This is a genomic window from Streptomyces sp. NPDC031210, from assembly GCF_055570395.1.
In genome coordinates this window covers 287,018-343,145 of record NZ_JBVIHH010000007.1, presented here as the reverse complement: position 1 = coordinate 343,145, position 56,128 = coordinate 287,018, and the positions used below count along the sequence as shown (strand labels likewise).

General features: G+C 72.5%; 52 protein-coding genes and 7 tRNA genes (1 of these 59 only partly in view). 44 read left to right on the top strand and 15 right to left on the bottom strand.

Annotation, left to right across the window (positions count from 1 at the left end):
* Positions 1-206 carry the 3' end of a bifunctional metallophosphatase/5'-nucleotidase gene (locus ACZ45Z_RS16260; RefSeq protein WP_468362349.1) on the top strand. 1,762 nt of this gene lie to the left of the window's left edge, so 206 of the gene's 1,968 nt are visible here — the last part of the coding sequence; its start codon lies off the left edge, out of view; its stop codon occupies positions 204-206.
* Between the two features lie 110 nt (positions 207-316).
* Here ACZ45Z_RS16260 and ACZ45Z_RS16255 read toward each other — a convergent pair whose 3' ends face one another.
* Complete coding sequence (locus ACZ45Z_RS16255) at positions 317-988, bottom strand: lysophospholipid acyltransferase family protein (RefSeq protein WP_468362391.1); 672 nt, start codon at positions 986-988, stop codon at positions 317-319.
* Positions 989-1,330: 342 nt separating this feature from the next.
* Here ACZ45Z_RS16255 and ACZ45Z_RS16250 point away from each other — a divergent pair, with 342 nt between their 5' ends.
* Positions 1,331-2,482 carry a glycerophosphodiester phosphodiesterase gene (locus ACZ45Z_RS16250; RefSeq protein ID WP_468362348.1) on the top strand — a complete coding sequence of 384 codons (1,152 nt, stop codon included), beginning with the start codon at positions 1,331-1,333 and terminating at the stop codon, positions 2,480-2,482.
* A 311-nt stretch (positions 2,483-2,793) separates the two neighbouring features.
* A complete protein-coding gene (locus tag ACZ45Z_RS16245; RefSeq protein WP_468362346.1) occupies positions 2,794-3,345 on the top strand; it encodes a GNAT family N-acetyltransferase in 552 nt (183 codons plus the stop codon).
* 67 nt (positions 3,346-3,412) lie between these two features.
* Here the strand turns inward: ACZ45Z_RS16245 and ACZ45Z_RS16240 are convergent, their stop codons facing one another.
* Together ACZ45Z_RS16240 and ACZ45Z_RS16235 are read right to left on the bottom strand one after the other, a co-directional pair.
* Complete coding sequence (locus ACZ45Z_RS16240) at positions 3,413-3,859, bottom strand: hypothetical protein (protein WP_468362344.1); 447 nt, start codon at positions 3,857-3,859, stop codon at positions 3,413-3,415.
* Positions 3,852-4,220: a hypothetical protein gene (locus ACZ45Z_RS16235; RefSeq protein WP_468362342.1), complete on the bottom strand. Its 369-nt coding sequence runs from the start codon at positions 4,218-4,220 to the stop codon at positions 3,852-3,854. The genes ACZ45Z_RS16240 and ACZ45Z_RS16235 overlap by 8 nt, the downstream gene beginning before the upstream one ends.
* A gap of 510 nt (positions 4,221-4,730) precedes the next feature.
* On the opposite strand from ACZ45Z_RS16235, the gene ACZ45Z_RS16230 reads away from it, so the two are divergent.
* The 8 genes from ACZ45Z_RS16230 (at position 4,731) to ACZ45Z_RS16195 (ending at position 16,810) form a co-directional block, all read left to right on the top strand.
* Positions 4,731-5,807, top strand: a complete 1,077-nt coding sequence (locus ACZ45Z_RS16230) for a methionine ABC transporter ATP-binding protein (protein ID WP_468362340.1) — start codon at positions 4,731-4,733, stop codon at positions 5,805-5,807.
* A complete protein-coding gene (locus ACZ45Z_RS16225) occupies positions 5,804-6,547 on the top strand; it encodes a methionine ABC transporter permease (RefSeq protein ID WP_468362338.1) in 744 nt (247 codons plus the stop codon). Before ACZ45Z_RS16230 ends, ACZ45Z_RS16225 begins: the two co-directional genes overlap by 4 nt.
* 116 nt (positions 6,548-6,663) lie before the next feature.
* Positions 6,664-7,518 carry a MetQ/NlpA family ABC transporter substrate-binding protein gene (locus ACZ45Z_RS16220; RefSeq protein WP_468362336.1) on the top strand — a complete coding sequence of 285 codons (855 nt, stop codon included), beginning with the start codon at positions 6,664-6,666 and terminating at the stop codon, positions 7,516-7,518.
* A gap of 183 nt (positions 7,519-7,701) precedes the next feature.
* A complete protein-coding gene (locus tag ACZ45Z_RS16215) occupies positions 7,702-8,337 on the top strand; it encodes a GNAT family N-acetyltransferase (RefSeq protein ID WP_468362334.1) in 636 nt (211 codons plus the stop codon).
* Positions 8,338-8,488: 151 nt separating this feature from the next.
* Positions 8,489-9,709, top strand: coding sequence for a precorrin-6y C5,15-methyltransferase (decarboxylating) subunit CbiE (gene cbiE / locus ACZ45Z_RS16210; RefSeq protein ID WP_468362332.1), 1,221 nt, complete (start codon positions 8,489-8,491; stop codon positions 9,707-9,709).
* Between the two features lie 236 nt (positions 9,710-9,945).
* The gene (gene cobT / locus ACZ45Z_RS16205; protein WP_468362330.1) at positions 9,946-14,523 is read left to right on the top strand and encodes a nicotinate-nucleotide--dimethylbenzimidazole phosphoribosyltransferase; all 4,578 of its coding nucleotides are present in this window, start codon (positions 9,946-9,948) and stop codon (positions 14,521-14,523) included.
* A gap of 175 nt (positions 14,524-14,698) precedes the next feature.
* The gene (gene cobA, locus ACZ45Z_RS16200) at positions 14,699-15,937 is read left to right on the top strand and encodes a uroporphyrinogen-III C-methyltransferase (RefSeq protein WP_468362328.1); all 1,239 of its coding nucleotides are present in this window, start codon (positions 14,699-14,701) and stop codon (positions 15,935-15,937) included.
* 54 nt (positions 15,938-15,991) lie between these two features.
* Positions 15,992-16,810: a TrmH family RNA methyltransferase gene (locus ACZ45Z_RS16195; RefSeq protein WP_468362326.1), complete on the top strand. Its 819-nt coding sequence runs from the start codon at positions 15,992-15,994 to the stop codon at positions 16,808-16,810.
* Positions 16,811-16,862: 52 nt separating this feature from the next.
* On the opposite strand, the gene ACZ45Z_RS16190 is transcribed toward ACZ45Z_RS16195, so the two are convergent.
* A complete protein-coding gene (locus ACZ45Z_RS16190; RefSeq protein ID WP_468362324.1) occupies positions 16,863-18,218 on the bottom strand; it encodes a serine/threonine-protein kinase in 1,356 nt (451 codons plus the stop codon).
* Between the two features lie 668 nt (positions 18,219-18,886).
* Between ACZ45Z_RS16190 and ACZ45Z_RS16185 the strand changes: the two genes are divergently transcribed.
* The 3 genes from ACZ45Z_RS16185 to ACZ45Z_RS16175 all read left to right on the top strand — a co-directional run bounded on the left by ACZ45Z_RS16185 (position 18,887) and on the right by ACZ45Z_RS16175 (position 20,708).
* Complete coding sequence (locus ACZ45Z_RS16185) at positions 18,887-19,096, top strand: hypothetical protein (protein WP_468362322.1); 210 nt, start codon at positions 18,887-18,889, stop codon at positions 19,094-19,096.
* A 236-nt stretch (positions 19,097-19,332) separates the two neighbouring features.
* Complete coding sequence (locus tag ACZ45Z_RS16180) at positions 19,333-20,355, top strand: phosphotransferase family protein (protein WP_468362320.1); 1,023 nt, start codon at positions 19,333-19,335, stop codon at positions 20,353-20,355.
* Between the two features lie 74 nt (positions 20,356-20,429).
* On the top strand, positions 20,430-20,708 hold the full coding sequence (locus ACZ45Z_RS16175; protein ID WP_468362318.1) for a TFIIB-type zinc ribbon-containing protein: 279 nt from the start codon (positions 20,430-20,432) through the stop codon (positions 20,706-20,708).
* 46 nt (positions 20,709-20,754) lie between these two features.
* Here the strand turns inward: ACZ45Z_RS16175 and ACZ45Z_RS16170 are convergent.
* The 5 genes from ACZ45Z_RS16170 to ACZ45Z_RS16150 all read right to left on the bottom strand — a co-directional run bounded on the left by ACZ45Z_RS16170 (position 20,755) and on the right by ACZ45Z_RS16150 (position 21,217).
* Positions 20,755-20,826, bottom strand: a tRNA-Val gene (locus ACZ45Z_RS16170).
* A gap of 39 nt (positions 20,827-20,865) precedes the next feature.
* Positions 20,866-20,937: transfer RNA gene (locus tag ACZ45Z_RS16165), tRNA-Val, on the bottom strand.
* Positions 20,938-20,962: 25 nt separating this feature from the next.
* Positions 20,963-21,034 (bottom strand) — tRNA-Val (locus ACZ45Z_RS16160).
* Between the two features lies 1 nt (position 21,035).
* Positions 21,036-21,109, bottom strand: a tRNA-Cys gene (locus tag ACZ45Z_RS16155).
* A 35-nt stretch (positions 21,110-21,144) separates the two neighbouring features.
* A tRNA-Gly gene (locus tag ACZ45Z_RS16150) sits at positions 21,145-21,217 on the bottom strand.
* A gap of 177 nt (positions 21,218-21,394) precedes the next feature.
* On the opposite strand from ACZ45Z_RS16150, the gene ACZ45Z_RS16145 reads away from it, so the two are divergent.
* From ACZ45Z_RS16145 to ACZ45Z_RS16135, 3 genes are read left to right on the top strand one after another with little or no spacing between them, the layout of a single operon-like run.
* Positions 21,395-22,465 (top strand): chorismate-binding protein, encoded by a 1,071-nt coding sequence (locus ACZ45Z_RS16145; protein ID WP_468362316.1) that lies wholly within the window; start codon positions 21,395-21,397, stop codon positions 22,463-22,465.
* Entirely contained in the window at positions 22,462-23,286 is an 825-nt protein-coding gene (locus tag ACZ45Z_RS16140; RefSeq protein ID WP_468362314.1) for an aminotransferase class IV, read from the top strand. Before ACZ45Z_RS16145 ends, ACZ45Z_RS16140 begins: the two co-directional genes overlap by 4 nt.
* Before the next feature lie 35 nt (positions 23,287-23,321).
* Positions 23,322-24,152 carry a GNAT family N-acetyltransferase gene (locus tag ACZ45Z_RS16135; RefSeq protein ID WP_468362312.1) on the top strand — a complete coding sequence of 277 codons (831 nt, stop codon included), beginning with the start codon at positions 23,322-23,324 and terminating at the stop codon, positions 24,150-24,152.
* A 90-nt stretch (positions 24,153-24,242) separates the two neighbouring features.
* Here ACZ45Z_RS16135 and ACZ45Z_RS16130 read toward each other — a convergent pair whose 3' ends face one another.
* On the bottom strand, positions 24,243-24,773 hold the full coding sequence (locus ACZ45Z_RS16130; RefSeq protein ID WP_468362310.1) for a DsbA family protein: 531 nt from the start codon (positions 24,771-24,773) through the stop codon (positions 24,243-24,245).
* A 167-nt stretch (positions 24,774-24,940) separates the two neighbouring features.
* Between ACZ45Z_RS16130 and ACZ45Z_RS16125 the strand changes: the two genes are divergently transcribed.
* Both ACZ45Z_RS16125 and ACZ45Z_RS16120 read left to right on the top strand, forming a co-directional pair.
* Positions 24,941-25,378: a hypothetical protein gene (locus tag ACZ45Z_RS16125; RefSeq protein ID WP_468362308.1), complete on the top strand. Its 438-nt coding sequence runs from the start codon at positions 24,941-24,943 to the stop codon at positions 25,376-25,378.
* A 68-nt stretch (positions 25,379-25,446) separates the two neighbouring features.
* Positions 25,447-25,602: a hypothetical protein gene (locus ACZ45Z_RS16120; protein WP_468362306.1), complete on the top strand. Its 156-nt coding sequence runs from the start codon at positions 25,447-25,449 to the stop codon at positions 25,600-25,602.
* Between the two features lie 51 nt (positions 25,603-25,653).
* Here the strand turns inward: ACZ45Z_RS16120 and ACZ45Z_RS16115 are convergent, their stop codons facing one another.
* Together ACZ45Z_RS16115 and ACZ45Z_RS16110 are read right to left on the bottom strand one after the other, a co-directional pair.
* The gene (locus ACZ45Z_RS16115) at positions 25,654-26,220 is read right to left on the bottom strand and encodes a CGNR zinc finger domain-containing protein (RefSeq protein ID WP_468362304.1); all 567 of its coding nucleotides are present in this window, start codon (positions 26,218-26,220) and stop codon (positions 25,654-25,656) included.
* 225 nt (positions 26,221-26,445) lie between these two features.
* Positions 26,446-26,859, bottom strand: coding sequence for an SsgA family sporulation/cell division regulator (locus ACZ45Z_RS16110; protein ID WP_003959770.1), 414 nt, complete (start codon positions 26,857-26,859; stop codon positions 26,446-26,448).
* 190 nt (positions 26,860-27,049) lie between these two features.
* On the opposite strand from ACZ45Z_RS16110, the gene ACZ45Z_RS16105 reads away from it, so the two are divergent.
* The 4 genes from ACZ45Z_RS16105 (at position 27,050) to ACZ45Z_RS16090 (ending at position 28,330) form a co-directional block, all read left to right on the top strand.
* Positions 27,050-27,478 carry a TIGR02611 family protein gene (locus tag ACZ45Z_RS16105; RefSeq protein ID WP_468362302.1) on the top strand — a complete coding sequence of 143 codons (429 nt, stop codon included), beginning with the start codon at positions 27,050-27,052 and terminating at the stop codon, positions 27,476-27,478.
* A gap of 53 nt (positions 27,479-27,531) precedes the next feature.
* Positions 27,532-27,603, top strand: a tRNA-Val gene (locus ACZ45Z_RS16100).
* Positions 27,604-27,689: 86 nt separating this feature from the next.
* Positions 27,690-28,151, top strand: coding sequence for an SRPBCC family protein (locus ACZ45Z_RS16095; protein ID WP_468362300.1), 462 nt, complete (start codon positions 27,690-27,692; stop codon positions 28,149-28,151).
* 107 nt (positions 28,152-28,258) lie between these two features.
* Positions 28,259-28,330 (top strand) — tRNA-Val (locus ACZ45Z_RS16090).
* 90 nt (positions 28,331-28,420) lie between these two features.
* Here ACZ45Z_RS16090 and ACZ45Z_RS16085 read toward each other — a convergent pair.
* Positions 28,421-29,146: an exonuclease domain-containing protein gene (locus ACZ45Z_RS16085; RefSeq protein WP_468362298.1), complete on the bottom strand. Its 726-nt coding sequence runs from the start codon at positions 29,144-29,146 to the stop codon at positions 28,421-28,423.
* 186 nt (positions 29,147-29,332) lie between these two features.
* On the opposite strand from ACZ45Z_RS16085, the gene ACZ45Z_RS16080 reads away from it, so the two are divergent.
* The 6 genes from ACZ45Z_RS16080 (at position 29,333) to ACZ45Z_RS16055 (ending at position 35,960) form a co-directional block, all read left to right on the top strand.
* Positions 29,333-29,923, top strand: coding sequence for a DUF4365 domain-containing protein (locus ACZ45Z_RS16080; RefSeq protein WP_468362296.1), 591 nt, complete (start codon positions 29,333-29,335; stop codon positions 29,921-29,923).
* Positions 29,923-31,110, top strand: a complete 1,188-nt coding sequence (locus ACZ45Z_RS16075) for a hypothetical protein (protein ID WP_468362294.1) — start codon at positions 29,923-29,925, stop codon at positions 31,108-31,110. The genes ACZ45Z_RS16080 and ACZ45Z_RS16075 overlap by 1 nt, the downstream gene beginning before the upstream one ends.
* Before the next feature lie 102 nt (positions 31,111-31,212).
* Positions 31,213-33,192, top strand: a complete 1,980-nt coding sequence (gene thrS, locus ACZ45Z_RS16070; protein WP_468362292.1) for a threonine--tRNA ligase — start codon at positions 31,213-31,215, stop codon at positions 33,190-33,192.
* 96 nt (positions 33,193-33,288) lie between these two features.
* Positions 33,289-33,846: an HIT family protein gene (locus tag ACZ45Z_RS16065; RefSeq protein WP_468362290.1), complete on the top strand. Its 558-nt coding sequence runs from the start codon at positions 33,289-33,291 to the stop codon at positions 33,844-33,846.
* Positions 33,847-33,945: 99 nt separating this feature from the next.
* The gene (locus tag ACZ45Z_RS16060; RefSeq protein WP_468362288.1) at positions 33,946-34,743 is read left to right on the top strand and encodes a polysaccharide deacetylase family protein; all 798 of its coding nucleotides are present in this window, start codon (positions 33,946-33,948) and stop codon (positions 34,741-34,743) included.
* Positions 34,743-35,960, top strand: coding sequence for a YncE family protein (locus ACZ45Z_RS16055; RefSeq protein ID WP_468362286.1), 1,218 nt, complete (start codon positions 34,743-34,745; stop codon positions 35,958-35,960). Before ACZ45Z_RS16060 ends, ACZ45Z_RS16055 begins: the two co-directional genes overlap by 1 nt.
* Before the next feature lie 92 nt (positions 35,961-36,052).
* On the opposite strand, the gene ACZ45Z_RS16050 is transcribed toward ACZ45Z_RS16055, so the two are convergent.
* Entirely contained in the window at positions 36,053-37,735 is a 1,683-nt protein-coding gene (locus tag ACZ45Z_RS16050; RefSeq protein ID WP_468362284.1) for a hypothetical protein, read from the bottom strand.
* Between the two features lie 134 nt (positions 37,736-37,869).
* Positions 37,870-40,068 carry an elongation factor G-like protein EF-G2 gene (locus ACZ45Z_RS16045; RefSeq protein ID WP_468362282.1) on the bottom strand — a complete coding sequence of 733 codons (2,199 nt, stop codon included), beginning with the start codon at positions 40,066-40,068 and terminating at the stop codon, positions 37,870-37,872.
* A gap of 220 nt (positions 40,069-40,288) precedes the next feature.
* Here ACZ45Z_RS16045 and pgsA point away from each other — a divergent pair, with 220 nt between their 5' ends.
* The 15 genes from pgsA (at position 40,289) to ACZ45Z_RS15970 (ending at position 56,006) form a co-directional block, all read left to right on the top strand.
* Entirely contained in the window at positions 40,289-40,945 is a 657-nt protein-coding gene (pgsA, locus tag ACZ45Z_RS16040) for a phosphatidylinositol phosphate synthase (RefSeq protein WP_468362280.1), read from the top strand.
* Positions 40,942-42,021: a phosphatidylinositol mannoside acyltransferase gene (locus ACZ45Z_RS16035; RefSeq protein ID WP_468362278.1), complete on the top strand. Its 1,080-nt coding sequence runs from the start codon at positions 40,942-40,944 to the stop codon at positions 42,019-42,021. Before pgsA ends, ACZ45Z_RS16035 begins: the two co-directional genes overlap by 4 nt.
* Positions 42,018-43,178 carry a glycosyltransferase family 4 protein gene (locus ACZ45Z_RS16030; protein ID WP_468362276.1) on the top strand — a complete coding sequence of 387 codons (1,161 nt, stop codon included), beginning with the start codon at positions 42,018-42,020 and terminating at the stop codon, positions 43,176-43,178. The genes ACZ45Z_RS16035 and ACZ45Z_RS16030 overlap by 4 nt, the downstream gene beginning before the upstream one ends.
* A gap of 83 nt (positions 43,179-43,261) precedes the next feature.
* A complete protein-coding gene (locus ACZ45Z_RS16025) occupies positions 43,262-43,807 on the top strand; it encodes a LemA family protein (RefSeq protein ID WP_468362274.1) in 546 nt (181 codons plus the stop codon).
* A 187-nt stretch (positions 43,808-43,994) separates the two neighbouring features.
* Complete coding sequence (pdxS, locus tag ACZ45Z_RS16020; protein ID WP_468362272.1) at positions 43,995-44,906, top strand: pyridoxal 5'-phosphate synthase lyase subunit PdxS; 912 nt, start codon at positions 43,995-43,997, stop codon at positions 44,904-44,906.
* Positions 44,907-44,914: 8 nt separating this feature from the next.
* The gene (gene pdxT, locus ACZ45Z_RS16015; RefSeq protein ID WP_468362270.1) at positions 44,915-45,502 is read left to right on the top strand and encodes a pyridoxal 5'-phosphate synthase glutaminase subunit PdxT; all 588 of its coding nucleotides are present in this window, start codon (positions 44,915-44,917) and stop codon (positions 45,500-45,502) included.
* Between the two features lie 116 nt (positions 45,503-45,618).
* Positions 45,619-46,371 (top strand): YebC/PmpR family DNA-binding transcriptional regulator, encoded by a 753-nt coding sequence (locus ACZ45Z_RS16010; RefSeq protein ID WP_468362268.1) that lies wholly within the window; start codon positions 45,619-45,621, stop codon positions 46,369-46,371.
* Between the two features lie 135 nt (positions 46,372-46,506).
* The gene (gene ruvC / locus ACZ45Z_RS16005) at positions 46,507-47,058 is read left to right on the top strand and encodes a crossover junction endodeoxyribonuclease RuvC (RefSeq protein ID WP_468362266.1); all 552 of its coding nucleotides are present in this window, start codon (positions 46,507-46,509) and stop codon (positions 47,056-47,058) included.
* Positions 47,055-47,675 (top strand): Holliday junction branch migration protein RuvA, encoded by a 621-nt coding sequence (gene ruvA / locus ACZ45Z_RS16000; protein WP_468362264.1) that lies wholly within the window; start codon positions 47,055-47,057, stop codon positions 47,673-47,675. Before ruvC ends, ruvA begins: the two co-directional genes overlap by 4 nt.
* A 142-nt stretch (positions 47,676-47,817) precedes the next feature.
* Positions 47,818-48,906: a Holliday junction branch migration DNA helicase RuvB gene (gene ruvB / locus ACZ45Z_RS15995; RefSeq protein WP_468362262.1), complete on the top strand. Its 1,089-nt coding sequence runs from the start codon at positions 47,818-47,820 to the stop codon at positions 48,904-48,906.
* Positions 48,907-49,115: 209 nt separating this feature from the next.
* Positions 49,116-49,601: a preprotein translocase subunit YajC gene (gene yajC / locus ACZ45Z_RS15990; protein WP_468362389.1), complete on the top strand. Its 486-nt coding sequence runs from the start codon at positions 49,116-49,118 to the stop codon at positions 49,599-49,601.
* A gap of 153 nt (positions 49,602-49,754) precedes the next feature.
* Positions 49,755-51,527 (top strand): protein translocase subunit SecD, encoded by a 1,773-nt coding sequence (gene secD / locus ACZ45Z_RS15985; protein WP_468362260.1) that lies wholly within the window; start codon positions 49,755-49,757, stop codon positions 51,525-51,527.
* A 1-nt stretch (position 51,528) separates the two neighbouring features.
* Positions 51,529-52,659, top strand: a complete 1,131-nt coding sequence (secF, locus tag ACZ45Z_RS15980; protein WP_468362258.1) for a protein translocase subunit SecF — start codon at positions 51,529-51,531, stop codon at positions 52,657-52,659.
* On the top strand, positions 52,656-53,204 hold the full coding sequence (locus ACZ45Z_RS15975) for an adenine phosphoribosyltransferase (RefSeq protein ID WP_468362256.1): 549 nt from the start codon (positions 52,656-52,658) through the stop codon (positions 53,202-53,204). Before secF ends, ACZ45Z_RS15975 begins: the two co-directional genes overlap by 4 nt.
* Before the next feature lie 174 nt (positions 53,205-53,378).
* Positions 53,379-56,006, top strand: coding sequence for a RelA/SpoT family protein (locus ACZ45Z_RS15970; protein ID WP_468362254.1), 2,628 nt, complete (start codon positions 53,379-53,381; stop codon positions 56,004-56,006).
* The last annotated feature ends 122 nt before the right edge of the window (positions 56,007-56,128 follow it).

The window sequence follows — 56,128 nt, the reverse complement described above, 5'->3', positions numbered from 1 at the left end:
GCCGGCTGGTGCCCGCCCCCTTGGACCGGGTCGCGGTCAAGAACGCGGACGCCCCCGGCGCCAGGATCGGCACCGTCATGGCACGCCCGCAGTTGCGCCAGCCCGACGGGACGGCGGTGCCGCGCCCGGAGGCGGCACTGCGCCTGGCGTCCGCCGCGGGTCCCCAGGGACAGCGCGCCTACGGGGCCTTCCGGGTGCCCTGCTGACCGGCGCGCCCGCCCGGACGCGCGGCGGGACAGGCGGTGGAACAGGCGCCGGGACAACGAAAGGGGCCCCCTCCGGCGAACGGAGAGGGCCCCTGGGGGCGCGGGAGCGGTCAGGCGGCTGCCCTGGCCTTCGTGGCGTACATGTCGACGTACTCCTGGCCGGAGAGCTGCATCACGTCGCTCATCACCTCGTCGGTGACGGCCCGCAGGACATAGCGGTCACGGTCCATGCCCTCGTAGCGCGAGAAGTCCAGCGGCTCACCGAAGCGCACCGTCACCGGGGCGACACGCGGCCGGCCCTTGCCGCCCGGCTGCACCTTGTCCGTGCCGATCATCGCGAACGGGACGACGGGCGCGCCGGTCATCAGCGCGAGCCGGGCGATGCCCGTACGGCCGCGATAGAGGCGGCCGTCGGGGGAGCGGGTGCCCTCGGGGTAGATGCCGAAGACGCCGCCCTCCTCCAGGACACGCCGGCCGGTCATCAGGGCCGCGACGCCGCCGCGGCCGCCGTCCCGGTCCACCGGGATCATGCCGGAGCTGGTGAAGAACCAGGCCATCAGCCGGCCCTTGAGGCCCTTGCCGGTGACGTACTCGTCCTTGCCGATGAAGTACACCGGGCGCTTGACGACCAGGCTCAGGAACAGCGAGTCGATGAAGGTGACGTGATTGCCGGCCAGGATCACCGGCCCGCTGCCCGGAATGCGTTCCATGCCCTCCACCGTGGGGCGGAACACCACACGCATGACGAATCCGAGAATCGCCTTCAGCACAATGCGGGACAACGGGCCCTCCGGGTCGTGGCTGGTCAGGTCGTGGCTGGTCGCAATCATGGCCGCTCAGGTCGGGCCAGGGCTGGTCACGTCACGGCAACGCGGAACTCCGCAGCCCAGGACGATACTCGCGGGTCACCGCCGCTCGCACACCGGGTTCACACGACCGATACGCAGAGTTGACGTGTGTTACCTCCATATTCCCCCCGAAGCCGCCCGGCGTCTCCCCGGCCACGCCCAGCCGTGCTTACGATCATTCCATCCCGTTGACAGGAACGGGACATCTCGATCGCGCGTCCCGTATGCGCGAAATCCACCGGGTTCTCCCCGGATACCCCAGAGCAAGGAGCACGTATGCACAAGCGGCAGCAGCCAGGACGGCGCATGGTGCTGGGCGCCGCCGCCCTCGGGGCGGGCGCGGCGGTACTCGGCGCGGCCGGCCAGGCGAGCGCACGTCAGGCGAGCGCCGGCGGGCGCGACGGCGCGGGCCGTGAGCTGCCGGTGCCGCTGGTCGTCGGCCACCGAGGAGCCAGCGGCTACCGTCCCGAGCACACCCTCGGCTCCTACCAACTCGCCCTCGACATGGGCGCCGACGTCATCGAACAGGACCTCGTCCCCACCAAGGACGGGCACCTGGTCTGCCGTCACGAGAACGACATCACCGCCACCACCGACGTCTCCGCGCACCCCGAGTTCGCGGACCGCAAGACCACCAAGACCGTGGACGGCGTCAAGCTCACCGGCTGGTTCTCCGAGGACTTCACCCTCGCCGAGCTCAAGACGCTGCGCGCCAAAGAGCGCATTCCGGGCACCCGGCAGCACAACACCCTCTACGACGGGGTGTGGGAGGTGCCCACCTTCGAAGAGGTCCTCCAGTGGGCCGAGCGGGAAGGCCGCCGGCGCGGCCGCCGCGTGTGGCTGCACATCGAGACCAAGCACCCCACCTACTTCCGCAAGCTCGGCCTCGGCCTGGAGGAGCGCCTCGCCAAGCTGCTGCGCGCCCACGGCAGGCACCGGAAGAACTCCCCGAACTTCCTGCAGTCCTTCGAGCCCGGCAGCATCCAGCGGCTCGGCAAGCTCGTCGCCTGCCCGAAGGTCGTCCTGCTCGACGCCCCCGCCACCCGGCCCTGGGACTTCGTCGAGGCCGGCGACCCGCGCACCGTCGCCGACCTCATCAAGCCCGCGGGCCTGGAGTGGATCACCGGCTTCGCCCAGGGCATCGGGCCGTCGCTGAACGAGATCATCCCCCGGGACGCGGCGGACAAGCTGGGCCGGCCCACCACCCTGGTGAAGGACGCGCACGCCGCGGGCCTGGTCCTGCACCCGTACACCGGCCGTAACGAGAACACCTTCCTGCCGGCCGACTACCGCCGCGGCACCGACCCGAACGCCTACGGCGACGCCCTCGGCGCGTTCCGGGCCTACCTCGCCACCGGTATCGACGGCCTGTTCTCCGACAATCCCGACACCGCGCTGCTGGCCGCCGCGGAGTTCCGCGGGCGCTGACCGCCCGCCGGACCGCGCCACCGCGCCCCGGACCGGCCCCGACGCCCCGCCCGCTCCGGCGAGTTGTCAATGTCACAGGGGAGCTTGGGGCCGGTCCGTACCCGATGTCCGCTATGCCCGCGCGGAATACCCGCACCGGCGGTTGCCACCGGCGAAATCCGGGGACTTCCGGGAGAAGCGGTGGCAGCCCTGCCACGGCGGCGGCGTACACCCCACGGCGCCGTCGGCCAGGGCGCACCGCGCCGGGCGCACACCCCTCCGACACCCTCACGCGCCCGGACCAGCGAACCCGATAGGGGAGGCATACGCGCATGGGCACGAGCGTGACCATCTCTGCGGCGACCGACCAGGACGCCGAGCAGATCCTCAAACTCCAGTACCTCTGCTACCAGCGGGAAGCCGCGCTGTACGACGACTACGGCATCGAGCCGCTGACCCAGAGCCTGGACGCCCTGCGCGCCGAACTGGCCGACGCCTGCGTGGTGGTGGCCAGGCTCGGCGCCGAGGTCGTCGGATCGGTCCGCGGCACCGTCGACGCGGACGGCACCGCGAAGATCGCCACCCTCGTCGTCCATCCCCGGCTCCAGCGGCACGGACTGGGCGGCCGGCTGCTCGCCGCGGTCGAGGAGCGGCTGGCGGCCGAACGCGCGGCCAAGCGCTACCGCCTCTTCGCCGGTCACCGCAGCGAGGGCGGTCTGCGCCTGTACCGCGGTCACGGCTACGCGCCCGTCGGCACCGAGCAGATCTCCCGCCGGCTGAGCATGATCACGCTGGAGAAGGAGCGGCACGAGCCGGCGGCGGTCGCGGCCGGCGTGGGGGCGGCCGCCGGACACGGACCGGGGGAGTACGTGGCCGGGGCGTGACCGGCGGGAGGTGACGGGCCCGCGTACACGGCTCGCCCGCGGCGGGCGGGGCCCGTCACCTCCCGGCTCAGTCGGTCGCGGCCCGGCGCAGCCAGAGCAGCCCGGTGACGGGCAGGATGATCGGGATGAAGAGATAGCCCATGCCGTAGTCGGACCAGACGGTGGCGTCGGGGAAGTCCGACGGGTCGACGAGCGTCCAGGTGCCGATGCCCAGCACCCCCAGGAGCTCCAGCGCGCAGCACGCGAACGCCGCCTTGCGGGCCCCTTCGCCGCCGCGTACCAGCGAGAGCGTGATGAAGCCGTAGACGACCGCGGAGAGCGCCGAGAGGCTGTAGGCCAGCGGCGCCAGGTCGAAGTGGGCGATCAGTTGGAAGAGCGAGCGGGAGGCCGCCGCGACGGTGAAGACGCCGTAGAGGGCGACCAGCAACCGCCCGGGCCCGGTGCCCAGCGAGCGCCTCGCCCCGGGTCGCCCGGCGGCGCCGTCCGCCGTGGTCGCCGCCGTCGTCTCAGGCACTGCCGCCTCCCCAGATGTCGAACAGCCGCACTTCCAGCACCGCCAGTACCACGGCACCCGCCGCGACGGTGGCCGATCCCCACCGGGTGCGCTCCGAAAGCGACATGAACCCGGTCGCCGGCACGCACGCCACCGCCCCGAGCAGATACGCCACGAACAGCGCGGTGCCCTTGTCGGGTGACTGGCCGCGCGCCAACTGCACCACGGCGACGACCAGTTGGACGAGACCGAGCAGCGACACGACGGCCATGCCGATGAAGTGCCAGTCCTTCGTCGGCTGGTCGCGGTACGCGGCGAAGCCGCACCAGGCGGCGAGGGCGAGAGCGGTCACGGCGACCGCGATCGTCAGCGCGTCGATCACCGGGACCTCCGCGCGGCGCGGCTGCGCGCCGAGGGCGTATGGGACATACCGCGACTGTAATGGCCGCCCGGCCGGCGGCCGCGTCCGACCCCGCGACCGGGCGTGCGCCGCACCGCCGGGACGTGCAGAACCGTCCATAGGCCGGTCAATCGAGTCCGCTATCCGGACAGAGTTGATCGGTTCGCATCCGTGTCTGGTTTACTTGCCGCCATGACCACGACGAGCAGCCGCACCCCTGCGACCGAGGCGAACACGACGCCCGGTGCTCGTTGCGTGTGTCGAATGTGTGACCGCTGAGGGCCCCCGCCTGAGCCTCGCGCCCCGAAGCGAGACCCGCCGCCTTCCCGTGCCGTACGCCCGTCCTCCGCCGGGCCCGGCCGCCCCGCGTCACCGGAACCCGGAACCGGGCCCCACGGCCCGCCGCTTCCCGCGTTCCCCCTGCCGCACTCGCAAGAATGCCCCCTGCCCGGTGGGCGAGCCACCGAGCACTCGACAGTGACGGAATTCCCTGTGATCACCACAACGGGCCTGACCAAGGTCTACCGCTCAGGAGACCGCGAAGTCACCGCCCTTGACGGCGTCGATCTGCACGTCCGCGAGGGCGAGGTGTACGGCGTCATCGGCCAGAGCGGCGCCGGCAAATCCACCCTCATCCGCTGCGTCAACCTCCTGGAGCGCCCCACCTCCGGCACGGTCACCGTCGCCGGCCAGGACCTCACCGCGCTCGCCGGCGGCCACCAGCGCGCGGGCGCCGCCCTGCGCGCCGCCCGCAGCCATATCGGCATGGTCTTCCAGCACTTCAACCTGCTGTCCTCGCGCACCGTCCAGGACAACGTCGAACTGCCGCTGGAAATCCTGCGGGTCGACCGCCGCGAACGGTCCCGCAAGGCCCTGGAACTGCTGGACCTGGTCGGCCTCGCCGACAAGGCCAAGGCGTACCCCGCCCAGCTCTCCGGCGGCCAGAAGCAGCGCGTCGGCATCGCCCGCGCGCTGGCCGGCGACCCCAAGGTGCTGCTCTCCGACGAGGCGACCAGCGCCCTGGACCCGGAGACCACCCGCTCCATCCTCCAACTGCTGCGGGACCTCAACCGCCAGCTCGGCCTGACCGTGCTGCTCATCACGCACGAGATGGACGTCGTCAAGACCATCTGCGACTCGGCCGCGCTGATGCGGGGCGGCCGCGTCATCGAACAGGGCACCGTCTCCGGCCTCCTGGCCACCCCCGGCTCCGAGCTGGCCCGGGAGCTGTTCCCCGTCGGCGGCGAGCCCTCGGCCGCCGACCGCACGGTCGTCGACATCACCTTCCACGGCGCGGCCGCCACCCGCCCGGTGATATCCGAGCTGTCGCGCACCTACAACGTCGACATCTCCATCCTCGGAGCCGCCATGGACACCGTGGGCGGCAACCAGATCGGCCGGATGCGCATCGAGCTGCCCGGCCGCTTCGAGGAGAACGTCGTGCCCATCGGCTTCCTGCGCGAGCAGGGCCTGCAAGTAGAGCTGGCCGACGCCCCCGCCGCGGCCGCCGCCAACAATCCGGCGACCGAGGCCCCCACCGCGGCGCTGCTGAAGGAAGGTGCCAAGTGAGCTGGAACGACATGCGGCCGCTGCTGTACGACAACACGCTCGACACCCTCTTCATGGTGTGGTGGGCGACGTTCTACGCGGTGCTGATCGGCATCCCGGTCGGCGTCCTGCTGCACCTGACCGACCGCGGCGCGACGCTCCAGAACGGCGTGGTCAACAAGGTCCTCGGCGCGATCGTGAACATCGGGCGGTCCTTCCCGTTCCTGATCCTCATCGTCGTGCTGATCCCCTTCACCCGGCTCCTCGTCGGCGTCTCCATAGGCCCCACCGGCGCGGTCGTCCCGCTGGCCATCGCCGCCATCCCGTTCTTCGCCCGGCTGGTCGAGTCGGCGCTGCGCGAGGTCGACCACGGCCTGGTCGAAGCCGCCCAGGCCATGGGCGGCGGCACCTGGACCATCGTGTTCAAGGTGCTGCTCCCGCAGGCGCTGCCCGCCCTGGTCGCGGCCGTCACCACCACCGTCATCACCCTGATCGGCTACTCCGCGATCGCCGGCGCGGTCGGCGGCGGCGGCCTGGGATACCTGGCCTACACCTACGGCTACCTGCAGTACGAGACCGCCCTGATGATCACCACCGTCGTGGAGCTGATCCTCCTGGTCACCCTCGTCCAGTTGCTCGGTGACCTCGTCGTGCGCCGGCTCGCCGGCCGCGGCACCCGCGCCTCCTCCCCGCGCGTCGGCCCGCGCCGCGCGCCGGCCCCCGCCGAGGAGCCGGCCGTCGCCACCACCGAGGCCGCCTGACCTCCGCGCCACCGGCTTCACCCCCGCCACCCGCTTCACCTACGAGCCCGGACCCTTTGCCGGGCGTACCGTCGCGAGCGCGTCCGCTCGTGTGAAACAAGAAAGAGGCACTCTTCGTGCGCAACACCGTCAAGATCTCCGTGGCCGTGGCCGCCGCCACCGCCGTCGCCCTGGGTGCGAGCGCCTGCTCCGCCCCCTCCGACACCACCGCCGGTGACAAGAACGACAAGAACGCCGCCCTGGTCGTCGCCGCCAGCCCCACCCCGCACGGCACCATCCTCGACTTCGTCAAGAAGGAGCTGGCGGACAAGGCGGGCCTGAAGCTGGTCGTCAAGCAGTTCAGCGACTACAAGATGCCCAACAAGGCCACCGACGACGGCCAGGTCGACGCCAACTTCTTCCAGCACAAGCCGTTCCTCGACACCTTCAACAAGGAGAACGGCACGCACATCGTGCCCGTCGTGAACGTCCTCATCGAGCCGCTCGGCGTCTACTCCAAGAAGCTCGACAAGCTCTCCGACCTCAAGGCCGGCAGCACCGTCTCGGTGCCCAACGACCCCTCCAACGAGGGCCGGGCGCTGAAGCTGCTCGCCGACAACGGCGTGATCACCCTCAAGCCCGGCGTCGGCGCGGATGCCAAGCTCACCGACGTCAAGGACGACAAGGGCATCAAGATCACCGAGCTGGAGGCCGCGCAGACCGCCCCGCGCATCGACGACGTCGACGCCGCGGTCATCAACGGCAACTTCGCCATCGGCGCCCACCTCAAGCCCTCCACCGACTCCCTGGCCCTGGAGAACGCGGAGGACAACCCCTACGCCAACTTCCTGGCCGTGAAGAAGGGCAACGAGGACGACCCGCGGATCAAGAAGCTCGCCAAGCTCCTGAACTCCCCCGAGGTCAAGAAGTTCCTCCAGGACACGTACAAGGACGGCTCCGTCATCCCGGCCTTCGGCCCCGCGCAGAGCTGACACACCCCCAAGGGGTACCGGCCCCGGCCGCGCAGCACGCGCGACCGGGGCCGGCGCACGTGGCACATCCGCGCGAAGATGCTGCATGCTGGTGCATTCAAGACGGTCAGGACGGCCCGTGACCTCACGGAACGACGTCCCGCGACGTCCCGGAGCAACAGTCAACGGCGTTGGAGCAGCGGCATGACACCCACCTTTCCGGACATCTCCATCAGCACGGACCGGTTGGTGCTGCGCCCCTTCGAAGAGGCCGACGTACCCGCCCTCGCCGAGATGATGTCCGACGAACTCGTCACCGCCTGGACCGCGCTCCCGCACCCGTACACCACCGCCGAAGCCCGCGCCTGGGCCACCGGCAAAGCCGCCGCCGTCCGCACCGAAGGCCGCGGCATCGCCCTGGCCGTCACCGAGTTCCTCACCCAGCGCCTGGTCGGCACCGTCCACGTCGACCACACCGACTGGCGGGTGCTCAGCACCGAGATCGCCTACGTCACCGCCCCCTGGGCGCGCGGCGAGGGCTACGCCTCCGAGTCCGTGCTCGCCCTCGCGCAGTGGCTCTTCCACGACCAGAAGTTCGAACGCATCGAGCTGCGCACCGCCGCCGACAACACCGCCTCCCAGCAGGTCGCCCAGAAGATCGGCTGCATCAGCGAGGGAGTGCTGCGCAACGCCTGCATAGTCCGCAGCCGGACGGAGGACGGCGGCTGGACCGACATCCGCACCGACCAGATCGTCTGGAGCCTGCTGCCCGAGGACCTCGAAGGAGCCCCCGGCCGACGGGCCGACGCGAACGGTTTCGCCTACCCCGAGTGGAACTGACCCCACTCGCTCGCCCAGGTCCGGACCACGCGAGGTAGTCTCGGCGTGCCGCGCCTTCCCGCCGGCCGCGGGCCCGCGGCCCGACGCCGCCGCACCACGGACCTGCCGCCCCCGCCCGCGTAACCCCAGCAGCCCCAGGAGACTGACGAGCATGGCCGACCGGGTCACGGTGATCGGATGGGACGGCTCCCCGCTGACCGCCGCCGCCCGCTCCGCCCTCGGCGCCGCGACGCTCGTGGCCGGAGCCGCCCACCACCTCGCACTGCCCGAAGTCCCGCCGCACGCCGAACGCATCCGGCTCGGCAGCGTGACCCTGGCCGCCCGGCGCATCGCCCAGCACCGCGGCACCGCCGTCGTCCTGGCCGACGGCGACCCCGGCTTCTTCGGCGTCGTACGCACCCTGCGCGCCCCCGAGCACGGCCTGGAGGTCGAGGTCGTACCGGCCGTCTCCTCCGTCGCCACCGCCTTCGCCCGGGCCGGCATGCCCTGGGACGACGCCCAGATCGTCGTCGCCCACAGCCGTGAACTGCGCCGCGCCGTCAACGTCTGCCGCGCGCACACCAAGGTCGCGGTGCTCACCTCACCCGGCGCCGGACCCGCCGAACTCGCCCTGCTGCTGGGCGGCGTCCACCGCACCTTCGTCATCTGCGAGGAGTTGGGCACCGACCGGGAACAGGTGACTGTTCTCACCTCCGACAAGGTCGCCGACCACGTCTGGCGCGACCCCAACGTCGTCATCGTCGTCGGCGGCGCGCCCGGCGGCGCCGCGGCCCAGGGCACCGGCTGGATCGCCGCCCACGAGGTCGGCTACCCGACGGGCCCGCGCGGCTGGGGACTTCCCGCCCGCGCCTACGGCGGCGCACTCGGCGAGGGCGAGTCGGTGCAACTGCGCACCGCCCAACTCGCCCGGCTCGGGCCGCGGGTGGGCGACCTGGTCTGGGACATCGGCGCCGGCAGCGGCGCCGCCGCCGTGGAGGCCGCGCGCTTCGGCGCCGCCGTCATCGCCGTGGACGCCGACCCGGACGCCTGCGAGCGCACCGCCGCGGTCGCCCGCCGCCACGGTGTCCAACTCCAGGTCGTGCGCGGGCGCGCGCCCCAGATCCTCGAAGACCTGCCCGAGCCGGACGTGGTACGGGTCGGCGGCGGGGGAGTGGCGGTCGTCACCGCCTGCGCGTCCCGCCGTCCCGAACGGATCGTCACCCACGCCGCCACCCGCGACGAAGCCGAGGCGGTCGGCAGGGCGCTGGCCGACGGCGGCTACGAAGTCGAGTGCGCGCTGCTGCAGTCCGTGGACCTGGACACCTCCGTCTGGGTCGAACGCGAACGCTCCGTCGTCTTCCTGCTGAGCGGATATCGCGTTCCTCACCCTTGACGGGGACGGTGACCTGCGGAGGGTAGGCTGGCGGATCGTTGCGCCGCCGTTCCGCGTTCGGCTTCGTACGCCAATATCCGGAAAATGCCGTGGTTTTGGCCGAAAATGAAGCTCTAGAGGGCGGACGTGCCGCGAGGCGTGCTCGCTCGTTCTAGCTATTGGGGCGTCGGCGCGTCCCGGTCGAGCGCGTCGCACGAGCGGTTGGAAGGAGCACTACCAATGGGCGAGGGGTACGCATGACCGACACCGGCCAGGTCCCGGGCGAGGGACAGCCGGAGAACGCGGGCGGACATCCCGGGCAGCCGCAGCCGGCGGCCGTCCCCTCCCCTGCCGACGCCGGACCGACCCAGCAGCCCGGCGTGCTCCCTACGCCGGACACCTACCCCTACCTCGACCCGGCCGACGGCGTTCCCGAGGACGACGACCTGCTGCTGATGCCGGGTGCCCAGGGCGCCTGGAGCGAGCAGCAGACGCAACAACCGCTCCCGCAGCCCCAGGAGACCCACCAGGGCATGGCCCGCACCGCCCCGCAGCAGCAGCCGCAGTACGCCGTACCGGGGCAGGGCGCGCCCTATGACCCCACCGACCAGCCGGCCACCGGCTTCGAGCCGATGCCCGCCCAGGTGGGCGACCACGAGAGCGGCGGCCGGGATTCCGGTTCCGTCGACCTCAGTGCCGTCCGCATCCCGCAGCCCGCGACCCCGCGCCGGCAGGACCGCGCCACGGCCGCCGCGCAGGCCGCGCCCGCCCGCCGGCCCCTGCACATGGGCCCGCCCGTCCCCGAGAACACCGGCGGCGTCGTCCGCTCGCTCGCCGACCGCGGCCCCGCCGGCGCCCCGCAGCAGAGCCCCGGCCGGCATGCCGGACCGCCGACCGCCGGCCCCGAATACCTCGATGTCCCGGCCGAGGCCCCGGCGGCCGTACCGCAGCAGCCGGCCGGAGCCGCGCCGCTGGGCGCCGAGCAGCCGGCGGCGCAGGTGGCCGCCGGTCAGCAGCCGTACGCCGAACAGCCCGTCGCCGAGCCGCCGGTCGCCGAGGCGTCCGTAGCGGAGAGCGCGCCCGCCGAGGTGGCACCCGGCGAGCAGCCCTCTCCCACGCTGCCCTACGGCGAGCAGCCGTACGGCGGCCAGTCGTACGCCGAGCGGGCCTACGGCGCGCCCGGCCAGGGCCCGCTGCCCGGTCCGCAGCTCGGCGAGATCCCCTCGCAGGCGACGCCGAGGAGTGACGACGCGGCGCAGGCGTCGGCCGCCGAAGCGACGGACCTGGGGGCGGAATCGCCCACCGGGGAAGCCGCCCTGCCCACGGCCGAGGCGGCCGAGCCCGTCACGCCGACCATCGAGCAGGAACAACCGGCCGCCGAGCAGGAGCAGCCGCAGCCGGCACAGCCGATGCCGTTGCCGGACCAGGGCGCCGTGGGCGCCGAGACGCCGGCCGAGGCGGCCGTCGCGGACGCGGTTCCCGGCGAGAGCGCCGCCGCCGCGGCCCCGCAGGCACCGGCCGAGGTGGCGGCGCAGGCCCAGGACGTGTCCACCGCGCTGCCGGACGCGGCGGAGGCCCCGGCCTCTGACGCGATGACTTCTGACGCTCCGTCCGACCCGGCCACGGCGCCCGAGACGGACGCTGCCGCCACGGACTCCGAGGGTGCCGAGGCTCCCGCCGAGGTCGCGGAGTCGGCCGCCGAGCAGAGCCCCGAGGCTGCGGACGCGGGCCCGGAAGCGGCCGCGACCGCCCCGGCGCAGCCCGCGGCGGAGCCGGTCGACCAGGCCGCCCCGGCGGACCCGGAACAGCCGGTCGCCGTCCCGGAGGCCGTCTCCGAAACGCCGGAAGCCGTCGCCCCTGAAGCGCAGGCCGACGCGGACGCGGGCGTCGAGGCCCCGCAGGAGTCGGTTGCCGCCGATGAGGCGGCCGTCGCCGACCCGTCCGGGCCCGTCCCCGCCGAAGCCGCCCCGGCCGCCGAGGCCGGCGTCCCGGCCGAGCCGGCCGCTGAGCCGGGCGCTCCCGCCGATCCGGCCGCCGAGCCGGCCATGCCCGCCGAAGCGCAGCAGCTCCCGGCCGTATCCGACGACACGCCGACCGCTCCCGAGGCCGGTGCGCCGCCCGTTGACGGTGCGGCCGAGGCCGCGCCGATGCCCGTCGCGCCCCAGGGGCCCGTCTCGATGCCCGTGGCCGCGCCCGCCGCGCAGCCCGTCATACAGCGGCCCGAGGCCCACGGGCCGGACGCGGGTGCCCCGCAGCCCGGCGCCGTGGACGCCGCAGGGCAGCCGATCCCGGCCGGGGAAGCCCCCGCCGCGCCGCAGAGCACGGAGCCCGCCGCCGCACCGGGGTCAGCGGTGCCCGACCAGGACGCCCCGGCCGCGGAGACCGACGCCCCGACCGAGGCTCCCGAGACCACGGAACCGGCCGCCGACGCCCAGACCGAAGCCTCCGAGACCACGGAACCGGCCGCTGACGCCCCGACCGGCGCTCCCGCCCCCGAGGCCCCCGCTCCCGCCGCATCCGCCCCCGAGCCGACCGCCCCCACGCCCGACGCGGAGCCCACCGGCTCGGCCGAGCCCACCGAGCCCCCCACCGAGCCGCAGCCGATGGCCGTACACATCCCCGCCCAGTTGGCCGGCGAGCAGCCGACCCCGGCCGTCCCCGACGCGCCCCCGGCCGCGGACGCCGAACCGGCCGCGGGCGAGCAGCCCGCCGCCGAGGCCCCGGCGGACGCCCCCCCGGCCGCCGAACAGCCCACCGACGCCGCCTCCGACCCCGCCCCCGACGCGGCCCCCGCCCAACAGGACGCCGCCGCGCTGGTCCAGCTCGGCGAGGACACCCAGGACTCCGAGGACATCCAGGGCTCCGAAGAAGCCCAGAGCGGCACCGACGGCCCGGCCGGCGACGCCCGGCCGGAGGACGCCGGACAGCAGCCCACGGTGGTCTCCGACGAGTCCGGTGGCGCGGCGTCCGGCCCCGCCGCCCCCGCCGACGCGGACGGCGCCCCCGGCGCCGCCGTCCAGGCCCTGCTCCCCACCCAGCCCCAGCACCAGGACGGCCCGCTCGTGAACGACGTCACGGATTCCAGCCGTGTCCCGATCCCGGCCCCGGCCGCCGCGTACGACGACTCCGAGCGCGCCGCCGTGCACCGCGTGATGCGCGAGCGCCGCGACATCCGCAACGGCTTCCGCGGCGACCCGATCCCCAACGACGTGCTGCTGCGCGTCCTGGAGGCGGCGCACACCGCCCCCAGCGTGGGCCACTCCCAGCCCTGGGACTTCGTCGTCATCCGCTCGGCCGAGACCCGCGAGAAGATGCACCAGCTCGCGATGGCGCAGCGCGAGGCGTACGCCAAGTCGCTGCCCAAGGCCCGCGCCAAGCAGTTCCGCGAGCTGAAGATCGAGGCGATCCTCGAAACGCCGGTGAACATCGTCGTCACCGCCGACTCCACCCGTGGCGGCCGCCACACCCTCGGCCGCCACACGCAGCCGCAGATGGCCCCGTACTCCTCCGCGCTCGCCGTCGAGAACCTCTGGCTCGCCGCCCGCGCCGAGGGCCTGGGCGTCGGCTGGGTCAGCTTCTTCGACGAGCGGGAGATGGTCCGCGAGCTGGGCCTGCCCGACCACCTCGAAGTCGTCGCCTACCTCTGCGTCGGCTACGTCGACGAGTTCCCCGACGAGCCCGAGCTGATGCAGGCCGGCTGGGCCAAGCGCCGCCCGCTGTCCTGGGTCGTCCACGAGGAGACGTACGGCCGCCGCGCGCTGCCCGGCGAGGACCCGCACGACCTCCTCCAGGAGACGCTGCGGGGCATCCGCCCGCTGGACGCCAAGGCGCTCGGCGAGGCGTGGGAGCGCCAGAAGCGGATGACCAAGCCCGCCGGGGCGCTGGGCATGCTGGAGATCATCTCCGCCCAGCTTTCGGGGCTGTCGCGCAAGTGCCCGCCGCCGATCCCGGAGCCCGCCGCCGTGGCGATCTTCGCCGGCGACCACGGCGTGCACGCCCAGGGCGTGACCCCGTGGCCCCAGGAGGTCACCGGCCAGATGGTCGCGAACTTCCTCGGCGGCGGCGCGGTCTGCAACGCCTTCGCCAACCAGGTCGGCGCCGAGGTCTGCGTCGTCGACGTCGGCGTGGCCGGCGACCTGCCCGCCACCCCCGGCCTGCTGCCCCGCAAGGTCCGTCCCGGCACCGCCGACTTCACCACCGGCCCGGCGATGAGCCACGAAGACGTGCTGAAGGCCATCGAGGTCGGCATCGAGACCGCCCGCGACCTCGTCGCGGCCGGCAACAAAGCGCTGCTGACCGGCGAAATGGGCATCGCCAACACCACCACCTCGGCCGCGCTGATCGCCGTCTACACCGGCGTCGACCCGGTCGAGGTCACCGGCCGCGGCACCGGCATCAACGACGAGACGCACGCCCGCAAGGTCGACGTCGTCCGCCGGGCCCTGGAACTCCACCAGCCCGACCCGGCCGACCCCGTCGGCGTCCTCGCCGCGGTCGGCGGCCTGGAGCACGCCGCCCTGGTCGGCCTGATCCTCGGCGGAGCCTCGCTGCGTACGCCGGTCATCCTGGACGGCGTCAGCGCGGGCGCCGCGGCTCTGGTGGCACGTGCCATCGCCCCCGAGGCACTGGCCGCCTGCATCGCCGGCCACCGCAGCGCGGAGCCCGGCCATGTCGCGGCGCTGACCAAGCTCGGCCTGCGCCCGCTGGTCGACCTCGATCTGCGTCTCGGAGAGGGCACCGGCGCCCTCCTCGCCCTCCCCATCGTGCAGAGCGCCGCCCGCGCCATGCACGAGGTCGCCACCTTCGACTCCGCCGGAGTGACGGAGAAGAGCTGACCGGCCACCCGCCCAGGCATGCCCCCCGGCCCGCAGCCCCATAGGCTGTGGGCCGGGGCCGTAGCCTGGCGCATCAGGGCCGTACGGACCCGCACCACCCCACCAGCCGCTCCAGTGCCGCAGCGGTTGAGCTCGTCGCCGAACTCGCACCACCCGCACAAGGAGCCGTACCACCATGGCTGAGCACGTCGCCGAACACGCCGCCTACCCCGTCGGACTGCGGCTGTCCGGCCGCCGCGTGGTCGTCCTCGGCGCCGGCCAGGTCGCCCAGCGCCGGCTCCCCTCGCTCATCGCCGCCGGCGCCGACGTCCTGTTGATCTCCCCGTCGGCCACCCCCTCCGTCGAGGCGATGGCCGACACCGGCGAGATCCGCTGGGAGCGCCGCCGCTACCAGGCCGGTGACCTCGACGGCGCCTGGTACGCGCTGATCTCCACCGACGACCCCGAGGCCAACGCCGCCGCCTCCCAGGAGGCCGAGGACCGGCGCGTGTGGTGCGTACGCTCCGACGACGCCGAGGCCGCCACCGCCTGGACCCCCGCGACCGGCCACAGCGAGGGCGTCACCGTCGCGGTGCTCACCGGCCGCGACCCGCGCCGTTCGGCCGCCGTCCGCGACGCGATCGTCGAGGGCCTGCGGGACGGCAGCATCGCCGCCCCGCACCACCGCCGCCCGCACACCCCCGGCGTCGCGCTGGTCGGCGGCGGCCCCGGCGACCCCGACCTGATCACGGTGCGCGGCCGCCGCCTCCTCGCCGAGGCGGACGTGGTCATCGCCGACCGGCTCGGCCCCCGCGACCTGCTCGCCGAGCTCCCGCCGCACGTCGAGATCATCGACGCGGCCAAGATCCCCTACGGCCGGTTCATGGCCCAGGAGGCCATCAACAACGCCCTGATCGAGCACGCCAAGGCCGGCAAGGCCGTGGTCCGGCTCAAGGGCGGCGATCCGTTCGTCTTCGGCCGCGGCATGGAAGAGGCCCAGGCGCTCGCCGAGGCGGGCATCCCCTGCACCGTCGTGCCGGGCATCTCCAGCACCATCTCCGTCCCCGGCGCCGCCGGCATCCCCGTCACCCACCGCGGTGTCGCCCACGAGTTCACCGTCGTGAGCGGCCACGTCGCCCCCGAGGACGAGCGGTCGCTGGTCGACTGGCCCTCCCTCGCCAAGCTGCGCGGCACCCTCGTCGTCCTGATGGGCGTGGAGAACAGCGCCGCCATCGCCGCCAAGCTCATCGAGCACGGCCGCCCCGCCGGCACGCCCGCCGCCGTCATCCAGGAAGGCACCACCGCCGCCCAGCGCCGCGTCGACGCCACCCTGGAGACCCTCGGCGACACCGTGCGGGCCGAAGGCGTACGGCCCCCGGCGGTCATCGTCATCGGCGACGTCGTCGGCATCACCACCGGCCGTACCGACAAGTAACCCGATTCCGTACGCGGCATTGGCACCTCGACACCGACAAGGCACTATCACCCCGTGGCAGAAATCATCACCGTCGATGACCCGGACGACCCGCGCCTGAGCGACTACACCGGCCTCACCGATGTCGAGCTGCGCCGCCGGCGCGAGCCCGCCGAGGGCCTCTTCATCGCCGAGGGCGAAAAGGTCATCCGGCGCGCCCGGCACGCCGGCTACCAGATGCGCTCCATGCTCCTGTCGGCCAAGTGGGTCGACGTGATGCGCGACGTCATCGAGGAGGTCCCGGCGCCCGTCTACGCCGTCAGCCCCGCCCTCGCCGAGCGGGTGACCGGCTACCACGTGCACCGCGGCGCCCTGGCGTCCATGCAGCGCAAGCCGCTGCCCGACGCCACCGAACTGCTCGCCGCCGCCCGCCGCATCGTCGTCATGGAAGCCGTCAACGACCACACCAACATCGGCGCGATCTTCCGCAGCGCCGCCGCCCTGGGCATGGACGCCGTACTGCTCTCCCCGGACTGCGCCGATCCGCTCTACCGCCGCTCGGTGAAGGTCTCCATGGGCGCGGTCTTCTCCGTGCCCTACGCCCGCCTGGAGAGCTGGCCCCGGGACCTGGCGACCGTACGGGAGGCGGGATTCAAGCTGCTGGCGCTGACCCCGGCCGAGCAGGCCACCGCCATCGACGAGGCGGCCCCGCACACCCTGGAGCGCGCCGCGCTGATGCTCGGTGCGGAGGGCGACGGCCTGACCACCGGAGCCCTGCGGGCCGCCGACGAGTGGGTGCGCATCCCGATGGCGCACGGCGTGGACTCCCTCAACGTGGGAGCGGCCGCCGCGGTCGCCTTCTACGCCGTCGCGACCGGCCGCCCGGGGGTCTGACCACCCCGGGCCCGGACGCCGCTGCCCCGGACGCCGCTCACAAGGGCGCCGCTCAGAAGGAGTCCCCGGCCACGCTCCGCGCCGGTGACTGCGTCCCCGTCCGCTGTTCCGCCTGCCCGGAAACCGGTACCGGCCGCCGCTCGCCCAGCCCGTGCGCCGGCCCCTGGCAGCCCTGCGCCGCCGCGATACCGAGCGCCACCAGCACCGTCACCGTCACGAACACGATGATCCGCTGCCGCAGCAGCCGGCGGTCAGGACCGGGGCGACGCCCGCCCGACGTCGTCCGCACCGGCGCCCGCGAGCCGGTGCGCCGCGCGGCCGGCACCCGTCCCGGAGCCCGGCCGGCCGGCCTCGGGCGCGAACCCGCCGCCGAGGCCGGCCCGCCCTTACGGAAGGACGCCTCCCGAGGCGGCACGGGCCGGCCCGTCTGGTGGCGCGGCGGGGGAGTGCCGGTCGTTCGCCGCTCGGTGCGCTGACGCGCGTACTCCTCGGCCCGCTGCCCGGTCGGCCGGTCCGAAGGGCGCCGCTCCGCCCGGCCCCAACCCACCGCACCCGCCTCGCCGTCCACGGGACCGCCGGAGAGACCGTGCGCCTCCCGGGCCGCGATCTCCTTCAGCCGCAGCGACAGCGACAAGGTGCTGGGGCGGTCCGCCGGGTCCTTGGCCAGGCACGCGGCGAGCAGCGGCGCCAGCGCGTCGGGCACCCCGGCCAGGTGCGCCTCCTCGTGGACCACGCGGTAGAGCATGACCTCCGAACTGCCCTGCCCGAAGGGGGAGTCGGCGGTGCAGGCGTAGGCGAGCGTGGCGCCCAGCGCGAAGATGTCCGTCGCCGGTGTCACGGCCGCCCCGCGCACCTGCTCCGGCGCGAGGAACCCCGGCGAGCCGACGGCCGTGCCGACATGGGTCAGCGTGCTGGCGCCGGTGGCCCAGGCGATGCCGAAATCGATGATCCGCGGCCCCTTGGGGGACAGCAGGATGTTGGACGGCTTCAGATCCCGGTGCACCACGCCCGCGTCGTGCACCGCGAGCAGCCCCTCGGACAGCGCGGCACCGATCGAGGCGACCTGCGCCGGGGACAGCGGCCCCTCCTCGTTGACCTTGTCGTGCAGCGAGGGACCGGGGACGTACTGGGTGGCGAACCACGGGCGGTCGGCGTCCAGATCGGCCGCGACCAGCCGGGCCGTACAGCCGCCGCGGATCCGCCGGGCCGCCGAGACCTCGCGCGCGAACCGCGAGCGGAATTCCTGATCCTCCGCCAGATCGGGCCGGATCACCTTCAGCGCCACCCGCTGGCCGCGCTTGTCCGAGCCCAGATACACCACGCCCATGCCGCCCGCGCCGAGCCGGCGGTGCAGCCGGAACGTCCCGACGACACGCGGGTCCTCGCGTCGGAGCCGCATCATCGCCATGTCCGTCCCCTACCTGCGGTGGGGAGGCCCCACTCCGCTGCCAACCGTCTGACGTGCCACAGCTTACGGATTGCCGGCTCGCTGTGCTGAGAGGCCGCGCATGCGTCGGCAAGCGGATTGTCCGTGGCGGGTGGGAACATCCGAGCGCGCGGGCAACCGACCGCCGCACCACCCCCGGTTCCGGCGGCGAACCTCAAGCTTCTTACGGGCAAAGGGGGTTGACGCTCCAGCGGACGGGTGGCCGCGCGCGAGGGCCGGCGGCGGACGGCGCCCGGGGCGGAGCCGGCGGCGGGGTCCGGACGGCGGCGGACGCGGACGCGCAGGAGGTGAGGGAACTCACCCCTGAGGGTCGGCCGCCGGGAAACACCACGTGAACGGGGGTGCGCGCGGCCCGCTCCCCGGCCGCCGAAACCCCCGCCGCCCCGCCCGGTCCGCCGCTCACGCCTACCCGTCCCCTCGGGGAAGTCCCCAACTCCCGGGCCGATCTCTCCACCCAGGGGAGTACGCCAGGCATCCGCCGTCATCCTCCCGGAGGCCCGGCAAGCGATACGACGGCATGACGCCCAGAAGGCCGCCGCCTGCCTAATCTTGTCCTCAAGCGGCGGGCGTAGCACTCGTCCCCCGAGGTCAAACGCCCGCCGCTCCCCACCACGACAGGAGTTGCGGCGATGGCGGACAGCCCAGGACGAGCGGCCCTGCGGGCGCAGGGTCGCCGGGTCGCCGCGGCGCTCGGCGGCCAGCAGTCCTCCGGCACCCGCCATCCGCTCGTCGCGGTGGCCATGGCGCTGCCGCTGGCGGTCCTCCTGGCCGTGGTCTTCGGCGGCTGGGAAGCCGTGCTGACACAGGCGTCGTCCGTGGTCGGAATGCTGGGGCGCTGACCGGCGCCCCGGTCCCGGGAGAGCGGCCCGGGACGGGGACTTCCGACCGATAGCCCCGTGGGGACGGGGGTGCGGCGGGCGGCACGAACGGCCGGGCATCTGGGGAGATGTCCGGCCGTCGCGCGTGCCCGGTGCCCCGGGTGGCCGGGCCCACCGGGGCGCGTACGATCCCAGGGCCGGGCCGCCCGCTTCCCGTGGCGGCCGCCACCGCACGGCCCGCAGGACTCGGGGGAACGATGACCACACCACCTCCCGGCCGGCCCGCCGCGCGCACGGCGGCGCCCGCCCGGGACGCCGCCCCCGAGCCGCCGGCCGGCCCCGAGGTGCTCGCCGACCGCCCCGACGGCAGGGTCGTCCGCAGCGGCCGCACGGTCGCCAAGACCCACGCGCCCGACAGCGATCCGCGTGCCCTCGCCGCCCGGCTCCGCGTCGCCGCCCACCCCCTGCTGCACGGCATCCTGCTGCCCCCGCTCCCGGTCACCGCCCCCGACGGCTTCCTCGCCCCGGCCGACGACGGCCGCCCGCTGACCCGCTGGCCGTACGGCAGCCCCGTCCCGCCCGACGACCCCGACGCCGCCCCGTGGGAGGACACCGCCCGCCTGCTGGCCCGCCTGCACGCCGTCGACCCCGCCCAACTGCCCGGCCCCCTCCCGCCGATGCGCGGCCCCGCCAAGGCCGCCCGCGCCCTGACCCGTCTGCACACCGCCCTGGGACCCGCTCCGGAGGCGGCAGGACCGCCGCGGCGCGGGCCCGCGGCCGACCTGGCCGCCGCGGCCCGGACCGTCGAGGCGGCCTGGGCCCTCCTGCCGCCCTGGGCCCGCGACGCCGCCCCGCCGCCGCGCACCGCCCACCTGTGCCACGGCGACCTCCACCTCGGCCAGCTCGTACGGCACCCGGCCGGCGACGGCCCCTGGCTGCTGATAGACGTCGACGACCTGGGCCTGGGCGACCCGGCCTGGGACCTGGCCCGCCCCGCCGCCTGGTTCGCCACCGGCCTGCTCGCGCCGGACGTCTGGGCCCGCTTCCTGGCCGCCTACCGCGCGACCGGCGGCCGGGCCGTGCCCGCCGACGGCGATCCCTGGCCCGACCTGGAGGTTCCCGCCCGCGCGCTGACCGTGCAGACCGCCGCGCTCGCCGTCGCCAAGGCCGCCGAAGCCGCCCGCCCGCTGGACGAGATCGAGGCGCTGGTCGTCGACGCCTGCGCCCGGATGGCTCCCCTACCGCGGCGGTCCGCGCCGCCCGGACCCGTCGTAGGGTGAACACCTCGTCGCCGGCGGACCGTTCCGGCGACGCGGCCGCGAGCGAGCGACGGAACACAGGAGTTGAGCCGACGATGCAGTGCCCCAAGTGCCACGCACCGATGCACACGTACAACCGCAATGGCGTCCAGATCGAGCAGTGCGCCGGCTGCCGGGGGATCTTCCTGGACTACGGCGAGCTGGAGTCGCTGACCCGCCTGGAGGCGCAGTGGGCCCAGCAGGCCCCGCCCCCGCCGGCGGCCCCGCAGGCATACCCGGCCGCCCCCGCCTGGGGCGCCCCGCACCAGGGCCACCACGGGCATCACGGCCACCACGGTCACCGCGGCTTCGGCCGGATGCTCTTCTCGTCCTGACAACGACCGAGGGCCGGAGCGAATGCTCCGGCCCTCAGGTGACGTGTGGACGATACTGGGATTGAACCAGTGACCTCTTCCGTGTCAGGGAAGCGCTCTCCCGCTGAGCTAATCGTCCTCGGGACCACGGATCTCGATGATCTCCGCGGCTGCTGCGTGCGCGATACTGGGATTGAACCAGTGACCTCTTCCGTGTCAGGGAAGCGCTCTCCCGCTGAGCTAATCGCGCGGGGGCCCGTAAAAAGCCGGACCAGTGGACGATACTGGGATTGAACCAGTGACCTCTTCCGTGTCAGGGAAGCGCTCTCCCGCTGAGCTAATCGTCCTTGGAGGTGGAGACGGGATTTGAACCCGTGTAGACGGCTTTGCAGGCCGTTGCCTCGCCTCTCGGCCACTCCACCAGGAGTGAAGGGGTTCGGGAAGATCCCCCACATCGAGCGGACGACGAGACTCGAACTCGCGACATCCACCTTGGCAAGGTGGTGCTCTACCAACTGAGCTACGTCCGCAGGTGTCTCTCCCAGACTACGTCCGGGAGCTACTCGGCCCCCGGGGCGCTTCCGCGTCCCGGCGACGTGTTGAACTCTAGCGGATTCCGGGGCCAGTACAAAAACGCGTTTGTGCAGCGTGCTGCGCTGCTCGATCGCCCCGGGCGGCGCTCGCGCCCCCGCCATAGACTCACTGACGTGCACGACTTCCCTCCCATGGCCCGCTTCGGCGGTCTCATAGCCACCGACCTGCGCGATGTCACCAGCGATCCCGCGGCCCTGGACTCCACCGGCTGGTGGGCGGTGACCGCCGACTTCGAGGGGGGTGTGGTCTGCGCGCGCTTCGGCGACGTCCGCCAGGCCACCGCGGCGGACGATCCCGCCCCCGGCGACTGGCGCGGCCCCACGCCCGGCGACTGGCGCAGCTCCCTGGACCGCGACGCCTACACCGCCGGCGTACGGCGGGTCCGGGAGTACATCGCGTCCGGCGAGGTCTACCAGGTCAACCTCTGCCGGGTGCTGACCGCGCCGCTGCCCGACCCCGGCCGCGCCGACGTGGACGCGCTGTCCGCGGTGCTGGCCCTGGGCAACCCCGCCCCCTACGCGTGCACCGTACGGCTGCCGACCCACGGCGTGGAGGTCGCCGGTGCCTCCCCCGAGCTGTATCTGCGGCGCGACGGCCGCACCGTCGAATCCGGGCCGATCAAGGGCACCGGCCGCACCGCGGCGGACCTCTCGGACAAGGACCGGGCGGAGAACGTCATGATCGTGGACCTGGTCCGCAACGACCTCGGCCGGGTCTGCGCCACCGGTTCGGTGACCGTCCCCGCACTGTGCGCCGTCGAACCCCACCCGGGCCTGGTCCACCTCGTCTCCACCGTGCGCGGCGAACTGGCCGAGGCCCACGAGAAGACCGCCTGGGCGGACCTGCTCGACGCGACCTTCCCGCCCGGCTCCGTGACCGGCGCCCCCAAGTCCAGCGCCCTGCGGATCATCGACGAGCTGGAGACCGCTCCCCGCGGCCCGTACTGCGGCGGCATCGGCTGGGTGGACGCAGACCGTCGCACCGGCGAGCTGAACGTCGGCATCCGTACGTTCTGGATCGACCGCGCCGCACCGGGCGGGCCGGTGCTCCGGTTCGGCGCCGGGGCGGGGATCATCTGGGATTCCGATCCCGAGCGGGAATGGGCCGAGACCGAATTGAAGGCGCGCAGACTGCTCGCGGTAGCGTCGGGCACGCACCAGGCGAGTGGAGGAGAACGGCGATGAAGATCTGGCTCGACGGGGAACTGCGGGAGGCCGAAGGCGCCGGTGTCTCGGTCTTCGACCACGGCCTGACGGTCGGCGACGGCGTCTTCGAGACCCTCAAGGCCGACCACGGGCGCGCCTTCGCCCTCACCCGGCACCTGGAGCGTCTGACCACCTCCGCCCGGGGCCTGGGCCTGCCCGACCCCGACCTCGACGAGGTGCGGCGCGGCTGCGCGGCGGTCCTGGAAGCCAACCCGATGCCCCTCGGACGGCTGCGGATCACCTATACCGGCGGCGTCTCGCCGCTCGGCTCGGACCGCGGCGAGAGCGGGACGACGCTGGTCATCGCGCTCTCCGACACCCACCGCCGCCCCGACGCCACCGCCGCCGTCACCGTCCCCTGGACCCGTAACGAACGCGGCGCGCTCACCGGGCTGAAGACCACCTCCTACGGCGAGAACGTCGTCGCGCTCGCCCGCGCCCGCGAACAGGGCGCCTCCGAGGCCCTGTTCGCCAACACGGTCGGCGCGCTCTGCGAGGGCACCGGCTCCAACGTCTTCGTCGTCCTCGACGGCGAACTGCACACCCCGCCGCTGGCCTCCGGCTGCCTGGCGGGCATCACCCGCGCCCTGACCGTCGCCTGGGTGGGCGCCAAGGAGACCGACCTCCCGCTGGACGTCCTGGAGCGCGCCGAGGAGATCTTCCTGACCTCCACCCTGCGCGATGTGCAGGCCGTCACGCGGATCGACGGGCGCCAACTGGCCGACGTGCCGGGGCCGGTGACCGCCGAAGCCATGCGGATCTTCGACGAGCGGGCGGCCGCCGAGTTCGATCCGCGGTGATGACGGGCCCGCCCGCGAGCGAGTAGAAAGTCCTCGTGACCACAACGCTGCGGCCCGCCGGACCGGAAGAACCTCGCGCGGAGGGCGGCCGGGCCCGGCCCTTCGACGTCTGCGTCAACAGCCGCCGGGTCGGCGGGATCCGGCTCGCCACCGACGCCTGCTTCGGCCCGGCCGCCGGCCGTGTCGAGGCCCTGGACATCGACCCGCCCGACCGGCACCGCGGCCGCGCCACGGTCGCCGCGCTGGCCGCCGAGGAAGTGCTGCGCGGCTGGGGCTGCCGGCAGATCGAGCTGACCGTCCCGGCGGACGCGGCGGCCGCCGTACGGCTCGCCGCGGCCCTGGGCTACACCGAGCGCGGCCGCCGCATGACCAAGCCCCTCACCGAGCCGCCCGCGCTCCCCGAGGGCAGCGTGGACCGGCCGCTGAGCGACGCCGAGTACCCCGCCTGGCGCGACGCCGCCCTCGCGGAGCGCCTCCGCGTCCAGCTCGCCCAGGGCATGACCCCCGAGCGGGCCGAGGAGAGCACCGCGGCCGGGCACCGGGCCCTCCTGCCCGACGGCGCGGGCACCCCCGGCCAGGCGCTGCGGGTACTGGTCCACGACGGCGTGGAGGTCGGCACCGTCTGGGTGGCGCTGCGGATGCCGGGGGAGCCCGGCGGCTACGTCGTCGATGTGCGGGTGGCGCCCGAGCGGCGCGGCCGGGGCCACGGCCGCACCCTGATGCTCGTCGCCGAGCGCGAGAGCCTGGCCGCCGGGCACACGCTCCTGGCGCTCCACGTCTACGCCGACAACGCGCCGGCGCGCGGACTCTACGACACGCTGGGCTACCGGACCGCCGCGTACCAGTTGTGGAAGCCGCTGCTGTGAGGCGTGGGCCGGCCGGGGAGCGGGCGGTGGGGAGGGCCTGAGGGCGCCGGAGCGGCCCCCGTGCCCTCTCGCGCCCTCGCGACGTCTTCGTCAGTCCCGTGCGGCCAGCAGCCGGTCGGCGATCTCCTCGATCCGGGCGCGCAGGCCCTCCTGGCTCTTGCCGCCGTCCAGCCGCTCACCGCCGATCACGTACGTGGGCGTGCCGGTGACGCCGATCGCCTTGCCCTCGGCCTGGTCCGCGTCGACGATCAGCAGATGCCGCCCGTCGATCAGCGCGGTGTCCATCTCCTCGGCGTCCAGCCCCAGCTCCCCGGCCACCTCCAGCAGCAGCTTCTCGCCCCCGGCGGCGAGTTCCCCGGTACGCGCCAGCACCGCCTCGGCGTACGGCCAGCCCTGGCCCTGCTCGGTGGCCTCCTCGGCGGCCTGGGCGGCGGCGTAGGCGTGCTTGTGCTTCTCCAGGGGGAAGTGGCGCAGCCGGATCTCCAGCCGGTCGCCGTAGCGCTCGCGCAGCGCCCGCAGGTCCGTGAGGGCGGCGTGGCAGTCCGGGCACTGCAATTCGCACCACACGTCGAGGACGGGGCGATCGGGACGGGCGGGGCCGGCGGTGGTGGCGTCGTTCATGGGCCCAGTCTTCCAGCAGCCGGCGGCGGCCCGCACTGCGACCTGGGGCGTAGGGGGACCCGGAGATGTCCCTGAGGTCGACCGGAACATGGCACGACGAGCGCCTCAGAGGGCAGGATGGACAGGGAGCGGACTGCCCGCTCGCTCATCCACCGCAGGAGGACCGGATGCTGACCTCGACCGTCTGTGCCGCGGTGTCGGCGGCGGGCCTGGGCATCGCCGCGCTGACGGCGTACCGCAAGCGGTTTCTGGCCGCGACCCGCGTCGCCGCTTTCTCCCTCATCCCCATCGGTCTGGTGATGACCGGTGTCATCGACTGGGTCACCGGTCTCGTCTTCAAGCCGACGGTCTGGGCCGGCTTCGGCGTGCTGGCGGTGTCGGCCTCGCTGTTCATGATCAGCAGGCTTGTGGAGCGCCGCAGGGGCGCGATAGGCAGTCGCAAGGAGCGCGAGGCCGCGGTGGCGCCGACCGCCTCGGCGGCCGCCCTCGGCGCCGGCCGTACCGCCGCCCAGCCGTCCGCCAAGGCCGGGGGCCGGGGCAAGGGCGGTGCACCCAAGGATGACTTCTCGGACATCGAAGCGATCCTGAAAAAGCACGGGATCTGATGAACTCCCGCTGCTGAGGGGGATATTGGGCGCCGCCCGACGATCATCTGCGCCATGATGCGCGCGAGATGAACGATGAGTGCGCCCTCGCCCGGGACGATGCCCCGGCCACCGAACCGCGCGGCTGCCTTTTCGCGCTGTCCCAGCCGCCGCTGATGCTCTTCCTCGGCATCATCGGCTTTCTGCTCCTCCTCGGCGCCCTTCACGACCTCTACGTCCTGTGAGGCATCCGGTGCGGCCGTCGCCTCCCGGGGCGGCGGCGCGGCACGGGCCGCTCAGCCCGCCGCCTCCCGCCGCCGCGCCCGGTACGCCGCGACATGCAGCCGGTTGCCGCAGGTCCGGCTGTCGCAGTAGCGCCGGGAACGATTGCGGGAGAGGTCGACGAAGGCGTGCCGGCAGTCCGGCGCCTCGCAGTGCCGCAGCCGCTCGCGCTCCCCGGCCACGACGAGGAAGGCCAGCGCCATCCCGCCGTCGGCGGCCAGGTGCTCGGCGACCGAGGCGCCCGGCGCGAAGTAGTGGATGTGCCAGTCGTAGTCGTCGTGGTCGGTCAGCCGCGGTGTGGTGCCCGCCGAGGCGACCAGGAAATTCAACAGCTCGGCGGCGGTGCGGTCGTCGTCGGCGGCGAAGACCTGCGCGAGACGCGCCCGTACCTGCCGTACGGCCGCCAGATCGCTCTCGGTGAGCGCGCCCACATCGCTGACGTCGTTGCGCTTGACGAATTCCTCGAGCCCCGCGAGGTCGGTCAGGCTGTCCGGCGCTCCGGGCGCGTCGCCCTCCGGGGCGGTGTTGAGCAGGTCGACGACGGCGTCGAGCGCGCACCGGGTGTCATGGGTGATCATCACGGTTCCGCTCCCTGGCCGGGTGGGGGCGGACGGGTGCCGCCCCCGGTTCGTTGCCGAATGGTCGCCGACTCTAGCGTCTGGAACAAGCCTCGGCGCCGTCTCCGCGGTGGGTCCGCGGCGACGGCGCCGAAGTGTGCCGTAGGAACTTGTCGGCCTGCGCCGTCTCCCCGAGTCGGACGGTCGCAAGTGATGAGCGGGTGGGTGCGTGGGTGGCTGTGGTGCGTCTCAGCTCTCCGCGAGGATGTGGGAAAGCTCGGTGTCGAGATCGAAATGCCGGTGTTCCGTGCCGGGCGGCACGGCGGCATCGGTCCTTTTGAGGAACGATTCGAGAGCCCGCGCGGGAGCCTCCAGGAGGGCTTCGCCTTCCGGGGAGCTCAGGGCGATGCAGACCACGCCCTGTCCGTGGCTCCGGGACGGCCAGACGCGGACGTCTCCGGTGCCGGTGGGCCGGTGCAGGCCCTCGGCGAGGAGGTCGCGGGCGAAAACCCACTCGACGGTCTCCTCGGCTCCGGTGTGGAAGGTGGCATGCACGGCATAGGGATCGGCCGTGTCATACCGCAGGCCCGCGGGTACAGGCAGTGAGGACTCGCTCGACACAACGAGGCGCAGGTGCAGCTCGCAGCTGACCGTGGTGTTCATAAGCGCCAGGGCCTTTCGCTCAGTGTGCGCTCGGGGATTCGCACGTCGGCGAAATCGACATGCCACCTACGGTGCCGTTGTAAACCCCTCTGACGGTTTTGGGTGGCTTCAGGTACCTCTTACGGCGGATTGCGTGATCGTCCTCGGCGGTAATTCCGCCGGAGTGATCCCGTCCGGTAAGTTGAGCCTTATGAATACGGAGAGTGACGGGCCGGACGCCGTCGGGGAAAGCCACCCGGAACACCGGCATCCGCTCGGATCGAGAGCGCCGCACTTCATCAAACGCTCCCGGCCGCTGCACCTGAGCTGGCAGGTCGGAGTGTTCGTCGTCGGCCTCGCGATCGTGGCCGGCGGCGTGATCCTGCTGCCCCTGCCGGGCCCCGGCTGGCTGGTGATCTTCGGCGGTATGGCGCTGTGGGCGACGGAATTCGTCTGGGCGCAGTTGGTGCTGCGCTGGACCAAGCGCAAAGTGACCGAGGCGGCCCGCAAAGCGCTCGACCCGAAGGTGCGGCGCCGCAACATCATTCTGACGACCGTCGGTTTGGTGATCGTCGCGGCGCTGCTCGCGGTGTACGTGTGGAAGGTCGGCTTCGTGCTGCCGTGGAACGTCGGCGAGTGAGCCGGAAATGGTCTGGAGCGCTCGCCGGCGTGGGGTAATGTTGGCGGTGCGCCGGGCGATTAGCTCAGTGGGAGAGCGCTTCGTTCACACCGAAGAGGTCACTGGTTCGAACCCAGTATCGCCCACCCCGGCCGACGGCCCGGAGACTCGAAGTCTCCGGGCCGTCGCGGTTGTTGGGGCCGCCTCTCGCGCCGGGGCGCACACTGGGACCATGCCCGACTGGTCACGCCGTCTGCATCGCTACCGTTTCCGCAGCGTATGGCTGCTGGACGCGCCGCCCGGAGTCGTCTACGCCGTCCTCGAACGCATCGAGGCGTATCCCCGGTGGTGGCCGCAGGTGCGCGAGGTGACCCCCATCGACGACCGCAGCGGCACCGCCCGGGTCCGTTCGGTCCTGCCGTACGACCTGAAGATCGTGGCGAGCGAGGACGTCCGGGACCCGGGCGCCGGAGTGCTGGGGATCGCGCTGCGCGGGGACATGGCCGGCTGGGCGCGCTGGACCATAGCCCCGGGCGCCGGCGGGACCCGCGCCGTCTACGAGCAGGAGGTCGAGGTCTGCAAGCCGCTGCTGCGCAGGGCCGCCGCCCTGGCGCGGCCCCTGTTCGTCCTCAATCACGCGCTGATGATGCGGGCCGGCCGGCGGGGGCTGGCGGCCTGGCTGGCCCGGGGCTGAACGAGCCGCGGGGGCGGGTGGCCGCGGTACGGGACCGGAATTTGATGGAAGGCCGTGGCGACCTGTATTGTTCAGGTCGTTCGCGAGGGAAACCCCGCCGACATCCCGGGCGATTAGCTCAGTGGGAGAGCGCTTCGTTCACACCGAAGAGGTCACTGGTTCGAACCCAGTATCGCCCACCGGGATCAAGGACCGGGCCGCCAATTGGCGGCCCGGTCCTTTTCGTTGAGGGTGAGCGCGCGCCGAATTCCGGAATTACTGATGGGGTTTCACGCCGCGGCGGGGAGTTCGGGCCGCAGCGGCCAATGAGGATCCACCGCCTCGGGATTCCCGCTGTGGTCGAACCACGCCTGAAGGCCCCGGGCCTGGGCGGCGTGCCAGAGGGCCTGCCGGGTGTGCAGCTCGCTGGGATGCAGCCCTTCGAGCCGGGCGGCGAAGCGGTGCCCCAGGGCGCGGACCACACGCAGCGCGGCCAGCGCGTCGGCGGCCGCCTCATGGGCGTCGGTCAGTTCGACCTCGTACTGCGCGCACAGGTCGGTGAGCGTACGACGGCCCTTGCGGTAGCGGTCGAGGTGCTTGTCCAGGACCCGCGGGTCGAGCACGCAGAGCGGATGGGCGCCCAGGTAGGCGTCGAGGGAGGTGGCGCGGTGCCGCTTCAACTCGCGGTCCAGGAGCGTCAGATCGAAGGGGGCGTTCATCACGACCAGCGGGCGGCCGGTCACCGACTGGGCGGCCAGCGCCCGGGCGATCTCCTCCAGCGCGGGCGCCGGCCAGCGGCCGTGCAGGGCGAGATGGTCACCGGTCAGGCCGTGCACCGCGGTCGCCGCCTCGGGTATGTCCACCCCGGGGTTGATCAGCCAGCGGGTGACGCGCGGCGCGGAACGGGGCGTCTCCTGGACCACGAGGGCCGCGGAGACGATCCGGTCCCGTTCGACGTCGATCCCCGTCGTCTCGGTGTCGAAGGAAGCGAGCGGACCCTCATACCAGCACGGCATCATCCCAACTCCTCGCGGTCGCACGGTGGATGACATGGTGTGCCACCCGAGCTGGTGATACCCGAGCCGCGCCGCTGTCGAACCGTCCTTGTTTGCGGAGCACTTGACGCGGAGACAACAAAGGGGACGGGCTGTCTCCCGTCGTCCAGACGCACCGATCGTCACAGCCCGGAAGGCACTTGAGCGATGACGCTCGCGCAGCCCGAACCGGGAGGGCTGTCCCCCGCGAACGGGAGGCACCCCCTGCCCCAGCGGATCGCCCCGCGGCGGGGCGGACTCGCCACCACGGCCTGCATGGAGACTCTCCAGGTGGGCTATCTCCACGCGATCGCCGCCGCCTCCGGATGCTCTCTGTCGCAGCCCTTCCCGGACAACGGAATCGACTGGCACGTCAGCCATGGCGCGCCCGGCCACACCGTCGACGACGAGGTCACCATCAAGGTGCAGCTCAAATGCACCTACCAGACCGCCCCGCGCCCGCCGGGGCCGACGTTCGCCTTCACGCTCGACAACGCGCACCTGGTGAAGCTGGCCCGTACGCCCGTGGCGGTCCACAAGATCCTGGTGGTGATGCTCGTGCCGCGTGATCCGGAGGACTGGCTGCGCGCCGGCCACGACCGGCTGGAGCTGCGGCACTGCTGCTACTGGACCAACCTGGCCGGCCACAAGGTGACCGGCCGGCGCAGGACCACTGTGCGGATCCCGACCACGCGGATCTTCGACGACCGCGCGCTCTGCGAGATCATGACGCGGGTCGGGGCGGGAGGGAGACCCTGATGTACCGGCCGACCGACGAATACGACGCGACGCTCCTGGATCCCGAGCGCCTCGACCCCGCGGTGCTGGGCGCCCTGCTGGCCCGGCACGGCTGGCGGCGCAGGGGCGGCGCCGGCGGCCACTACGCCCGGTGGACGCCGCCCGGCGGGGCGGACGGCACCAGCCTCCTGGTGCCCCACGACCGCCGCTTCCCCGACTCCGGCGAGCTGCTGACCGAGGCGCTGGCGGCGCTCGCCCGGAGCGCCGTGCCGTCCGCCCGCGAGGTGCTGGTGGGCCTCGCGGTGCCCAGCGACGAGGTGTGCTGGGAGCGCGAGGGCCCCGAAGACGGGTCGGGGGCCGCCTCGTGGGTCGCGCAGGAGCGGCTGCGCGGTGCCGCCCGGGCGATGCTGACCGCCGGGGTGCTGGGCACCTGCGCGCGGGCCGGCTACTACGGTGCCCGGCACAAGCGGCGGGCCGAGGCGTTCATGGGCGAGGTGCTGCTCGGCCCGGCGCCGGCCGGCCGCCGGCTGACCGCGTTCGTGCCCGTACGGGCCGGGCGGGGCGCCGTCGCCGGACTCCAGCGGGCGCTGCACGCGCTGCGCGACGCGACCGACTACCAGCGGGCCACCGGCGGGATGGACGCCTTCGACGCCGCCGTCGGACTGGGCGCCTGCCACGAGCTGGCGCAGGCGCTGATCGCGCTGGTGCGGGACGCGGAGGGCGCGCGGATCACGGTGGCGTGGTCGCCGGCGGCCGGCACCCCGGCCAACTGCGCGGCCCGCCCCGAGCCGGTGGAGTTCTCGCCCGGCGACCTGCCCGCGTTGCAGCACGCCGCCCGCCGCTACGTACGCGACGAGCCGTCGCTGCCGGTGCGGCTGACCGGCGCGGTCGTACGGCTGCGCCGGGAGCGGCCGGGCGGGCCGGGGACGGTACGCCTGCGGGTGGTGCACGGGGCCGATGTGACGCAGGTGCGGGTCGCGCTGGGGGAGGAGGACTACCGGATCGCGGCGCACGCGCACCTGGTGGGGCTGCCGGTGCGGCTCACCGGGCGGCTGGAGAGCCGGGGCGGCTTCCGCCGCGTCACCGGGGCCTGCGACGTGGCGCCCGTAGCGGTCGACGAGGCCGGCCGGGAGGCGCTGATGAAGGCGCTCCAGGAGAATCTCGACTTCTTCGGGGAGGCGTGCGGCGGCCCGCTGGCCGGTGACTGAGCCGGCCGCGGGCAAACCGTTTCGCGGTGAGTACCGGTGGCTCGGTACGATTCGCCTGCGCGGCAATCGCCGGCGTGAAGAGACATGAGTTTGGAGAGACCGGTGTCAGACGTCCGTGTGACCGTCCAACGCGATTCCGAGCGGGAAGAACGCGTGGTGACCACGGGGACTACGGCCGCCGACCTCTTCCAGGGCGAGCGGAGCGTCGTCGCCGCGCGGGTGGCCGGGGAGCTGAAGGACCTGGCGTACGAGGTCGCCGACGGCGAGGTGGTCGAGCCCGTCGACATCACCTCCGAGGACGGCCTGAACATCCTGCGCCACTCCACCGCCCACGTCATGGCGCAGGCCGTGCAGGAGCTGTTCCCGGAGGCCAAGCTCGGCATCGGCCCGCCGATCAAGGACGGCTTCTACTACGACTTCGATGTCGAGACCCCGTTCCACCCGGACGACCTCAAGCGCATCGAGAAGAAGATGCAGGAGATCCAAAAGCGCGGGCAGAAGTTCGCGCGCCGGGTCACCACCGACGAGGACGCCCGCGAGGAGCTCGCCGACGAGCCGTACAAGCTGGAGCTCATCGGCCTCAAGGGCTCGGCCGCCGAGGCCGCCGAGGGCGCGTCCGCCGAGGTCGGCGCCGGCGAGCTGACCATCTACGACAACCTCGACGCCAAGACCGGCGAGCTGTGCTGGAAGGACCTCTGCCGGGGTCCGCACCTGCCCACCACCCGGAACATCCCGGCCTTCAAGCTCATGCGCTCGGCCGCGGCGTACTGGCGGGGCAGCGAGAAGAACAAGCAGCTCCAGCGGATCTACGGCACCGCCTGGCCGACCAAGGACGAGCTGAAGGCGTACGTCGAGTTCCTGGCCGAGGCCGAGAAGCGCGACCACCGCAAGCTGGGCTCGGAGCTCGACCTCTTCTCCATCCCGGAGGAGCTGGGTTCCGGTCTCGCGGTCTTCCACCCCAAGGGCGGCATCGTCCGCCGGGAGATGGAGACCTACTCGCGCAAGCGCCACGAGGACGCGGACTACGTGTTCGTCAACACCCCGCACATCTCGAAGGAAGAGCTCTTCGTCACCTCGGGGCACCTGCCGAACTACGGGGACGCGATGTTCCCGCCGCTGGAGTTCGACGGGCAGAACTACCGCCTGAAGGCGATGAACTGCCCCATGCACAACCTCGTCTTCAAGGCACGCGGCCGCTCCTACCGCGAACTGCCCCTGCGGATGTTCGAGTTCGGCACGGTCTACCGCTACGAGAAGTCGGGTGTCGTCCACGGCCTGACCCGCGCCCGCGGCTTCACACAGGACGACTCGCACATCTACTGCACCAAGGAGCAGATGGCGGGCGAGCTGGACTCCCTGCTCACCTTCGTCCTGGACCTGCTGCGCGACTACGGCCTGCACGACTTCGAGCTGGAGCTGTCCACCCGCGACGACTCCCCGAAGTTCATCGGTGAGGACGCCGAGTGGGAGGAGGCCACCGACGCGCTGCGCCAGGCGGCCGAGAAGCAGGGCCTCCCGCTGGTCCCGGACCCGGGCGGCGCCGCGTACTACGGCCCGAAGATCTCCGTGCAGGCCAAGGACGCGATCGGCCGGTCCTGGCAGATGTCGACGATCCAGGTCGACTTCCAGCAGCCGAAGCGGTTCGGCCTGGAGTACACCGCAGCGGACGGTTCCAAGCAGCAGCCGGTCATGATCCACCGCGCGCTGTTCGGTTCCATCGAGCGGTTCTTCGCGGTCCTGCTGGAGCACTACGCGGGCGCGTTCCCGGCGTGGCTCGCGCCGGTCCAGGCGATCGGCATCCCGATCGGCGACGCGCATGTGCCGCATCTCGCCGAGTTCGCCGCCAAGGCGAAGGCGAAGGGCCTGCGGGTGGAGGTCGACGCCTCGTCCGACCGGATGCAGAAGAAGATCAGGAACGCGCAGAAGAGCAAGGTGCCGTTCATGGTCATCGCCGGTGACGAGGACGTCGCCAACGGCGCGGTCAGCTTCCGCTACCGCGACGGCTCGCAGAAGAACGGCATTCCGCTGGACGAAGCGATTGCCGAGATCGTGGATGTGGTGGAGCGCCGCGTCCAGGTGTGACCCGTGGGAAAGTCCGGCCGTGCCCCGTGGAGCGAGCAGCTCCGCGGGGCACAGCCGGTCCCGCCCCTACGACACGCCGCTGACGGGCGAAGCCATATGCTGGCCCGTATGACAAGCGAGCCGGAGCACCAGATCGGAGTCGGGACGCAGGACGCCTTCCAGCGCCTGTGGACGCCCCACCGGATGGCTTACATCCAGGGGGAGAACAAGCCGAGCGGCCCGGGGGCCGACGACGGCTGCCCGTTCTGCTCGATTCCCGGGAAGTCCGACGAGGACGGTCTGGTGATCGCGCGCGGTGAGCATGTCTACGCGGTACTGAACCTTTATCCGTACAACGGCGGCCACCTCATGGTCGTCCCCTTCCGGCACGTCGCCGACTACACCGGGCTGGACAGGCCGGAGACGGCGGAGCTGGCCGAGCTGACGAAGCGGGCGATGATCGCGCTGCGGACCGCGTCCGGGGCGCACGGTTTCAACATCGGGATGAACCAGGGCACGGTCGCCGGCGCCGGGATCGCCGCGCATCTGCACCAGCACGTCGTACCGCGCTGGGGCGGCGACACCAATTTCATGCCGGTGGTCGGGCACACCAAGGTGCTGCCGCAACTGCTGGCCGACACCCGGGCGATGCTCGCGGACGCCTGGCCGGTGTAGTGCGGGCTCCCGGTCCGGACGGAGCGGGTAGAGCGACACGAAACCGGGCGAAGTGGACGGTTCGCCTATTTTCTGAATAGTTGCCTTACTAATAGTCGGGTGACTTCCCTAGATCGTCGCTCCGTGCTGCGCGCGGCCGCCTCGGCCGCGGCCGCCGGTGCCCTCGCGTCGGGCTGCGGCCGGGCCGCCACGGACTCCTCCGCCGTACGCGTCACCGACCCCCCGCACCCCAGTGCGCCCGGCTCTCCCTCCGCCGGCCGGGCGCACGCCGCCCGGCCACCCACCCGGGCACCCGGCCTGCCCGTACAGATCGACCACGGTCCCCGCGACGGCCGCGCCGTCGCGCTGACCTTCCACGGCCAGGGCGACCCCAGGCTCGCGACCGCCCTGCTGGGCGAGGCGGAACGGGCCGACGCCAAGATCACCGTGCTCGCCGTCGGCGACTGGCTCGACGCGCACCCCGCCATGGCCCGCCGGATCCTCGACGGCGGCCACGAGCTCGGCAACCACACCATGCACCACCGCGACATCTGCGCGCTGCCGGCCGACGAGGCCGCCGCGGAGATCACCGCCTGCGCCGACCGGCTGCGCCGGCTCACCGGCAGCATCGGCAGTTGGTTCCGCCCCTCGCGGACCCGGCGGGCCACCGGGCTGGTGACCCGGCTGGCCCGGCAGGCCGGCTATCCGCACGTCCTGTCCTACGACCTGGACTCCCTCGACGCCACCGACCCCGGTGCCCCGGCCGTCCGGCGCACGGTCCTGGACGGCGTCACCGCCGGCTCGGTCGTGAGCCTCCACCTCGGGCACGCCGGCACGGTGGCCGCACTGCCCCCGATCCTCGACGGCCTCCGCCGGCGCGGCCTGCGCGCGGTGACGACAACGGAGCTGGTGACCTGATGGCTGAGCGGACCCCCGCCCACGAGAGAAAGACCCGCTTCCCGGCGGTCCGCGCCGGGCGCCGGGCCGCGCTGCTCGCCGTGGCCTGCGCGCTGGTGGCCGCGGCCTGCGGTGGCGGCGGCCGGGAGCAGGCCGCCGAGCGCAGCCCGCTGCCCGCCAAGCCCTCGCCCGCCAAGGCCGTGAAGCCCGGACTGCCCGGCATGCCGCCGCCGCTGGAGGCGAACGACCTCTACGCGGCGGACCGGCCCGGCAAACTCGCGCCGCAGGTCAAGGACTTTCCCCCGCGCATCTACGTGCCCAACACCGGCTCCGACACGGTCAGCGTCATCGATCCGAAGACGTACAAGGTCATCGAGACGATTCCGGTGGGCGTGCAGCCGCAGCACGTCGTGCCGTCGTGGGATCTGAAGACGCTGTGGGTCAACAACAACCGGGGGCACGACCTCACCCCGATCGACCCGGCCACCGGCAAGGCGGGCGGGCGGGTCCGGGTCCACGACCCCTACAACCTCTACTTCACGCCCAACGGCAGATACGCGGTCGTGATGGCCTCGATGGACCGTCAACTCGTCTTCCGCGACCCGCACTCCATGGAGATCCGCAAGACCGTGCCGGTCGACTGCGCGGGCGTCAACCACGCCGACTTCTCGCCGGACGGCCGGTACTTCATCGTCTCCTGCGAGTTCTCCGGCGAGCTGCTCAAGGTCGACACCGAGAAGATGGAGGTCATCGGCAAGCAGAAGCTGCCGTTCGAGGGGGCGATGCCGCAGGACGTGAAGATCTCCCCGGACGGCAGGACCTGGTACGTCGCCGACATGATGGCCGACGGCCTGTGGGTCCTCAACGGCGACACCTTCGCCCGCCCGCAACTGATGCCGACCGGCAAGGGCACCCACGGCCTCTACGTCAGCCGCGACTCGCGGCACCTGTACATCTCCAACCGCGGCGAGGGCTCCGTCTCCCTTCTGGACTTCCGCTCCGGCCGACTCGTCGACAAGTGGCACATCCCCGGTGGCGGCAGCCCCGACATGGGCGGGGTCTCCGCGGACGGCAAGGTGCTGTGGCTGTCCGGGCGTTACAACTCCGAGGTCTACGCCATGGACACCCGCACCGGGAAGACACTGGCGAAGATCCCGGTCGGCGAGGGTCCGCACGGCCTGGCGGTCTACCCGCAACCGGGGCGGTACTCGCTCGGGCACACCGGGATCTTCCGCTAGGCCCTGTCGTCACACTCACGGGGCGGACGGGAGGGTGACGACAGGACGACAGGACCTACGGCGACAGCCGCCCGGGTCCTCCGAGCGGAGACCTAGGCGTTGTACTCGTCCGCCTTCTGCGGCTCGGCGCTCTGGATCATGCCGCTCAGGACCAGGGACCGGTTGTCGAAGCGCTCGGTGTCCACGCCGTTCTCCTTGAGGACGCTCATGGCGGCGGCGTGCACCGTGCGCAGCACCGGGGTGGCGGCGCGCAGGGCGTCGTCGGCCATGAAGCGGTGGCGCCAGGGCTTGTCGGCCCAGACGTGCCGCAGTCCGAACGGCTCGGGCAGCACGAGCTTGCCGCCGAGGAAGTCCAGGATCGGCGGGAACCACGTCAGGGGGGCGCGGGCGGCCAGCCGGACGACCTCGCCGGGCTCGATCAGCGGCAGCGTCTGGGTCTTGGTCTCCCAGAACTTGACGACCTTGGCGACGTCCTTGGTCTTGGGCTCGGGCTTGGTGGTGAACAGCGGGTTGACCGGTCCCAGGGCGTGGCCGGTGACCTCCACGCGCAGGGTCTCGTGCAGCACGGTGACGGTGATCATCAAGGTGATCACGAGCTGGCCGTCCCACAGCACGAACTGCACGCCGAGGTAGTGGCGGTTGCCGCTGCCGAACTGCTGCTCGTTGCAGATGCGCTCTATTTCGTGGCCGCGGATCTGATACGCGTCCACGTTCGTGCCCTCGGGATGGGCGACTTCCTTGGCCTTCTCGCCGACCGGCGAGACGATCCAGTGGCGGACCGACGGCGGCTGCTGGAAGCCGCCGGTGTGCAGCGGGCTGCGCTCCAGCAGCCGCAGCCGGTCGTGGATGACCCGGATGACGTCCCAGCTACGGAACGGGTGGATGTCGGTGCCTTCCCGCGCCGGCTTGAGCTCCTCGGCGAGCTGCCAGCTTCCCCAGCGGGTGCCCATGCCGAGTATCCCCTTGGGGCCGGCGTAGAAGACGACGTTGGAGCGCTGCTCGGCGGAGACTTTGGCGAGATTCTTCCGGAGGGTCTCGGCGGCGATCTCGTTCGGGTCCTGGGGCACCGCCTCGGGGATCTTCGCCGCCACGCCGCCGCCTTCGAGGAGGCTCTTCCATGCCCCCCGCATGGTCACGGCGGTCTTCTCGCAGATCTGTTTGGCCCACCACCAGCCGATCACCGGAGCGATGATCATGGCCCGGACGTACATCGGCCAGAAGCCGTCGAGCGGCAACTTGATCATGAAGAACACGGCGAGGCCGCCGAGCAGGAAGAGCAGGACGCCGCCGAGCGCCGAGACGCCGCTGCCCGCGCCGTCCTTGGAGAGCAGCTTCTTGAGCTGGAAGACGCCCAGCCACACCAGGACACCGGGCAGGAACAGCAGACCGAAGAGCACCATCAGCAACGTCAGCTTCGCGTCCCGCTGCTTGCGGACGCGGGTGGCGGACAGGCAGTGCTCGACGATGGTCTGGGGCTCGATCCCGAAGGACTGGATGAGCGCCTTGCGGCCGCCGCCGAGCATCCGGACCTGCACGGCGCGGGAGAACGCCTCGCCGAGATTGGGCTCGAACAGCGACAGCTTGGGCTTCTTGATCTCGGAGGTGCCGGAGTCGGAATCGGCCTTGGCGATGTCGGCGAGCGGACTGTCGCGGTACGCGGCCGAGGCCAGGGCCTGGGTCGCCGCCGTCTGCCCGGCGCCTCCCGAAAGCGGCACCTGCGCCCCGGGACTGAAGTCAAAGCCGTCTGCCACTACCGCCCCCATCACCGCACGCATCCGATGATGCGGCTCTTTCCCGACTACCGCTCGCGGCACACCTGCTGAGCCGGTGACTCAAGCGCCGGAAAACAGCGTACAGCCGCCGTCCAGCCCAAGGGAGTTGAGCCGGACAGCGGCCGAATCACCGTGTGCTACCCGCCGTTCGCGGCTTGTTCGCGCAGTTTCCCGGCGAGTTGCTGCGGCATCGGCTCATGCCGTGCGTAGACGCGGCCGAAGCGGCCGGTGCCGTGCGAGAGGGAGCGCAGATCGACGGCGTACCGGCCGATCTCGATCTCGGGCACCTCGGCGCGCACGAGGGTGCGGCCGGCCCCCGACTGCTCGGTGCCCACCACCCGGCCGCGGCGCCCGGACAGATCGCTCATCACCGGGCCGACGAATTCGTCCGGAACCAGCACGGTCACCTCGGCCACCGGTTCCAGAAGGTCGATCCGGGCCCCGGCGGCGGCCTCGCGCAGCGCCAGCGCGCCCGCCATCTGGAACGCGGCGTCGGAGGAGTCGACGGAGTGCGCCTTGCCGTCGAGCAGGGTGACGCGGATGTCGACGAGCGGATGCCCGGCGGCGACGCCCCGCGCGGCCTGGGCGCGGACGCCCTTCTCCACGGACGGGATGAACTGCCGGGGTACCGCGCCGCCGACCACCTTGTCCACGAACTCGATGCCGGAGCCGCCCGGCAGCGGCTCCACCTGGATCTCGCAGATCGCGAACTGGCCGTGGCCGCCGGACTGTTTGACGTGCCGGCCGCGCCCGGTGGCGGTGGAGGCGAAGGTCTCCCGCAGCGGCACCTGGTGGGCGACCGTGTCGACCTGGACGCCGTAGCGGGCGCGCAGCCGCTCCAGCGCCACGTCGGCGTGCGCCTCACCGAGGCACCACAGGACCACCTGGTGGGTGTCCTGGTTGTGTTCCAGCCGCATGGTGGGGTCCTCGGCCACCAGGCGGGCGAGACCCTGGGAGAGCTTGTCCTCGTCGGCCTTGCTGTGCGCCTTGATGGCGACCGGAAGCAGCGGGTCGGGCATCGTCCAGGGCGCCATCAGCAGCGGGCTGTCCTTGCCCGACAGGGTGTCGCCGGTCTCGGCGCGGGTCAGTTTCGCCACGCACGCCAGGTCGCCGGCGATGGCCTTGGGCAGCGGGCGCTGCTGTTTGCCGAAGGGCGCGGACAGCGCGCCGACCCGTTCGTCCAGGTCGTGGTCCTCGTGGCCGCGGTCCGTCAGGCCGTGGCCCGAGACGTGCACCGTCTCGTCCGGCCGCAGGGTGCCGGAGAAGACGCGTACCAGGGAGAGCCGGCCGACGTACGGGTCGGAGGCGGTCTTGACCACCTCGGCCGCGAGCGGGCCGTCGGGATCGCAGGTCAGCGGCGGGCGCGGGCTGCCGTCGACGCCGGTCACCTCGGGTGCCTCCCGCTCCGCCGGGGTCGGGAAACCGCGGGTGATCAGCTCCAGGAGTTCCACCGTGCCCAGACCCTGCCGGGAGCCCTCGGGGGCCGGGGCCGCGGCGAGCACCGGATGGAAGGTGCCGCGGGCGACCGCCGTCTCCAGGTCTCCGATGAGCGTCTTGACGTCGATCTGCTCGCCGGCGAGGTAGCGGTCCATGAGGGTCTCGTCCTCGCTCTCGGCGATGATCCCCTCGATGAGACGGTTACGGGCCTGCTCGATCAGCGGCAGCTCCTCCTCCGTCGGCTCCCGTTCGGTGCGGGTGCCGGAGGAGTAGTCGAAGACCCGCTGGGTGAGCAGGCCGATCAGGCCGTGCACGGGGGCCTGGCCGTCGGCGCCCGGCGTGCCGTACAAGGGGAGGTAGAGGGGGAGGACGGCGTCGGGGTCCTCGCCGCCGAGGATGCCGCCGCACTTTTGGGTCATCTCGTCGAAGCCGGCGCGGGCCGCCTCCAAATGGGTGACGACCAGGGCCCGCGGCATGCCGACCGCCGCGCATTCGTCCCAGACCATACGGGTCGCGCCGGCCACCCCGTCGGCCGCCGAGACGACGAAAAGGGCCGCGTCCGCCGCGCGCAGACCGGCCCTGAGCTCGCCGACGAAATCGGCGTAGCCGGGGGTGTCCAAAAGATTGATCTTGACTCCGTCCCACTCGACGGGGACCAGGGACAACTGCACCGAGCGCTGCTGGCGGTGCTCGATGTCGTCGTGATCGGACAGCGAGGTGCCGTCCTCCACCCTGCCCGGCCGGTTGACCGCCCCGGACGCGAGCGCGAGCGCCTCGACAAGAGTGGTTTTTCCCGAACCGCTGTGGCCGACCAGCACCACATTGCGCAGGGCAGTGGGCCGGTCGGCCGTCAATGCCCTTCTGGCGGCTCCCGGGCGTGTACTCGACTTCTCGCTCATGTGTCTCGCCTCCAGGTCGACACTTTGCGGTGATTCGAGCTTTCCACCGTGGTCATGATGCGTCCATACGTGGCGCAAGGGGCGGCCCGGCGCCCGGCCGCCGCCGAGCCCGGGCACCGGCCGCCGCGATGCGTGGGCGGCGGCCCCAGGCCGCCTGGCTACGATGGGCCAGCCGGTGGCCCCTTGACCGCGCGGCCCGTATCGACCCTCCGGGAAGGCCATGCTGAACAAGTACGCGCGTGCTTTCTTCACGCGTGTTCTCACGCCGTTCGCCGCCCTGCTCATCCGCATCGGGGTCAGCCCGGACGCGGTCACCCTCGTCGGGACCGGCGGCGTGGTGGCCGGCGCCCTGGTCTTCTACCCGCTGGGCGAGTTCTTCTGGGGCACGGTCGTCATCACCCTGTTCGTCTTCTCCGATCTGGTCGACGGCAACATGGCCCGGCAACTGGGCCGCTCCAGCCGCTGGGGCGCCTTCCTGGACTCCACCCTCGACCGGGTGGCCGACTCCGCGATCTTCGGCGGGCTGGCCCTCTGGTACGCCGGCCGCGGCGGAAGCCTGCTGCTGTGCGCCATGGCGATCTTCTGCCTCGCCAGCGGCCAGGTCGTCTCGTACACCAAGGCGCGCGGGGAGGCCATCGGGCTGCCGGTGAACGTCAACGGTCTGGTCGAGCGCGCCGAGCGGCTGGTCGTCACGCTCGTGGCCTGCGGCTTTTCCGGACTGCACAAGTTCGGGGTGCCCGGCATCCAGGTCCTGCTGCCGATCGCCCTGTGGCTGGTCGGCGTCGGCAGCGCCGTCACCCTCGCCCAGCGCGTGGTGACGGTGCGCCGCGAGTCGGCGGAGGCCGACGCCATCGCTCAAGGGGGGAACGGCGCATGAGCCGTACAGAAGGCACCGAAGGAACCGCCGGTCCCGGACGCGGTGAGGCGGCCCGGCGCGGCCTGCTGCGGATCGACACCGGGAAACTGACGGACGCGCTCTACGGCCTGGCCTGGAGCACCGTCAAAAAGCTCCCCGAAGGCGCCGCCGTACGCCTCGGCCGGCGGATCGCCGACACCGTCTGGAAGCGGCGCGGCGAGGGCGTCCTGCGCCTGGAGTGCAACCTCGCCCGGGTCGTCCCGGATGCCTCCGAAGAGCGCCTGGCGGAGCTCTCGCGGGCCGGGATGCGCTCGTACACGCGCTACTGGATGGAGTCCTTCCGGCTGCCGGCCTGGAGCAAGGACCGGATAAAGGCCGGTTTCACCCCCCAGGACGTCCACTACCTGGAGGAGGGCCTCAAGAGCGACCGCGGTGTCATCCTGGCGCTGCCGCACATGGGCAACTACGACCTCGCGGGTGTCTGGGTCACCACCAAACTCGGCGTCCCCTTCACCACCGTCGCCGAGCGGCTCAAGCCCGAATCCCTCTACGACCGGTTCGTCGCCTACCGCGAGGGCCTGGGCATGGAGGTGCTGCCGCACACCGGAGCTGCCGCGTTCGGCACGCTCGCCAGGCGGCTGCGCGCCGGCGGCCTGGTCTGCCTGGTCGCCGACCGGGACCTGTCCCGGGCGGGGCTGGAGGTGACCTTCTTCGGCGAGGTGACGAAGATGCCGGCCGGGCCCGCGATGCTCGCCCTCCAGACCGGCGCGATGCTGCTGCCCGTCACTCTCTGGTACGACGACTCGCCGGTCATGCGCGGCCGGGTCCATCCTGAGATCGAGGTCCCCGAGACCGGGACCCGTACGGAGAAGGCCGCTCACATGACCCAGGCGCTCGCCGACGCCTTCGCCTCCGGCATCGCCGAGCATCCCGAGGACTGGCACATGCTCCAGCGCCTGTGGCTCGCCGACCTGGAGCCGCGCGCCCCCCGCGAACCGCGCGGCGACGCCACCGGGCCGACCGGCCGGACGCCCGGCCCGTCCGGCAAGGCGCCCGACGCGGCGCGCGAGACGGCCGCCGGAGGGGAGACGGCGTGAAGATCGGCATCGTCTGCCCCTATTCCTGGGACGTCCCCGGCGGCGTCCAGTTCCACATCAGGGATCTCGCCGAGCATCTGATCCGGCTCGGCCACGACGTCTCCGTGCTCGCCCCGGCGGACGACGACAACCCCCTGCCGCCGTACGTCGTCTCCGCGGGCCGCGCGGTGCCGGTGCCCTACAACGGTTCGGTCGCCCGGCTGAACTTCGGCTTCCTCTCCGCCGCCCGGGTCCGCCGCTGGCTCCAGAGCGGCGCCTTCGACGTCATCCACATCCACGAGCCGGCCTCGCCCTCGCTCGGGCTCCTCTCCTGCTGGGCGGCCCAGGGCCCGATCGTGGCGACCTTCCACACCTCCAACCCGCGCTCGCGGGCGATGATCGCCGCGTATCCGATCCTCCAGCCGGCACTGGAGAAGATCAGCGCCCGGATCGCGGTGAGCGAGTACGCCCGCCGCACCCTGGTCGAACACCTCGGCGGCGACGCGGTGGTCATCCCCAACGGCGTCGACGTCGACTTCTTCGCCCGCGCCGAACCCAAGGCCGAATGGCAGGGCCGGACGATCGGCTTCATCGGCCGGATCGACGAGCCGCGCAAGGGCCTGCCGGTCCTGATGAAGGCGCTCCCGGCGATCCTCGACCGGGTGCCGGACGCCCGGCTGCTGGTCGCCGGCCGCGGCGACGAGGAGGAGGCGGTCGCGGCGCTACCCGACGAGATGCGGGAGCGGGTGACGTTCCTCGGCATGGTCAGCGACGAGGACAAGGCGCGGCTGCTGCGCAGCGTCGACCTCTACGTCGCGCCGAACACCGGCGGCGAATCCTTCGGCATCATCCTCGTCGAGGCCCTGTCCGCCGGGGCGCCGGTCCTCGCCAGCGACCTCGACGCCTTCGCCCAGGTGCTCGACCAGGGCGAGGCGGGCGAGCTGTTCGCCAACGAGGACGCGGACGCGCTCGCCACCGCCGCCGTCGCCCTGCTCGGCGACCCCGGGCGGCTGGCCGAACTCCGCGAGCGGGGCAGCCGGCACGTCCGCCGCTTCGACTGGTCGACGGTCGGCGCCGACATCCTGGCGGTCTACGAGACGGTGACCGACGGCACCACGTCGGTGGCCACGGACGAGCCGGTGGGGCTGAGGGCCCGCTGGGGGCTGGCCAGGGAGTGACGCCGGGCGGCGCCCGAGCGCCGCGAACCGCCCGCACCGTGCCGGTGCGGAGGGTTCCGTTCCGGCCGGTACTGTGACCCGGCGTGACCACCTTCATCTGGATCGCGGCCGCCGTCATCCTCATCGGCGTCTACCTGAGCTGGACGGCCGGACGCCTGGACCGCCTGCACGCGCGGATCGACGCGGCCCGGGCTGCTCTCGACGCCCAACTGCTGCGGCGCGCCTCGGTCGCCCAGGAAGTGGGCACCTCCGGGGTCCTCGATCCGGCCGCCTCGATCGTGCTCTACCAGGCGGCACACGAGGCCCGTCAGGCGGACGAGGACCACCGCGAGGTCGCCGAGAGCGAACTGAGCCAGACACTGCGCGCGACCTTCGGTGACGAGGCCCAGGTGGAGGCCGTACGCGAGGCCCCCGGCGGCGAGCAGACCGTCGCCGAACTCACGGCGGCGGTGCGCCGCGTACCGATGGCGCGCCGCTTCCACAACGACGCGGTGCGGGCGGCGCGCGCGGTCCGCCGCCACCGCCTGGTGCGCTACCTCCGGCTCGCCGGGCACGCGCCGTTCCCGCTGGCGTTCGAGATGGACGACGAGCCGCCCGCGGTCCTCGACGACCGGTCCGCCGGAAAATGAGACACTGGGACCAACAGTGCGAATGACACCAAAGGGTCCGTCGGGATCCCGGGCCACCGGCCCCGCGTCCGGGCGCCGTCGCCGGACGTAACGATCCACTGACCTCTAATTGGCCCTTTTCGCGGGCCACCGGCAAACGGTTGTGTGGGCGGCGAAGCGCAACCACCCACACCGAGTGAGGTCAACCGTGTCCAGCACGCCCACCACGCCCCAGCACCCCGAGACCGGAACCGCGCGCGTCAAGCGCGGAATGGCCGAGCAGCTCAAGGGCGGCGTGATCATGGACGTCGTCACGCCGGAAGAGGCGAAGATCGCCGAGGACGCGGGCGCCGTCGCCGTCATGGCTCTGGAGCGGGTCCCGGCCGACATCCGCAAGGACGGCGGGGTGGCCCGCATGTCCGACCCCGACATGATCGACGGCATCATCAACGCCGTCTCCATCCCCGTGATGGCCAAGTCCCGCATCGGCCACTTCGTCGAGGCCCAGGTCCTGCAGTCGCTCGGTGTCGACTACATCGACGAGTCCGAGGTCCTCACCCCGGCCGACGAGGTCAACCACTCCGACAAGTGGGCCTTCACCACCCCCTTCGTCTGCGGCGCCACCAACCTGGGCGAGGCCCTGCGCCGCATCGCCGAGGGCGCGGCGATGATCCGCTCCAAGGGCGAGGCCGGTACCGGCAACGTCGTCGAGGCGGTCCGCCACCTGCGCCAGATCAAGAACGAGATCGCCCGCCTGCGCGGCTACGACAACAACGAGCTGTACGCCGCCGCCAAGGAGCTGCGCGCCCCGTACGAGATCGTCAAGGAGGTCGCCGAGCTCGGCAAGCTGCCGGTCGTGCTGTTCTCCGCCGGCGGCGTGGCGACCCCGGCCGACGCGGCCCTGATGCGCCAGCTCGGCGCCGAGGGCGTGTTCGTGGGCTCCGGCATCTTCAAGTCCGGTGACCCCGCCAAGCGCGCCGCCGCGATCGTGAAGGCCACCACCTTCTACGACGACCCGAAGGTCATCGCGGACGTCTCCCGCAACCTGGGCGAGGCCATGGTCGGCATCAACTGCGACACCCTCCCCGAGGCCGAGCGCTACGCCAACCGCGGCTGGTAGGACGACAGATGAGCACCCCCACCATCGGTGTGCTGGCCCTCCAGGGCGACGTCCGCGAGCACCTCACGGCGCTCGCCGAGGCGGACGCCCTGGCCCGGCCGGTACGCCGGCCCGAGGAACTGGACGACATCGACGGCCTGGTCATACCGGGCGGCGAGTCCACCACCATGTCCAAACTCGCCGTCGCCTTCGGCATGCTGGAGCCGCTGCGCGCCTTCGTGAAGGCGGGCAAGCCGGTCTACGGCACCTGCGCCGGCATGATCATGGTCGCGAACAAGCTGCTGGACGCCCGCGAGGACCAGGAGACGCTCGGCGGCATCGACATGATCGTGCGCCGTAACGCTTTCGGGCGGCAGAACGAGTCCTTCGAGGCGGCCGTCGACATGACGGGCATCCCCGGCGGACCGGTCGAGGGCGTCTTCATCCGCGCACCCTGGGTCGAGTCGGTCGGCGCCTCCGTGGACGTCCTGGCGACGTACGGCGAGCACACGGTCGCCGTACGGCAAGGTAACGTCCTCGCCACGTCGTTCCACCCGGAGCTGACCGGAGATCACCGCGTCCACGCCTACTTCGTAGACTTGGTGCGCGGCGCGTAGCTCCGGCCGGCGGCGGGCTCCGCGGCGGCGGGTCGGCGGTGCGCAGGCGGCCTGACCGATCCCGGTAGGATCTCAGGCGTTCGTTTCTCAATTGGTTACGCGAAGGAGACAGGCGGATGTCCGGCCACTCTAAATGGGCTACGACGAAGCACAAGAAGGCCGTGATCGATGCCAAGCGCGGCAAGCTCTTCGCGAAGCTGATCAAGAACATCGAGGTCGCGGCGCGCACCGGCGGCGCCGACGTGGACGGCAACCCCACGCTCTTCGACGCCATCCAGAAGGCCAAGAAGAGCTCGGTGCCCAACAAGAACATCGACAGCGCGGTCAAGCGCGGTGCGGGTCTTGAGGCGGGCGGCGCCGACTACGAAACCATCATGTACGAGGGCTACGGCCCCAACGGCGTCGCGGTGCTCATCGAGTGCCTCACCGACAACCGCAACCGCGCCGCCTCCGACGTCCGCGTCGCCATGACCCGCAACGGCGGTTCCATGGCCGACCCGGGCTCGGTGTCCTACCTGTTCAACCGCAAGGGCGTCGTGATCGTCCCCAAGGGCGAACTGACCGAGGACGACGTCCTCGGCGCGGTCCTGGACGCGGGCGCCGAAGAGGTCAACGACCTCGGCGAGTCCTTCGAGGTGCTCAGCGAGGCCACCGACCTGGTCGCGGTCCGCACCGCGCTCCAGGAAGCGGGCATCGACTACGACTCGGCCGACGCGAACTTCGTCCCGACCATGCAGGTCGAGCTGGACGAAGAGGGCGCGCGCAAGATCTTCAAGCTGATCGACGCGCTGGAGGACAGCGACGACGTGCAGAACGTCTTCGCCAACTTCGAGGTCTCCGACGACGTCATGGCCAAGGTCGACGCCTGACGCGCGGTGCCCGGACGACGACAACGGCCCGCCGGTGACCGACCGGCGGGCCGTTTCGCATGCCCGGCGCGCGTTGTCAGTGCCAGCCGATAGCCTGCGGGAACTGTTGAACGGCTGCTCACCGAAAGGGGCAACGTGCGCGTACTGGGCGTGGACCCGGGACTGACCCGATGCGGCGTCGGCGTGGTCGAAGGCGCCGCCGGCCGCCCGCTGAAGATGGTCGGCGTCGGCGTCGTGCGCACCCCGGCGGACGCGGACATCGCCCACCGCCTCGTCCTCATCGAGCGCGGACTGGAGGAGTGGCTGGAGGAGTACCGGCCCGAATTCGTGGCCGTGGAGCGGGTGTTCAGCCAGCACAACGTCCGCACGGTCATGGGTACCGCGCAGGCGAGCGCCGTCGCCATGCTCTGCGCCGCCCGCCGCGGACTGCCCGTCGCCCTGCACACCCCCAGCGAGGTCAAGGCCGCCGTCACCGGCTCGGGCCGGGCCGACAAGGCGCAGATCGGCGCGATGGTCACCCGCCTGCTGCGACTCGACGCGCCCCCCAAACCGGCCGACGCCGCCGACGCCCTGGCCCTGGCCATCTGTCACATATGGCGCGCCCCCGCGGTCAACCGCCTCCAGCAGGCGCACGCCGCGGCCCGCCGCACCCCCGCTCCCGCACGCACCCTGAAGGGCACCCGATGATCGCCTTTGTCTCCGGACCCGTCGCGGCCCTCGCCCCCGACACCGCCGTGGTCGAGGTCGGCGGAATCGGCATGGCCGTCCAGTGCACACCGAACACCCTCTCCACCCTGCGCGTCGGACAGCCCGCCAGACTCGCCACCTCCCTCGTCGTCCGCGAGGACTCCCTGACCCTCTACGGCTTCGCCGACGACGACGAGCGGCAGACCTTCGAACTCCTCCAGACCGCCAGCGGCGTCGGCCCCCGCCTCGCCCAGGCGATGCTGGCCGTCCACTCACCGGACACCCTGCGCCGCGCCGTCGCGAGCGGCGACGAGAAGACCCTCACCGCCGTGCCCGGCATCGGCAAGAAGGGCGCGCAAAAACTCCTCCTGGAGCTCAAGGACCGGCTCGGCGCGCCGGTGGGCGGCGGCCGGGCCGGCGTCGGCACCCCCGTCACGGCCGGCTGGCGCGACCAACTGCACGCCGCGCTGATCGGCCTGGGCTACGCCACCCGCGAGGCCGACGAAGCGGTGGCCGCCGTCGAACCGCACGCCGAAGCGGCCGTCGCCGACGGCGGACAGCCCCAGGTGGCCCAACTGCTCAAGGCCGCGCTGCAGAGCCTGAACCGGGCCCGATGAGCCGCGCCCCCGCGACCCCGGCGGCCCGCCCCGGCCGGCCCGGTGCCCCCGGCCGGCCCGGCGCCCCCGGCCGGGCCCCGCGCCCCCGACCGTACGACCACGCAGGCGGCCCGGCCGCCCCGACCCCGCGAGGCAATCCGCAGTGAACTGGGACGACACCGCACCCACCGCCGAGGACGCCGCCACCGACGCGGCCGACCGGCTCGTCGGGGCCGACGCCGACGGTGAGGACACCGCCGTCGAAGCCGCCCTGCGCCCCAAGGACCTCGACGAATTCGTCGGCCAGGAGCGGGTGCGCGAACAGCTCGACCTGGTGCTGCGCGCCGCCCGCGCCCGTGGCGCCACCGCCGACCACGTCCTGCTCTCCGGCGCCCCCGGCCTCGGCAAGACCACCCTGTCGATGATCATCGCCGCCGAGATGGGCGCCCCGATCCGCATCACCTCCGGCCCCGCCATCCAGCACGCCGGCGACCTCGCCGCGATCCTCTCCTCCCTCCAGGAGGGCGAGGTCCTCTTCCTGGACGAGATCCACCGCATGTCCCGGCCCGCCGAGGAGATGCTCTACATGGCCATGGAGGACTTCCGCGTCGACGTGATCGTCGGCAAGGGCCCCGGAGCCACCGCCATCCCCCTCGAACTCCCGCCGTTCACCCTCGTCGGCGCCACCACCCGCGCCGGACTCCTGCCACCCCCGCTGCGCGACCGCTTCGGCTTCACCGGCCACATGGAGTTCTACGCCCCCGCCGAGCTGGAGCGCGTCATCCACCGCTCGGCCGGCCTGCTGGACGTCCACATAGAGGCCGAGGGCGCCGCCGAGATCGCCGGCCGCTCCCGTGGCACGCCCCGTATCGCCAACCGCCTGCTGCGTCGCGTCCGCGACTACGCCCAGGTCAAGGCCGACGGTGTGATCACCCGCGACATCGCCGCCCAGGCCCTGAAGGTCTACGAGGTCGACGCCCGCGGCCTGGACCGCCTCGACCGCGCCGTGCTCACCGCCCTGCTCAAGCTCTTCGGCGGCGGCCCGGTGGGACTGTCGACCCTCGCGGTCGCGGTGGGGGAGGAGCGCGAGACGGTCGAGGAGGTCGCCGAGCCGTTCCTGGTGCGCGAGGGCCTGCTGGCGCGTACGCCCCGTGGCCGCGTCGCCACTCCGGCCGCCTGGGCCCATCTCGGGCTGGTCCCGCCGCAGCAGCAAGCGGGCGGAAGCGGTCAGCAGGGCCTGTTCGGCCCATGACGGCGCGGAGACTCGCCCGGTCCGGAACTGCGGTGCCATGCTGGGCGTTGTTCCACCGGTGGGGACTCGCTTAGACTCCGCCGATGCCGTCCGTGTGGACCGGCATACCCACCCCCGTATATCAGACCGTGCTCAGCGGTCGTGCGAAGGATTTCCGTCCCGTGCCCAATATCGTGACTCTCCTCCCCTTCATCGTCCTCATCGGGGCCATGTTCCTGATGACCCGGTCCGCCAAGAAGAAGCAGCAGGCGGCCGCCCAGATGCGCAATGAGATGCAGCCCGGGACCGGCGTCCGGACCATCGGTGGCATGTACGCCACCGTCAAGGAAATCCACGAGGACACCGTCCTCCTTGAGGTGGCCCCCGGCGTGCACGCCATTTACGCCAAGAACGCCATCGGCGCGGTCCTCGCCGACGAGGAGTACAACCGCATCCTCGACGGCGCCGACCCGATCACCGGCGACGAGCCGGTCGTCCCGGACGACGCCTCCTCCCTGACCGGCGCCTCCGCCGACGAGGCCACCGAAACGGGCGACAAGGCCGAGAAGATCGACCTGGGCAAGGACGACGCCCCGGCCGCCGAGGCCGGCTCCGTCGAGCCCACCGCCGACGACGTCGAGGACGCCAAGAGCGCCAAGGACGCGACCGAGGCCGCCAAGGACGACAAGAAGGCCGGCGGCACCGACGCGAAGTAAGTCCCGCCCGGACGGAACCGCGGGAGCGCCCCTCGTGCGGCGCACCGCGGTTCCGGGACGGTTTAGGCTCCGGCGGGGGCACGTCCCCACAACACTTCGTGGCCGCTCGGCAGACACCCGAAGCCGAGTGGTTGGACAGGGAGATACGAGAAGGTGGCAGCACCGAACAAGGGCCGCAGGGCGCCCGCGAGTCAGGGTCATCCGGGGCGCACCCTCGTCCTGATCCTGATCGTGATGGTGGCGCTGGTCGGAGGCATGTTCTACTCCGGCACGCTGACGCCCCGGCTGGGCATCGACCTGGCGGGCGGTACCAGCTTCACGCTCCAGGCGGAGAACCAGCCGGGCAAGCCCAACGCGATCAACGAGACCAACATGAAGACCGCCGCGGGCATCATGGACCGGCGCGTCAACGGTCTGGGCGTGTCCGAGAGCGAGGTCCAGACCCAGGGCGAGAACCACATCATCGTGAACATCCCCCGGGGGACGAACGCGAAGCAGGCTCGCGACCAGGTCGGCACCACCGCCCAGCTCGCCTTCCGGCCGGTCCTGACCACCACCGCGGGCACCAAGACGCCCGAGCCGAAGCCCACCCCCTCCACGGGCGGCAAGAACGACAAGCCCAAGGGTGGCAAGGGCAAGGACGACGGCAAGAACGCCGCGTCCTCGCCGACGCCCACCGCGAGCGCCACCACCCAGGGCCGGGCCGTGTCGGACTCCCTGAAGAAGGCCCCGTCCGACCCGCCGAAGGTCTCCGGCTCCGAATCCCCCAAGCCCTCCACCCCGCCGGTGCCGCCGCTGCCCGGCGGCGAGGACATCCCGCCGGCGCTGGCGAAGCAGCTCGCCGCGCTGGACTGCTCCACCAAGGCGAGCCGGGCCGCCGCCGGTGAGAAGGCCGCCGGCACCAAGCCCGGTGACCCCGTCGTGGCCTGCAAGGACGACGGCACCCAGAAGTACGCGCTCGGCCCGGTCGGCGTCGAAGGCACCGACGTCAAGGACGCCAAGGCGGTCTTCGACAGCCAGCAGGGCCAGGGCTGGATCGTCCAGATGGACTTCACCTCCGACGGCGGCAAGAAGTTCGCGGACATCACCGGCAAGCTCGCCACCAAGACGCAGCCGCAGAACCAGTTCGCGATCGTCCTGGACGGCGCCGTGGTCTCCGACCCGCGCGTCAGCCAGCAGCTCAACGGCGGCAGCGCCACGATCTCCGGCGGCGGCTTCACCCAGCAGTCCGCCGAGGACCTGGGCAACATGCTGTCCTACGGCGCCCTGCCGCTCTCCTTCAAGATCGTCGACGAGACCACGGTCACCGCGGCGCTCGGCGGCGAGCAGCTCCAGGCCGGACTGATCGCCGGCGCCATCGGCCTCGCGCTCGTCATCATCTACCTCGTCGCCTACTACCGGGGCCTGTCCCTGGTCGCGCTGGCGAGCCTGGTGGTCTCCGCGATCCTGACGTACACGATCATGACGCTGCTCGGCCCGGCCATCCAGTTCGCGCTGAACCTGCCGGCTGTCTGCGGTGCCATCGTCGCCATCGGCATCACGGCCGACTCCTTCATCGTCTACTTCGAACGCATCCGGGACGAGATCCGCGAGGGCCGCACCCTGCGACCCGCCGTCGAACGCGGCTGGCCGCGCGCCCGCCGTACGATCCTGGTCTCCGACTTCGTGTCGTTCCTGGCCGCCGCGGTGCTGTTCATCGTCACCGTCGGCAAGGTGCAGGGCTTCGCGTTCACGCTCGGCCTGACCACGCTCCTCGACGTCGTCGTCGTCTTCTTCTTCACCAAGCCGCTGATGACCCTGCTGGCGCGGCGCAAGTTCTTCTCCGAGGGCCATTCCTGGTCCGGACTGGATCCCGAGCGGCTGGGTGCCAAGCCGCCGCTGCGCCGCCGCCGCGGCAGCGTGCCCACCAAGACGAAGGAGGCGTGAGGTGTCCAAGCTCGGAAACATCGGCGCCAGGCTCTACCGCGGTGAGGTCGGCTACGACTTCATCGGCAAGCGGAAGATCTGGTACGGCATCTCGATCCTCATCACGATCACGGCCATCGTCGGTCTCGCGGTGCGCGGCCTGAACATGGGCATCGAGTTCTCCGGCGGCGCGGTCTTCACCACCCCGAAGACCTCCGTGTCCGCCTCGCAGGCCCAGCACCACGCCGAGTCCGCGTCCGGCGGCCACCAGGCGGTCGTGCAGAAGCTCGGCAACGGCGCGCTGCGCATCCAGATCAGCGGCCTGGACACCAAGCAGTCCGTACCGGTCCAGGAAGAGCTCGCCAAGGACCTGAACGTCCCGGTCAAGGACGTCAACACCCAGTTGGTCGGGCCGAGCTGGGGCGAGGAGATCGCCAACAAGGCCTGGCTGGGCCTGGGCATCTTCATGATCCTCGTGGTGCTCTATCTGGCCATCGCCTTCGAGTGGCGGATGGCCCTGGCCGCCCTCATCGCCCTGGTCCACGACCTCACGATCACCGTCGGCGTCTACGCCCTGGTCGGCTTCGAGGTCACCCCCGGCACGGTCATCGGTCTGCTCACGATCCTCGGTTACTCCCTGTACGACACGGTCGTCGTCTTCGACAGCCTCAAGGAAGCCTCCAAGGACATCACCAAGCAGACCCGCTTCACCTACGGTGAGATCGCCAACCGCAGCATCAACGGCACCCTGGTGCGTTCCATCAACACCACCATCGTCGCGCTGCTCCCGGTCGCCGGTCTGCTGTTCGTCGGCGGCGGGTTCCTGGGCGCCGGCATGCTCAACGACATCTCGCTCGCGCTGTTCGTCGGCCTCGCCGCCGGCGCGTACTCCTCGATCTTCATCGCGACCCCGCTGGTCGCCGACTTCAAGGAGCACGAGCCGCAGATGAAGGCGCTGGCCAAGCGGGTGCGGGCCAAGCGCGCCGCGGCCGCCGCCAAGGGCGAGCGGCCGGACGACGGGTCGGACGCGCCGGCCGCCGGCGTCGAGGACGACGCGGCCGACGGTGACGACGCGGCGGTCGTGGGGCCGCGGCACCAGCCCGCCGCCCGTGGCCGCGGTGGCCGGGGCCGCCCGTCGGGCGGACGCCGGTGAGCGCCCCCGGCGCGTTGCGCGAGCTGCTGCTGAGCCGCATCTCGGACGTCCCGGACTACCCGCGGCCGGGCGTCATGTTCAAGGACATCACCCCGCTGCTGGCCGACCCGGCCGCCTTCGGCGCGCTCACCGACGCGTTCGTCGACGTGTGCCGGCGCTACCGCGCGGACAAGGTCGTGGGCCTGGAGGCGCGTGGCTTCATCCTCGCCGCTCCGGTCGCGGTCCGCGCCGGCGTCGGCTTCGTCCCCGTGCGCAAGGCGGGCAAGCTGCCCGGCGCCACCCTGGGGCAGCCCTACGAGCTGGAGTACGGCACCGCCGAGATCGAGATCCACGCCGACGCGCTCGCCCCGGGCGACCGGGTGCTGGTGATAGACGACGTGCTCGCCACCGGCGGCACCGCCGACGCCTCGCTGCAGCTCATCCGCCGCGCGGGCGCCGAGGTCGCGGGCGTCGCGGTGCTGATGGAGCTCGGCTTCCTCGCCGGTCGGCAGCGGCTGGAGCCGGGCCTGAAGGGCGCTCCGCTGGAGGCCCTGATCACGATCTGAGCAGGTCGAACGCACCACCCGCACAAACGGGGGCATCCGGAAGAAACCGGGTGCCCCCGCTGCTGTGGGGGAGACGGGGGTATAGCCGCGGGAGAGCCGTGGCGCCGGGGTCGATACCATTGGGTACCCGACCCGTTCGTGGTCTTGTGGTCCGGAACCGCTTGAGGAGTGCTCTTGCCAGACGAGGCCCAGCCGCTCTCCCCCGGACCGCGTCCGGCGGAATCCCCCGCCGCGCGTCCGGACGAGACGAAGCGCCAGGACGCGGCTTCCCCGGGCACGCCGCAGTCCGGACAGCGCGGTGCGTCCGCGGGCACCGGCACGCCCCGGCCCCCGGCCGGCCGCCCCGCCGACGCGACCCCGGCTCCCGCGCCCGGCCCCGCCCCGGCTCCCGAGCCCGCGCCGGGCGACTCCGCGGCGGCGAAGCCCCCGGTCTCCGCCCCCAAGCCACCCGCCAAGCCCGACCCGGCCGCGCGGCCCGTGCCGCCCGCTCCGGTGGGCCGCTCCGGCTCTCCCAACCGCGTCCGTGCCCGCCTCGCCCGCCTCGGCGTGCAGCGCTCCAGCCCGTACAACCCGGTGCTGGAGCCGCTGCTGCGGATCGTGCGCGGCAACGACCCGAAGATCGAGGCGGCGACGCTGCGCCAGGTCGAGCGGGCCTACCAGGTCGCCGAGCGCTGGCACCGCGGGCAGAAGCGCAAGAGCGGCGACCCGTACATCACCCACCCCCTCGCGGTGACGACGATCCTCGCCGAGCTGGGCATGGACCCGGCCACGCTCATGGCGGGGCTGCTGCACGACACCGTCGAGGACACCGAGTACGGCCTGGACACCCTGCGCCGCGACTTCGGCGACCAGGTGGCTCTGCTCGTCGACGGTGTGACGAAGCTGGACAAGGTCAAGTTCGGTGAGGCCGCGCAGGCCGAGACCGTCCGCAAGATGGTCGTCGCCATGGCCAAGGACCCGCGCGTCCTGGTCATCAAGCTCGCCGACCGGCTGCACAACATGCGCACCATGCGCTATCTCAAGCGGGAGAAGCAGGAGAAGAAGGCCCGCGAGACCCTTGAGATCTACGCGCCCCTGGCCCACCGCCTGGGCATGAACACCATCAAGTGGGAGCTGGAGGACCTCGCCTTCGCGATCCTCTACCCCAAGATGTACGACGAGATCGTGCGGCTCGTCGCCGAGCGGGCACCCAAGCGGGACGAGTACCTCGCGATAGTGACCGACGAGGTCCAGGCCGATCTGCGCGCCGCCCGCATCAAGGCCACCGTCACCGGCCGACCGAAGCACTATTACAGCGTCTACCAGAAGATGATCGTGCGCGGCCGCGACTTCGCCGAGATCTACGACCTGGTGGGCATCCGCGTCCTCGTCGACACCGTCCGCGACTGCTACGCGGCGCTCGGCACCGTCCACGCCCGGTGGAATCCGGTGCCCGGGCGGTTCAAGGACTACATCGCGATGCCCAAGTTCAACATGTACCAGTCGCTGCACACGACGGTCATCGGGCCCAGCGGCAAGCCCGTCGAGCTCCAGATCCGCACCTTCGACATGCACCGCCGCGCCGAGTACGGCATCGCCGCGCACTGGAAGTACAAGCAGGAGGCCGTCGCCGGCACCTCCAAGGTGCGCACCGACATCCCCAGGGGCGTGGGCAAGGGCGCCGGCCAGGACACCGTCAACGACATGGCCTGGCTGCGCCAGCTCCTGGACTGGCAGAAGGAGACCGAGGACCCGGGGGAGTTCCTCGAATCGCTGCGCTTCGACCTCTCCCGCAACGAGGTCTTCGTCTTCACCCCCAAGGGCGACGTCATAGCGCTGCCGGCCGGCGCGACACCGGTGGACTTCGCGTACGCCGTGCACACCGAGGTCGGCCACCGCACGATAGGAGCACGGGTCAACGGACGGCTCGTACCGCTCGAATCCACCCTGGACAACGGCGACTTGGTGGAGGTCTTCACCTCCAAGGCGCCCGGCGCCGGCCCGTCCCGCGACTGGCTGGGCTTCGTCAAGTCCCCGCGCGCCCGCAACAAGATCCGTGCCTGGTTCTCCAAGGAGCGCCGCGACGAGGCCATCGAGCAGGGCAAGGACGCCATCGCGCGGGCCATGCGCAAGCAGAACCTGCCGATCCAGCGGATCCTGACCGGCGACTCGCTGGTCACCCTGGCCCACGAGATGCGCTACCCGGACATCTCCTCGCTGTACGCCGCCATCGGCGAGGGCCACGTCGCCGCGCAGGGCGTCGTCCAGAAGCTGGTGCAGGCGCTCGGCGGGCAGGACGAGGCCACCGAGGACATCGCCGAGTCCACCCCGATCCGGCCGCGCTCCAAGCGCCGCTCCAGCGCCGATCCGGGTGTGGTCGTCAAGGGCGTCGACGATGTGTGGGTCAAGCTCGCCCGCTGCTGTACGCCGGTGCCGGGCGATCCCATCATCGGCTTCGTCACCCGCGGCAGCGGCGTCTCGGTGCACCGCGCCGACTGCGTCAACGTCGACTCGCTGTCCAGGCAGCCCGAACGGATCCTGGAGGTCGAGTGGGCCCCCACCCAGTCCTCGGTCTTCCTCGTCGCCATCCAAGTGGAGGCGCTGGACCGCTCCCGGCTGCTGTCGGACGTCACCCGGGTGCTGTCCGACCAGCACGTCAACATCCTTTCCGCGGCCGTCCAGACCTCCCGCGACCGGGTCGCCACCTCCCGTTTCACCTTCGAGATGGGCGACCCCAAGCACCTGGGGCATGTCCTGAAGGCCGTGCGGGGCGTGGAGGGCGTCTATGACGTCTACCGCGTGACGTCGGCACGCCGGCCGTAGGAGACACCGCCCGCGTACGGCAGCGGGGGGGGGGGGGGGGGGGGGGGGAGGGGGGGGGGGGGGGGGGGGGGTGGGGGGTGGTCGTGCGGGAGGGGCCGCCGGTACGGCGCCAGATCACGCGG

What these genes read in the sequence shown, in the direction of transcription:
- ACZ45Z_RS16045 (WP_468362282.1), bottom strand. Translation starts at nt 40,068, where the DNA reads ATGAGCGAGAAGTCGAGTACACGCCCGGGAGCCGCCAGAAGGGCATTG.
- ACZ45Z_RS16215 (WP_468362334.1), top strand. Translation starts at nt 7,702, where the DNA reads ATGACACCCACCTTTCCGGACATCTCCATCAGCACGGACCGGTTGGTG.
- ACZ45Z_RS16010 (WP_468362268.1), top strand. Translation starts at nt 45,619, where the DNA reads ATGTCCGGCCACTCTAAATGGGCTACGACGAAGCACAAGAAGGCCGTG.
- ACZ45Z_RS16125 (WP_468362308.1), top strand. Translation starts at nt 24,941, where the DNA reads ATGCTGACCTCGACCGTCTGTGCCGCGGTGTCGGCGGCGGGCCTGGGC.
- ruvA (WP_468362264.1), top strand. Translation starts at nt 47,055, where the DNA reads ATGATCGCCTTTGTCTCCGGACCCGTCGCGGCCCTCGCCCCCGACACC.
- ACZ45Z_RS16085 (WP_468362298.1), bottom strand. Translation starts at nt 29,146, where the DNA reads ATGCCGTGCTGGTATGAGGGTCCGCTCGCTTCCTTCGACACCGAGACG.
- ACZ45Z_RS16245 (WP_468362346.1), top strand. Translation starts at nt 2,794, where the DNA reads ATGGGCACGAGCGTGACCATCTCTGCGGCGACCGACCAGGACGCCGAG.
- ACZ45Z_RS16250 (WP_468362348.1), top strand. Translation starts at nt 1,331, where the DNA reads ATGCACAAGCGGCAGCAGCCAGGACGGCGCATGGTGCTGGGCGCCGCC.
- ACZ45Z_RS16080 (WP_468362296.1), top strand. Translation starts at nt 29,333, where the DNA reads ATGACGCTCGCGCAGCCCGAACCGGGAGGGCTGTCCCCCGCGAACGGG.
- cobT (WP_468362330.1), top strand. Translation starts at nt 9,946, where the DNA reads ATGACCGACACCGGCCAGGTCCCGGGCGAGGGACAGCCGGAGAACGCG.
- ACZ45Z_RS16050 (WP_468362284.1), bottom strand. Translation starts at nt 37,735, where the DNA reads ATGCGTGCGGTGATGGGGGCGGTAGTGGCAGACGGCTTTGACTTCAGT.
- yajC (WP_468362389.1), top strand. Translation starts at nt 49,116, where the DNA reads ATGTTCCTGATGACCCGGTCCGCCAAGAAGAAGCAGCAGGCGGCCGCC.
- cbiE (WP_468362332.1), top strand. Translation starts at nt 8,489, where the DNA reads ATGGCCGACCGGGTCACGGTGATCGGATGGGACGGCTCCCCGCTGACC.
- ACZ45Z_RS16190 (WP_468362324.1), bottom strand. Translation starts at nt 18,218, where the DNA reads ATGGCGATGATGCGGCTCCGACGCGAGGACCCGCGTGTCGTCGGGACG.
- ACZ45Z_RS16110 (WP_003959770.1), bottom strand. Translation starts at nt 26,859, where the DNA reads ATGAACACCACGGTCAGCTGCGAGCTGCACCTGCGCCTCGTTGTGTCG.
- pdxT (WP_468362270.1), top strand. Translation starts at nt 44,915, where the DNA reads ATGAGCACCCCCACCATCGGTGTGCTGGCCCTCCAGGGCGACGTCCGC.
- ACZ45Z_RS16120 (WP_468362306.1), top strand. Translation starts at nt 25,447, where the DNA reads ATGAACGATGAGTGCGCCCTCGCCCGGGACGATGCCCCGGCCACCGAA.
- ACZ45Z_RS16095 (WP_468362300.1), top strand. Translation starts at nt 27,690, where the DNA reads ATGCCCGACTGGTCACGCCGTCTGCATCGCTACCGTTTCCGCAGCGTA.
- ACZ45Z_RS16140 (WP_468362314.1), top strand. Translation starts at nt 22,462, where the DNA reads ATGAAGATCTGGCTCGACGGGGAACTGCGGGAGGCCGAAGGCGCCGGT.
- ACZ45Z_RS16075 (WP_468362294.1), top strand. Translation starts at nt 29,923, where the DNA reads ATGTACCGGCCGACCGACGAATACGACGCGACGCTCCTGGATCCCGAG.
- ACZ45Z_RS16105 (WP_468362302.1), top strand. Translation starts at nt 27,050, where the DNA reads ATGAATACGGAGAGTGACGGGCCGGACGCCGTCGGGGAAAGCCACCCG.
- ACZ45Z_RS16130 (WP_468362310.1), bottom strand. Translation starts at nt 24,773, where the DNA reads ATGAACGACGCCACCACCGCCGGCCCCGCCCGTCCCGATCGCCCCGTC.
- ACZ45Z_RS16185 (WP_468362322.1), top strand. Translation starts at nt 18,887, where the DNA reads ATGGCGGACAGCCCAGGACGAGCGGCCCTGCGGGCGCAGGGTCGCCGG.
- ACZ45Z_RS16175 (WP_468362318.1), top strand. Translation starts at nt 20,430, where the DNA reads ATGCAGTGCCCCAAGTGCCACGCACCGATGCACACGTACAACCGCAAT.
- ACZ45Z_RS16035 (WP_468362278.1), top strand. Translation starts at nt 40,942, where the DNA reads ATGAGCCGTACAGAAGGCACCGAAGGAACCGCCGGTCCCGGACGCGGT.
- ACZ45Z_RS16065 (WP_468362290.1), top strand. Translation starts at nt 33,289, where the DNA reads ATGCTGGCCCGTATGACAAGCGAGCCGGAGCACCAGATCGGAGTCGGG.
- ACZ45Z_RS16180 (WP_468362320.1), top strand. Translation starts at nt 19,333, where the DNA reads ATGACCACACCACCTCCCGGCCGGCCCGCCGCGCGCACGGCGGCGCCC.
- ACZ45Z_RS16055 (WP_468362286.1), top strand. Translation starts at nt 34,743, where the DNA reads ATGGCTGAGCGGACCCCCGCCCACGAGAGAAAGACCCGCTTCCCGGCG.
- cobA (WP_468362328.1), top strand. Translation starts at nt 14,699, where the DNA reads ATGGCTGAGCACGTCGCCGAACACGCCGCCTACCCCGTCGGACTGCGG.
- pgsA (WP_468362280.1), top strand. Translation starts at nt 40,289, where the DNA reads ATGCTGAACAAGTACGCGCGTGCTTTCTTCACGCGTGTTCTCACGCCG.